General features: G+C 72.9%; 55 protein-coding genes and 1 riboswitch (1 of these 56 running past the window's edge). Of the genes, 24 read left to right on the forward strand and 31 right to left on the reverse strand.

The window, feature by feature from the left end:
- The coding region (locus Mam01_RS27010; RefSeq protein WP_204287983.1) for an RNA-guided endonuclease InsQ/TnpB family protein at positions 1 to 936 on the forward strand (936 nt) is incomplete at its 5' end.
- A gap of 78 nt (positions 937 to 1,014) precedes the next feature.
- Positions 1,015 to 2,124: a cytochrome P450 gene (locus Mam01_RS27015; RefSeq protein WP_204287984.1), complete on the forward strand. Its 1,110-nt coding sequence runs from the start codon at positions 1,015 to 1,017 to the stop codon at positions 2,122 to 2,124.
- A 28-nt stretch (positions 2,125 to 2,152) separates the two neighbouring features.
- Here Mam01_RS27015 and Mam01_RS27020 read toward each other — a convergent pair whose 3' ends face one another.
- Both Mam01_RS27020 and Mam01_RS27025 read right to left on the reverse strand, forming a co-directional pair.
- Positions 2,153 to 3,373 carry a hypothetical protein gene (locus Mam01_RS27020; RefSeq protein ID WP_204287985.1) on the reverse strand — a complete coding sequence of 407 codons (1,221 nt, stop codon included), beginning with the start codon at positions 3,371 to 3,373 and terminating at the stop codon, positions 2,153 to 2,155.
- 67 nt (positions 3,374 to 3,440) lie between these two features.
- The gene (locus tag Mam01_RS27025; protein WP_204287986.1) at positions 3,441 to 4,181 is read right to left on the reverse strand and encodes an SDR family oxidoreductase; all 741 of its coding nucleotides are present in this window, start codon (positions 4,179 to 4,181) and stop codon (positions 3,441 to 3,443) included.
- A 99-nt stretch (positions 4,182 to 4,280) separates the two neighbouring features.
- Between Mam01_RS27025 and Mam01_RS27030 the strand changes: the two genes are divergently transcribed.
- The 6 genes from Mam01_RS27030 (at position 4,281) to Mam01_RS27055 (ending at position 9,002) form a co-directional block, all read left to right on the forward strand.
- Entirely contained in the window at positions 4,281 to 4,832 is a 552-nt protein-coding gene (locus Mam01_RS27030; protein ID WP_204287987.1) for a TetR/AcrR family transcriptional regulator, read from the forward strand.
- Between the two features lie 164 nt (positions 4,833 to 4,996).
- Entirely contained in the window at positions 4,997 to 5,893 is an 897-nt protein-coding gene (locus Mam01_RS27035) for a Vgb family protein (RefSeq protein WP_204287988.1), read from the forward strand.
- Between the two features lie 198 nt (positions 5,894 to 6,091).
- Positions 6,092 to 6,514: a hypothetical protein gene (locus Mam01_RS27040; protein ID WP_204287989.1), complete on the forward strand. Its 423-nt coding sequence runs from the start codon at positions 6,092 to 6,094 to the stop codon at positions 6,512 to 6,514.
- Positions 6,515 to 6,685: 171 nt separating this feature from the next.
- Complete coding sequence (locus Mam01_RS27045) at positions 6,686 to 7,831, forward strand: sensor histidine kinase (protein WP_204287990.1); 1,146 nt, start codon at positions 6,686 to 6,688, stop codon at positions 7,829 to 7,831.
- Complete coding sequence (locus Mam01_RS27050; protein WP_204287991.1) at positions 7,828 to 8,493, forward strand: response regulator transcription factor; 666 nt, start codon at positions 7,828 to 7,830, stop codon at positions 8,491 to 8,493. Before Mam01_RS27045 ends, Mam01_RS27050 begins: the two co-directional genes overlap by 4 nt.
- A 137-nt stretch (positions 8,494 to 8,630) precedes the next feature.
- Positions 8,631 to 9,002 (forward strand): hypothetical protein, encoded by a 372-nt coding sequence (locus Mam01_RS27055; RefSeq protein ID WP_204287992.1) that lies wholly within the window; start codon positions 8,631 to 8,633, stop codon positions 9,000 to 9,002.
- Between the two features lie 126 nt (positions 9,003 to 9,128).
- On the opposite strand, the gene Mam01_RS37755 is transcribed toward Mam01_RS27055, so the two are convergent.
- Positions 9,129 to 9,317, reverse strand: a complete 189-nt coding sequence (locus Mam01_RS37755) for an NUDIX hydrolase (protein ID WP_204287993.1) — start codon at positions 9,315 to 9,317, stop codon at positions 9,129 to 9,131.
- A gap of 92 nt (positions 9,318 to 9,409) precedes the next feature.
- Positions 9,410 to 11,713 (reverse strand): phosphoketolase family protein, encoded by a 2,304-nt coding sequence (locus Mam01_RS27065; RefSeq protein ID WP_239101650.1) that lies wholly within the window; start codon positions 11,711 to 11,713, stop codon positions 9,410 to 9,412.
- A gap of 85 nt (positions 11,714 to 11,798) precedes the next feature.
- On the opposite strand from Mam01_RS27065, the gene Mam01_RS27070 reads away from it, so the two are divergent.
- On the forward strand, positions 11,799 to 12,308 hold the full coding sequence (locus tag Mam01_RS27070; RefSeq protein ID WP_150938559.1) for a MarR family winged helix-turn-helix transcriptional regulator: 510 nt from the start codon (positions 11,799 to 11,801) through the stop codon (positions 12,306 to 12,308).
- A 39-nt stretch (positions 12,309 to 12,347) separates the two neighbouring features.
- Here Mam01_RS27070 and Mam01_RS27075 read toward each other — a convergent pair whose 3' ends face one another.
- From Mam01_RS27075 to Mam01_RS27090, 4 genes are all read right to left on the reverse strand, one after another.
- Positions 12,348 to 12,833, reverse strand: a complete 486-nt coding sequence (locus Mam01_RS27075) for a TspO/MBR family protein (RefSeq protein ID WP_204287995.1) — start codon at positions 12,831 to 12,833, stop codon at positions 12,348 to 12,350.
- 54 nt (positions 12,834 to 12,887) lie between these two features.
- On the reverse strand, positions 12,888 to 13,883 hold the full coding sequence (locus tag Mam01_RS27080; protein WP_239101661.1) for a DUF523 and DUF1722 domain-containing protein: 996 nt from the start codon (positions 13,881 to 13,883) through the stop codon (positions 12,888 to 12,890).
- 5 nt (positions 13,884 to 13,888) lie between these two features.
- Positions 13,889 to 14,419, reverse strand: coding sequence for an RNA polymerase sigma factor (locus Mam01_RS27085; protein WP_239101651.1), 531 nt, complete (start codon positions 14,417 to 14,419; stop codon positions 13,889 to 13,891).
- A 99-nt stretch (positions 14,420 to 14,518) separates the two neighbouring features.
- The gene (locus Mam01_RS27090) at positions 14,519 to 15,709 is read right to left on the reverse strand and encodes a MerR family transcriptional regulator (RefSeq protein WP_239101652.1); all 1,191 of its coding nucleotides are present in this window, start codon (positions 15,707 to 15,709) and stop codon (positions 14,519 to 14,521) included.
- A 253-nt stretch (positions 15,710 to 15,962) separates the two neighbouring features.
- On the opposite strand from Mam01_RS27090, the gene crtI reads away from it, so the two are divergent.
- Genes crtI through plsX form a run of 3 tightly spaced genes read left to right on the forward strand, consistent with a single transcriptional unit; the run spans position 15,963 to position 19,577 of the window.
- Positions 15,963 to 17,618: a phytoene desaturase family protein gene (gene crtI / locus Mam01_RS27095; RefSeq protein ID WP_239101653.1), complete on the forward strand. Its 1,656-nt coding sequence runs from the start codon at positions 15,963 to 15,965 to the stop codon at positions 17,616 to 17,618.
- Positions 17,615 to 18,547, forward strand: coding sequence for a phytoene/squalene synthase family protein (locus Mam01_RS27100; protein ID WP_204287996.1), 933 nt, complete (start codon positions 17,615 to 17,617; stop codon positions 18,545 to 18,547). The genes crtI and Mam01_RS27100 overlap by 4 nt, the downstream gene beginning before the upstream one ends.
- Before the next feature lies 1 nt (position 18,548).
- Complete coding sequence (gene plsX / locus Mam01_RS27105) at positions 18,549 to 19,577, forward strand: phosphate acyltransferase PlsX (protein WP_204287997.1); 1,029 nt, start codon at positions 18,549 to 18,551, stop codon at positions 19,575 to 19,577.
- 1 nt (position 19,578) lies between these two features.
- Here the strand turns inward: plsX and Mam01_RS36975 are convergent, their stop codons facing one another.
- Complete coding sequence (locus Mam01_RS36975; protein ID WP_239101654.1) at positions 19,579 to 20,433, reverse strand: spheroidene monooxygenase; 855 nt, start codon at positions 20,431 to 20,433, stop codon at positions 19,579 to 19,581.
- Between the two features lie 43 nt (positions 20,434 to 20,476).
- Between Mam01_RS36975 and Mam01_RS27115 the strand changes: the two genes are divergently transcribed.
- A complete protein-coding gene (locus tag Mam01_RS27115; RefSeq protein WP_239101655.1) occupies positions 20,477 to 21,139 on the forward strand; it encodes a glycerol-3-phosphate acyltransferase in 663 nt (220 codons plus the stop codon).
- Here Mam01_RS27115 and Mam01_RS27120 read toward each other — a convergent pair.
- The 4 genes from Mam01_RS27120 to Mam01_RS27135 all read right to left on the reverse strand — a co-directional run bounded on the left by Mam01_RS27120 (position 21,090) and on the right by Mam01_RS27135 (position 26,274).
- Positions 21,090 to 22,442: a glycosyltransferase family 2 protein gene (locus Mam01_RS27120; protein WP_239101656.1), complete on the reverse strand. Its 1,353-nt coding sequence runs from the start codon at positions 22,440 to 22,442 to the stop codon at positions 21,090 to 21,092. The genes Mam01_RS27115 and Mam01_RS27120 overlap by 50 nt on opposite strands.
- Positions 22,439 to 24,046: a phytoene desaturase family protein gene (locus Mam01_RS27125; RefSeq protein ID WP_204287999.1), complete on the reverse strand. Its 1,608-nt coding sequence runs from the start codon at positions 24,044 to 24,046 to the stop codon at positions 22,439 to 22,441. Before Mam01_RS27125 ends, Mam01_RS27120 begins: the two co-directional genes overlap by 4 nt.
- Positions 24,034 to 24,798, reverse strand: coding sequence for a carotenoid biosynthesis protein (locus Mam01_RS27130; protein ID WP_204288000.1), 765 nt, complete (start codon positions 24,796 to 24,798; stop codon positions 24,034 to 24,036). The genes Mam01_RS27125 and Mam01_RS27130 overlap by 13 nt, the downstream gene beginning before the upstream one ends.
- A 435-nt stretch (positions 24,799 to 25,233) precedes the next feature.
- A complete protein-coding gene (locus Mam01_RS27135; protein ID WP_204288001.1) occupies positions 25,234 to 26,274 on the reverse strand; it encodes a LacI family DNA-binding transcriptional regulator in 1,041 nt (346 codons plus the stop codon).
- Positions 26,275 to 26,443: 169 nt separating this feature from the next.
- Here Mam01_RS27135 and Mam01_RS27140 point away from each other — a divergent pair, with 169 nt between their 5' ends.
- Positions 26,444 to 28,753 (forward strand): glycoside hydrolase family 9 protein, encoded by a 2,310-nt coding sequence (locus Mam01_RS27140; protein WP_204288002.1) that lies wholly within the window; start codon positions 26,444 to 26,446, stop codon positions 28,751 to 28,753.
- Between the two features lie 102 nt (positions 28,754 to 28,855).
- Here Mam01_RS27140 and Mam01_RS27145 read toward each other — a convergent pair whose 3' ends face one another.
- Entirely contained in the window at positions 28,856 to 29,929 is a 1,074-nt protein-coding gene (locus tag Mam01_RS27145; RefSeq protein WP_204288003.1) for an alkene reductase, read from the reverse strand.
- Positions 29,930 to 30,052: 123 nt separating this feature from the next.
- Between Mam01_RS27145 and Mam01_RS27150 the strand changes: the two genes are divergently transcribed.
- Positions 30,053 to 30,424: a MerR family transcriptional regulator gene (locus tag Mam01_RS27150; RefSeq protein WP_204288004.1), complete on the forward strand. Its 372-nt coding sequence runs from the start codon at positions 30,053 to 30,055 to the stop codon at positions 30,422 to 30,424.
- 66 nt (positions 30,425 to 30,490) lie between these two features.
- Here Mam01_RS27150 and Mam01_RS27155 read toward each other — a convergent pair whose 3' ends face one another.
- From Mam01_RS27155 to Mam01_RS27165, 3 genes are all read right to left on the reverse strand, one after another.
- The gene (locus tag Mam01_RS27155; protein WP_150938535.1) at positions 30,491 to 31,468 is read right to left on the reverse strand and encodes an aldo/keto reductase; all 978 of its coding nucleotides are present in this window, start codon (positions 31,466 to 31,468) and stop codon (positions 30,491 to 30,493) included.
- Between the two features lie 24 nt (positions 31,469 to 31,492).
- Positions 31,493 to 32,161: a dienelactone hydrolase family protein gene (locus Mam01_RS27160; RefSeq protein ID WP_204288005.1), complete on the reverse strand. Its 669-nt coding sequence runs from the start codon at positions 32,159 to 32,161 to the stop codon at positions 31,493 to 31,495.
- A 131-nt stretch (positions 32,162 to 32,292) separates the two neighbouring features.
- Positions 32,293 to 34,455 (reverse strand): amylo-alpha-1,6-glucosidase, encoded by a 2,163-nt coding sequence (locus Mam01_RS27165; protein WP_204288006.1) that lies wholly within the window; start codon positions 34,453 to 34,455, stop codon positions 32,293 to 32,295.
- A 182-nt stretch (positions 34,456 to 34,637) separates the two neighbouring features.
- On the opposite strand from Mam01_RS27165, the gene Mam01_RS27170 reads away from it, so the two are divergent.
- A complete protein-coding gene (locus tag Mam01_RS27170) occupies positions 34,638 to 34,838 on the forward strand; it encodes a transposase (protein ID WP_204288007.1) in 201 nt (66 codons plus the stop codon).
- Between the two features lie 82 nt (positions 34,839 to 34,920).
- Here Mam01_RS27170 and Mam01_RS27175 read toward each other — a convergent pair whose 3' ends face one another.
- The 3 genes from Mam01_RS27175 to Mam01_RS27185 form a co-directional block, all read right to left on the reverse strand.
- Entirely contained in the window at positions 34,921 to 35,715 is a 795-nt protein-coding gene (locus tag Mam01_RS27175; protein ID WP_204288008.1) for a hypothetical protein, read from the reverse strand.
- 201 nt (positions 35,716 to 35,916) lie between these two features.
- On the reverse strand, positions 35,917 to 36,579 hold the full coding sequence (locus Mam01_RS27180) for a fasciclin domain-containing protein (protein ID WP_150938520.1): 663 nt from the start codon (positions 36,577 to 36,579) through the stop codon (positions 35,917 to 35,919).
- Positions 36,580 to 36,668: 89 nt separating this feature from the next.
- Positions 36,669 to 37,256 (reverse strand): hypothetical protein, encoded by a 588-nt coding sequence (locus Mam01_RS27185; protein ID WP_204288009.1) that lies wholly within the window; start codon positions 37,254 to 37,256, stop codon positions 36,669 to 36,671.
- Positions 37,257 to 37,556: 300 nt separating this feature from the next.
- Here Mam01_RS27185 and Mam01_RS27190 point away from each other — a divergent pair, with 300 nt between their 5' ends.
- Positions 37,557 to 37,784, forward strand: a complete 228-nt coding sequence (locus Mam01_RS27190; RefSeq protein ID WP_150938517.1) for a hypervirulence associated TUDOR domain-containing protein — start codon at positions 37,557 to 37,559, stop codon at positions 37,782 to 37,784.
- Positions 37,785 to 37,913: 129 nt separating this feature from the next.
- Here the strand turns inward: Mam01_RS27190 and Mam01_RS27195 are convergent, their stop codons facing one another.
- A complete protein-coding gene (locus Mam01_RS27195; RefSeq protein WP_150938515.1) occupies positions 37,914 to 38,093 on the reverse strand; it encodes a DUF4236 domain-containing protein in 180 nt (59 codons plus the stop codon).
- Between the two features lie 216 nt (positions 38,094 to 38,309).
- On the opposite strand from Mam01_RS27195, the gene Mam01_RS27200 reads away from it, so the two are divergent.
- On the forward strand, positions 38,310 to 38,786 hold the full coding sequence (locus Mam01_RS27200) for a MarR family winged helix-turn-helix transcriptional regulator (protein WP_204288010.1): 477 nt from the start codon (positions 38,310 to 38,312) through the stop codon (positions 38,784 to 38,786).
- A 202-nt stretch (positions 38,787 to 38,988) separates the two neighbouring features.
- On the opposite strand, the gene Mam01_RS27205 is transcribed toward Mam01_RS27200, so the two are convergent.
- The 8 genes from Mam01_RS27205 to Mam01_RS27240 all read right to left on the reverse strand — a co-directional run bounded on the left by Mam01_RS27205 (position 38,989) and on the right by Mam01_RS27240 (position 46,822).
- Complete coding sequence (locus Mam01_RS27205) at positions 38,989 to 39,564, reverse strand: hypothetical protein (RefSeq protein ID WP_204288011.1); 576 nt, start codon at positions 39,562 to 39,564, stop codon at positions 38,989 to 38,991.
- A 149-nt stretch (positions 39,565 to 39,713) separates the two neighbouring features.
- Entirely contained in the window at positions 39,714 to 40,442 is a 729-nt protein-coding gene (locus Mam01_RS27210; RefSeq protein ID WP_204288012.1) for a CHAP domain-containing protein, read from the reverse strand.
- Positions 40,443 to 40,820: 378 nt separating this feature from the next.
- Positions 40,821 to 40,965, reverse strand: a riboswitch (cyclic di-AMP (ydaO/yuaA leader).
- 237 nt (positions 40,966 to 41,202) lie between these two features.
- A complete protein-coding gene (locus Mam01_RS27215) occupies positions 41,203 to 41,625 on the reverse strand; it encodes a hypothetical protein (RefSeq protein ID WP_204288013.1) in 423 nt (140 codons plus the stop codon).
- Complete coding sequence (locus tag Mam01_RS27220; RefSeq protein WP_204288014.1) at positions 41,622 to 42,152, reverse strand: hypothetical protein; 531 nt, start codon at positions 42,150 to 42,152, stop codon at positions 41,622 to 41,624. The genes Mam01_RS27215 and Mam01_RS27220 overlap by 4 nt, the downstream gene beginning before the upstream one ends.
- Before the next feature lie 163 nt (positions 42,153 to 42,315).
- The gene (locus Mam01_RS27225; RefSeq protein ID WP_204288015.1) at positions 42,316 to 42,750 is read right to left on the reverse strand and encodes an SPW repeat protein; all 435 of its coding nucleotides are present in this window, start codon (positions 42,748 to 42,750) and stop codon (positions 42,316 to 42,318) included.
- Positions 42,751 to 42,903: 153 nt separating this feature from the next.
- A complete protein-coding gene (locus Mam01_RS27230; RefSeq protein WP_204288016.1) occupies positions 42,904 to 44,679 on the reverse strand; it encodes a glycoside hydrolase family 15 protein in 1,776 nt (591 codons plus the stop codon).
- 102 nt (positions 44,680 to 44,781) lie between these two features.
- Positions 44,782 to 46,089 carry a D-arabinono-1,4-lactone oxidase gene (locus tag Mam01_RS27235; RefSeq protein WP_204288017.1) on the reverse strand — a complete coding sequence of 436 codons (1,308 nt, stop codon included), beginning with the start codon at positions 46,087 to 46,089 and terminating at the stop codon, positions 44,782 to 44,784.
- A gap of 70 nt (positions 46,090 to 46,159) precedes the next feature.
- Positions 46,160 to 46,822 (reverse strand): peroxiredoxin, encoded by a 663-nt coding sequence (locus Mam01_RS27240; protein WP_150938497.1) that lies wholly within the window; start codon positions 46,820 to 46,822, stop codon positions 46,160 to 46,162.
- Positions 46,823 to 46,969: 147 nt separating this feature from the next.
- On the opposite strand from Mam01_RS27240, the gene Mam01_RS27245 reads away from it, so the two are divergent.
- On the forward strand, positions 46,970 to 47,614 hold the full coding sequence (locus Mam01_RS27245; RefSeq protein ID WP_204288018.1) for a class I SAM-dependent methyltransferase: 645 nt from the start codon (positions 46,970 to 46,972) through the stop codon (positions 47,612 to 47,614).
- A 20-nt stretch (positions 47,615 to 47,634) separates the two neighbouring features.
- On the opposite strand, the gene Mam01_RS27250 is transcribed toward Mam01_RS27245, so the two are convergent.
- Entirely contained in the window at positions 47,635 to 48,921 is a 1,287-nt protein-coding gene (locus Mam01_RS27250; protein WP_204288019.1) for an MFS transporter, read from the reverse strand.
- Positions 48,922 to 49,034: 113 nt separating this feature from the next.
- Entirely contained in the window at positions 49,035 to 50,219 is a 1,185-nt protein-coding gene (locus Mam01_RS27255) for an SGNH/GDSL hydrolase family protein (protein ID WP_204288020.1), read from the reverse strand.
- A gap of 210 nt (positions 50,220 to 50,429) precedes the next feature.
- Between Mam01_RS27255 and Mam01_RS27260 the strand changes: the two genes are divergently transcribed.
- The 5 genes from Mam01_RS27260 to Mam01_RS27275 form a co-directional block, all read left to right on the forward strand.
- Complete coding sequence (locus Mam01_RS27260) at positions 50,430 to 51,941, forward strand: glycoside hydrolase family 43 protein (protein WP_239101658.1); 1,512 nt, start codon at positions 50,430 to 50,432, stop codon at positions 51,939 to 51,941.
- 19 nt (positions 51,942 to 51,960) lie between these two features.
- Complete coding sequence (locus tag Mam01_RS27265; protein ID WP_239101659.1) at positions 51,961 to 52,845, forward strand: 1-aminocyclopropane-1-carboxylate deaminase/D-cysteine desulfhydrase; 885 nt, start codon at positions 51,961 to 51,963, stop codon at positions 52,843 to 52,845.
- Positions 52,846 to 52,973: 128 nt separating this feature from the next.
- Positions 52,974 to 53,108: a hypothetical protein gene (locus Mam01_RS37430; protein WP_275409091.1), complete on the forward strand. Its 135-nt coding sequence runs from the start codon at positions 52,974 to 52,976 to the stop codon at positions 53,106 to 53,108.
- On the forward strand, positions 53,105 to 54,208 hold the full coding sequence (locus Mam01_RS27270; RefSeq protein WP_204288022.1) for a methyltransferase domain-containing protein: 1,104 nt from the start codon (positions 53,105 to 53,107) through the stop codon (positions 54,206 to 54,208). The genes Mam01_RS37430 and Mam01_RS27270 overlap by 4 nt, the downstream gene beginning before the upstream one ends.
- 100 nt (positions 54,209 to 54,308) lie before the next feature.
- Positions 54,309 to 54,488, forward strand: partial view of an SAM-dependent methyltransferase gene (locus Mam01_RS27275; RefSeq protein ID WP_239101660.1) — the 5' portion only. The gene runs 633 nt beyond the window's last position; the window shows 180 of its 813 coding nt (coding positions 1-180); it begins with the start codon at positions 54,309 to 54,311; its stop codon lies beyond the right edge, outside the window.

The raw sequence follows: 54,488 nt of genomic DNA on the forward strand, positions 1-54,488 counted from the left end.
ATGGCCGTGGATGTCCCCCAGGGGCGGGACCTGGACATCGCCCGGCTGAACCGGCGGTGGGGCGCGGTCAACCTGCCCAAGGCCGGGCGGGTGCGCTTCCGGTGGACCAAGGATCTGCCCGGCGTCACCAGGGGCGGCCCGGCCGGGCGGATCACCGGAGCCCGCCTGGTCAAAGATGCCTTCGGGTGGCAGATCGTGTTCCGGACCGAACGCCAGGTGCCTGCCCCGGCCGCCCGCCCCGGCCCTGCGGTGGGGATCGACCGGGGGATCACCGTCGCCCTGGCCCTGTCGGACGGCACCATGCGCGAGCACGGACCCTGGCTGCGCGACGGCGAGAAACAACGCCTGCGCCGGTTGGAGAAGACCTCGGCCCGCCAGCGCCGCACGCGCGCTCCCGGCCGGCCCATGTCCAGACGGCTGGCCCGCACCTATGACCGGATCGCCCGGCTCCGCGCGACAGCCAAGCGCCGGGCCGTCGACTGGCAGCACCAGACCACCACCGAACTCGCGCGCACCTACGGCGTGATCGTGGTGGAAGATCTGCAGATCACGACCATGGTCCGCTCCGCCACCGGCACGATCGACAACCCCGGCCGGAACGTCAGGCAGAAGGCCGGGCTGAACCGCGCCATCACCGGTGAGGCGTGGGGCCGGACGGTCACCCTGCTGGCATACAAAACCCGTGATCGCGGCGGGCTGGTGGTGAAGGTGCCCGCCCCGGGCACGTCACAGACCTGCCACCAATGCGGCCACCGCCACCCGGCGGCCCGGAACGGGATCAGGTACGCCTGCGTCAACCCCGCCTGCGGGTGGACCGGGCACGCCGACACCAACGCCGCGATCAACATACGCAACGCCGCAGGAACTGCGGTGTCAGGACGTGGAGACCTCGGGGCTGCCCGGTCCGCGAAGCGTCAACCCCCACGCGCCGCTTAACCGCGACACGACGGGAGAACCTCCGGCCTTCAGGCCGGGGAGGAGTTCAAGAGAACATGCGGTTCGTCGGGGGACGGCATGGCCACCTGCCCCCTGGTCAGGCACAAACGACTCCGCCGGCTCGCGCAGCCCGCCTTCCAGAGCGGCCGGATGACCGGTTATGCCCGGACCATCCAGGCCCAGGTCGACGCCGTCACCGCGACGTGGCGGCACGGACAGGTCCTGGACGTGCTGCTGGAGATGCGGTCGCTGGCCACCCGCTCCAACCTCGCGACCATGTTCTGCCGCCGCGACCTCGGACCGGAGGTCGCCGGGCTGCGGCAGGCCGTCACCGACTTCGTCGACCACCAGACCATCCTGCGGATGATCGCCCCCGGCCTCAACCGCCTGCCCACCGGCCGCAATCGCCGCTATCGCGCGAGCGAGGCCAGGCTGCTGCGCTTCCTGGACGAGGAGATCGCCGCCTACCGGAAGGACGGCAGGGACCACGGCGACCTGATGTCCATGTTCACCACCGCCCTCGACAGCGACCGGCCCGGCGACGGCGACCGGCCCGGCGACAAGGACCGGCTGAGCGACAAGGAAGTGCGCGACACGGCCATGACCGTGCTCCTCGGCGGGATCACCGCGACCGCCGTCGGCCACGCCTGGGCCCTGCACCAGCTCTCCCAGGACTCCGCACTGGACGCCGAAGTGGCCGACGAGGCGCAGGCCGTCGCACAGCTCGGCCGGGAGCACACCGCCGCCGAGGTGATGGCCCGGCTCCCCCGCACCCGAGGCGTCGTCGCCGAGGTGCTGCGGAGGCGTTCTCCCAGCTACATCTTCCCGCGGGTGACCGTCACCGACACCACCATCGGCTCCCGGCGCATCCCGGCCGGGGCGCAGGTGCTGCTGAGCCCATACGTGCTGCACCACCAGCCCGACCTGTTCCCCTCCCCGGAGGACTTCGATCCGTACAGGTGGGACGGACGTGACCCGCATCAGGTGAAGGGCTGGCTGCCCTTCGGGGCAGGAGAGTCCAAATGCATCGCTTACGAACTCGCCTTCATGGACCTGACGCTGTCCCTCGCCGGCATCGTCCGGTCCTGGCGCCTGCACCCCTGCCCCGGCTCCGTACGCCCGCGGCCGCGGCTGCACCTGGAGCCGCACGGCCTCACCCTGCGACTGACCGAGCGGAACCCGCGCTGACCTGCCCGTTGAGGTGAGTGATCCCGGCTCACATGGCGAGCGGGTATCCCCGGGTGTCGAGGTCGAGCGCGAGCAGCTCGCGGCGGTCGTGACTCGCGAAGGTCACCTGCGGCCAGTCGGCGAACCGGCCGACGGTGCTGGAGGGGACGCAGTGCCCGGGGACGACGATCCGTTCCAGGTGCGCCAGCTCCCGCCGCTGCCGCAGCAGGGCGGAGAAGTCGAACCGGGGGGCGTCGTTGACCTTCCACAGGTCGAGGGTGGCCAGCCTCGCGACGACCGGAGAGGCGCCCAGGGTCGCGGGATCCACGTGTGTCTCCCACAGGGCGAGGTGGCGGAGGGCGGGCAGGGAAAGCCCGGCCAGCAGGTCCAGCAGGGAGGGCGTGCGCTCGTCCGCGCCGTACGCCACGAGCGTGTGCAGCCGGGGCGCCCCCTCCCGGAGCAGCCCCGCCACCTGCCACGCGGGACACTCCAGTGCGCGCAGCCCGGGGTATCGCCCGGCGACCGGCTCTTCGGCGAGGTCGTCGCGCTGGCTCGGCAGGCACAGGTGGCTGAGCCGGTCACCGGCGGAGTAGGAGCTCAGGACCGGGTCGAGCTGGGCGGTGCCACCCCAGGTGCGGATCCGGAGCGAGCGCAGCCGGCTCATGTGCTCGCCGGCGAGCAGGCCCCGGAGCCGGTGCCGGCCCATGAGATCGATCCGCCAGGGCTCGCGCCCGGGGTCGAAGCCCAGCCGGGCCGGCGTCATGCCCTTGGCGGTGGCCAGCCCGTCGACGAGTGAGACCACATCGTGCCCGTCGACGTACGCGTGGATCGCGGGTCCGTCCGGGATCAGGAGGAGGTGGTCGTCCAGCAGGCCGTAGAAGGACACCTGGGAGTGGATCGCCTGGATCGCCGACCGCTCGGCGTCCCGTGCCGCCTGATCGTCCTCCCACAGCCGCAGCGCCTGTGCCCTGATGAGCTCTCCCCGGGCGCCGCCGACCTTGGCGGCGAAGGCGAACGCGTATCCGGCGTCGTCCGGCGGGGTGCCGAGGACGCCACGCGCCGCCTCCCGCGCGCGGGGGGAGTATCCGCCGGCGACGTGTCGGTCCACGGCCAGCTCGAAGTGCACGGCGGCGACGTCCTCGTCCACGTCGTCGATCAGCACCTCGGCCCGGCTTCCGTGACGCTCGCTGACCCGGGACCCCTGCCGTCGCAGCTCCACGCGCGTGCCGCGCGGACCGGCCAGCCACATGGTCACATCGGGAGACGTCACGATGGGAATTGTCGCGCGCCGGATCGCGCGCGGGACCGGCCCGGCGCCCAGGCGCCGGGCGACCGGATCAGTTCTGGGTCGTCGGGCGGATGACGATCTCTCCGATCTCCACGTCACGCGGCTGCTCGACGGCGAAGGCGACGGCGCGGGCGACGGCCTCCGGCGCGATGGCGTGCCGGTCCATGGTGCGGCGGATCTCCTCGCGGACCTCGGGATCGTCGATGGAGCCGGGGAGCTCCGTCCGCACGTAGCCCGGCGAGATCGCCGTCGTCCGCAGCACGCCGTCGGTCGACTCCTGCCGCAGCCCTTCCAGGAGGGTCCGTACGGCGTTCTTGGTCGCGGCGTAGACCGCCATCGTGGGCGTGATCTTCAGCCCGGCGGTCGACACCGTGGTCACGAGGTGGCCCTGCCCCTGCTCGCGGAAGACCGGCAGCGCGGCGGCGATGCCGTGCAGCACGCCGCGCAGGTTGACGTCGATCATCGCCGACCAGCCGGTCACGTCGAGGTCGGCCATGGGGCCGACCTTGCTGATGCCGGCGTTGCCCACCAGCACGTCGAGCCGTCCGAACTCCGTGACGGCCAGGCCGACGAGCCCTTCGAGGTCCTCGCGGGCGGTGACGTCGACGGCGCGGGTGACGGCGCGCCCCCCGCGGTCACGGATCTGGCGGGCGATCGCGTCGAGCCGTTCCGTTCGCCGCGCGCCGAGCACGACGGCGGCGCCCCGCTCGGCGAGCAGGCGCGCGGTGGCCTCGCCGATCCCGCTGCTCGCCCCGGTGACGGCCACGACCTTGCCGCTGATGGCTGACATGAGAATATCCTCCAGATAAAATGGACATGTGTCCGCTTAGGTCTGCACCCACCGTACCGGACATGTGTCCGCTTAGTCGCCCCGCCCCGTAGAGGACCGATGAACGAACCCCGCCGCCGAGCCGACGCCACCGAGAACCGCGCACGGATCCTCCGGGCCGCACGAGAGGTCATCGCGAACGCGGACGAGGTGCGGCTCAACGAGATCGCCAAGCGGGCGGGCGTCGGCCAGGGCACCCTGTATCGCCACTTCCCGACCCGTGAGGCCCTGCTCGCCGAGGTCTATCGCACGGACGTGGACGACCTCGTGGCCGCCGCACCGGCGCTGCTCGCCGGGCACGCGCCGCTGCCCGCCCTGGCCCGCTGGCTGGACCGGGTGGCCGAGTACGCGAGCATCAAGCGCGGGGTGTTCGCGGCCCTCGAGGTGGCGGTGTGGCAGGACCTGTCCGCGCACAGTCTCGGCCCGATCGGAGAGGCGCTGACCCTGCTCCTCGACGCGGGCAAGGCCGACGGCGTCATCCGCCCCGACGTGGACGCCCGCGACGTCATCCTGCTCGTCGGCTACCTGACCCGCCTGGAGCCCGCCGAGTGGGACGCCCGCGCCCACCGTCTCCTGGACGTCATCCTCAACGGCCTGCGCCCTCACCCCTGAGCGGGCGCACCGGCGGGGGCGTGTTCCGCGCGGCTCCGCAGGGCGCGGCCGAGTCGCGCCGCGTGAAACGGGTTGCCTTGCTTCGGCGCTGACGGGCAGGGTGTCGACGACCGCCTCGTTCCCGAGGCCGCACGAGCGCCCTCGCACTGGAAGGGACCCAGAAGGTGCAGCACTCCGACCGTCCATCGATTCGGGAGTTCTCGGTCGCGGACGCGAAGGCGGGTCCCTACGGCATCACGACCGGGCCCGACGCCGCGTTGTGGCTCACCCTGGTCCACAGCGGTGAGATCGCCCGCTTGGCCGTCAACGGTGAGCTCAGCCGGTATCCCGCGGGTCCCGCCGGGTGCAGGCCGAGCGTGATCACCGCGGGCCCGGACGGGGCACTGTGGTTCACGGGGTCCGCCGACCACCACATCGGCCGGATGACCACCGACGGGACCCTCACGGCCTTCGCGTTGCCCCAACCCGGCGCCGGCCCCTTCGGCATCTGCGCGGGCCCGGACGGCGCCCTGTGGTTCACCGAGATGAACACCGACCGGATCGGCCGCATCACCACCGACGGCCGGATCACCCACTTCTCCCTCCCCGTACAGGGAGCGTTCCCCTCCGTGATCACCTCCGGCCCCGGCGACGCACTGTGGTTCACCCTCAACCAGGCCAACGCCGTCGGCCGGCTCGACCTGGACGGCAAGGTCACGATTCACAGGCTGCCCACCGACGGCGCCGCACCGGTGGGCATCACGTGCGGGGCCGACGACGCGGTGTGGTTCGTGGAGATCGGAGCGGGGCAGATCGGCAGGCTCGGTGCGGACGGCGCGATCCGGGAGTTCCCGCTGCCCGATCGGAGCGCCAGACCCCACGCCATCACCACCGCGCCCTCCGGAGAGGGCTGGTTCACCGAATGGGGCGCCAACCGCATCGGATGCGTCACCCCTACAGGGGTGATCACCGAGCACGACCTGCCCACCCCCTCATCGGAACCCCACGGCATCGCGATGGGCCCGGACGGCGCTGTGTGGACCGCCCTGGAAACAGGAGCGGTCGCCCGGCTGGCCCCGTGATCCTGCCCGCCCTCCTCACCCGGGCGGCGACAGTGCCGGCCTCGTGCGGTCGCTGAGGACCGGCGCCTACTCCGTTCGGTGTAGCGCGTACGGCGAACGGTGCACGGTCAGGTGACGATCAATGGACGACGCGCTCCCGCCGCGGCCCGGCCTAGCGTTTCTCGTCGAGACAGCCGGATGAGAACTGGAGGAGTCGCCATGAACAGGAGAGCGCTGACCGCGATCGCCGGGTTGAGCCTGACGGCCGGTCTGCTGGGATCGACCGGCGCGCCGGCTGGTGCCCAGGCCGGCACGGCCGGCGAGGCCACTGCTGCGATGGCCGCGCCGAAGCCGCCGAAGGGCGCCAGGGCGGTGGTTCAGGTCAGCCCCAATCCCACCACCAGGCGCGGCCAGGAGGTGACGATCACCGGTCACTGCGGCGGCGGTAAGGGGCTCAAGGCCGTGATCGCCGGGCTCGACAGGGAGCACCCGGTGCTCCGGAACATCCGCATCGTCGAGGACGACCCGAAGGGGTTCATCGCGAAGGCGACCCTCGCCTCCAGGATCGGCAACGGCGTCGGTCCTGTCCTCGTCGACTGCGGCGGCGAGGCAGGCGTGACCCTCCTGGTCACCCACGTCTGACCCGCACCTTCCCGCCCGGGCCGGTGAACAGATCCAGAGCTTCCGCGGTCCTCGAGCCCACCGCTCCATGCGATCACGGAAGCCGGACATGCCGGGCGGCGTCGCCCATGTGACCACCAGGGCGACGCGGCCCGGCCGCAGACCCCTCGCCCCTCGAGAAAGAGCCTCCACATGGCCGATCCGCATCCGGGACGCGGGCCCGCGCCAGTCCGGCACCTGGCCCGGATCACCGATCTTGCGCTTGCCGCCCTCACTCTGGTCTTCTTCGTCGCCGTGGCCCTCGCCACCGGGGTGCGCGACCCCTGGCAGGGCACGATCCCTCTCGGTCTGCTTCTCGGAGCCCTGTTGCTGGTCAGACGCCGGTGGCCGATGACCGTGCTGCTGCTGTCGATCGGCGGGATCCTCGTCTACCACCTCACCGGGCACTGGTCCCCCGCCGGCTGGATCTGGCCGGCCGCGGTCGCCTACTTCACCGCCGCCACCACGCCACGCGTGCGCTGGGTGCCCGCCCTCGGCCTGGCCCAGCTGGTCCACTCCGCCGTCGACGCCCGCAGGGTCCTGGACCATAACCCGGTCCGCTACCTGATCCACGTCGCGGGGGAAGGACTGCTCCTGGCGGTTCTCGTCGCCGCGGGTCTCACGTACGCCGCCGGGATGCGCTGGCGTGAGCGACTGCGCGAGACCGACAGCCGTGCGCGCGCCGCCGAGGAACGGCTGCGTGTCTCGCACGAGGTTCACGACGTCATCGCCCACACGCTGGCCGTCGTCGGCGTCCAGCTCAACGTCGCCGCCGACGCTCTGGAGGAGGACCCGGCCGCGGCCGCCGCCGCACTGCGCCTGGCGAAGAACATCCGAAACCGGGCGATGGCCGACCTCCGCTCCCTCGTCACGGTCCTGCGCGACGACCCCGCCGGCACCGCGCCCCAGGCGGATCTGGCCTCCTTGGGCACTCTCATCTCCGACACCCGCGCCGCCGGGCTTGAGGTGACCCTCGACGAGCACGGCGACCGCGCGGCCGTCCCCGCCATCACCGCCATCGCCGTTCACCGCGTCGTGCAGGAGTCCCTCGCCAACACGCTCAAGCACGCGGGGGCGAGCAAGGCCGAGGTGACGATCGGCTACCGGCCCCGCTCGGTCACCGTCGAGATCACCGACGACGGCCGCGGCACCCCAGGCGGCGCCGATGCCACCGAAGGCCATGGCCTGACCGGCATGCGCGAGCGGGTGAGCGCACTCGGGGGCGAGCTCACCGCGGGGCCGGTCCCCGGCGGCTTCGCCGTGCGGGCCGACATCCCTGTGGCAGGCTCGGCCGCATGACGATCAAGGTGCTCCTCGCCGACGACCAGGCACTCGTGCGGGCCGGCTTCCGCAGCCTGCTGGCGCGATCCCGGGACATCACGGTCGTCGGCGAAGCCCGGGACGGCGACGAAGCCGTACGGCTGGCCGCGAGCACCCGCCCCGATGTGATCCTCATGGACATCCGAATGCCGGGCACCGACGGGATCACCGCCACGAAGCGCATCGTCACCGGCCCGGCCGCTCCGGGTTGCCGCGTCATCATCCTCACGACGTTCGACACCGACGAACACGTCTTCGCCGCCTTGCGCGCCGGAGCCAGCGGCTTCCTCACCAAGGAGGTCGAACCCGCCGAACTTCGCCGGGCGGTCGCCGCCGTCGCCGACGGTGACGCGCTCCTGTCTCCGGGGGTGACGCGCCGCGTCATCGAGCAGTTCGCCCACCGGCAGGACCCCACGCCCGGCACGGGACAGCGGCTGACCGTCCTCACCGCCCGGGAACTGGAGACGGTGAAGCTCGTGGCGCTCGGACTCTCCAACAACGAGATCGCCGAGCGCCTCGTCATCAGTCCGCTCACCGCCAAGACCCATATCACCAGGGCCATCGCCAAGCTGGACGTGCGCGACCGGGTCCAGCTGGTCATCCTCGCCTACGAGAGCGGCCTGGTACGCCCCGGCACGTGACATCGAGATCAAAGACCGGCCGCCACCGCCGACTCCCGTTATCCGTCCTTCCGTCCAAAAAAGCTCTCTCCAGACATTGACGGTTTACCACTTGTCAGGTGATCTTTACTAGAAGAGATCATCACGGGAGGACAGACATGAATCGACTGAAAAGGCGCGTAGCCGGGGCAGTGCTCGCAGCGGCAGGCTTCGCAGCCGCCAGCGCGCTGGGGACGGGTACCGCGCAGGCGTACACGGAGGTGAACTGCGTCGTGAACCTCGGTTCCTCCGGGTGCACCACCGCCAACATTCCCGCGAGCGGCGCCCACGATATCGCCTACTACGTGGAAGGTGGCTTCCTCTGCGCTCAGGCCGACTTCCAGATCATCGACGCCGGCAACGGGGTGGTCGTCTACCACCGCCACGTCGGCTCTGGGACGGTGAGCGGCACCGTAGGGGGCCTCTATGGGTCTTACTACCTCCGCATCTACTGGAGCTGCGGAGGCGCCAGCGGGAAGCTGCACAACTGATCATCCGATCAGGAACCACGGGATACTTCGCCGTTGAGGTGGCATGAGAACGGCCACCACGTGATCATCCGGAGTTCGTGAAGCGGATCGCACGTCGAAGTGCAGCCGCGGCTTCGACGGGGAGAGTCACCGCAGCAGGTCCCTCCGGGGACTCCACCGGCGGGTACGAACCGGCGGGCAGGCACTTGACCGAGCTGTCCGCCGGTCACCGCACCTCACTGGTGTGATGCCGAGTTCCTCGCCGGCCTCTCGGACGGCAGCCTCCCACGGGGTTTCGCCGGGGTCGACGGCCCCGCCGGGAAATTCCGTCGCCATTTCCTGTGACCTGCGCCGGGAGGGCTGAACCCCGGCTTTGAGGCCGGGGATCCCCTCAACGGTGTCGCCGGCGCCCCGCCCGGCGTCTCGGCTCAGGAGGCGGGCCAGGTCCAGTCGCGGATCTCGGCGGGGTCCTCGCCGTACTCGCGGGTGTGGGCGCGGGCGCGCAGCCGGGCGTCGGCCATGCGCTGGCGCAGGTGGGCGGCCGTGCTGCCCAGGCCGGGCACCCGGTCGATCACGTCCATCACCAGGTGGTAGCGGTCGATGTCGTTGAGCATCGCCATGTCGAACGGCGTGGTGGTGGTGCCCTCCTCCTTGTATCCGCGCACGTGCAGGTTCTCGTGTCCATTACGGCGGTAGGTCAGGCGGTGGATCAGCCACGGGTAGCCGTGGAAGTTGAAGATGATCGGCCGGTCCGTGGTGAACAGCGCGTCGAACTCCACGTCGGGCAGCCCGTGCGGGTGCTCGGAGGCCGGCTGCAGCCGCATGAGGTCGACCACGTTGACCACCCGCACCTTCAGTTCGGGCAGGTGCTCGCGCAGCATCGCGGCGGCGGCGAGGGTCTCCAGGGTCGGCACGTCCCCGGCGCAGGCCAGCACGACGTCGGGGTGGGCGCCCTCGTCGGTGGAGGCCCACTCCAGGATGCCCAGCCCGCGCGCGCAGTGGACGGCCGCCTCGTCCATGCTCATCAGGTCGAGCACGGGCTGCTTGCCGGCGACGACGACGTTGACGTAGTCGCGGGAGCGCAGGCAGTGGTCGGCCGTCGACAGCAGCGTGTTGGCGTCCGGCGGCAGGTAGACCCGCACCACCTCGGCCTTCTTGTTGACCACCACGTCGAGGAACCCGGGGTCCTGGTGGCTGAAGCCGTTGTGGTCCTGCCGCCACACGTGCGAGGACAGCAGGTAGTTGAGCGAGGCCACCGGCCTGCGCCAGGGGATCTTGCGGGACGACTCCAGCCACTTGGCGTGCTGGTTGAACATCGCGTCGACGATGTGGATGAACGCCTCGTAGCAGTTGAACAGCCCGTGGCGGCCGGTCAGCAGGTAGCCCTCCAGCCAGCCCTGGCACTGGTGCTCGCTGAGCACCTCCATCACGCGGCCGGCCGGGCCGAGGTTCTCGTCCGTCGGCAGCAGGGCCGCCTCCCACTCCTTGCCGGTCGCCTCGAACACCGCCGACAACCGGTTGGACGCGGTCTCGTCCGGGCCGAGGAGCCGGAAGTTCTCCGGGTTGGCGGCGATCACGTCGCGCAGGAATCCGCCCAGCACGCGGGTCGGCTCGGTGGAGGCGGTGGCCGGGCTCTTGACCTCCACGGCGTAGTCGCGGAAGTCGGGCAGCACGAGCGGGCGCAGCAGCTCCCCGCCGTTGGCGTGCGGGCTGGCGCTCATCCGCAGCGGCCCGTCCGGCACCGTGGCCGTGACGGCCTCGACCGGCCGGCCGTCCGCGTCGAACAGCTCCTCGGGCCGGTAGGAGAGCATCCACTCCCGCAGCGTCTCCAGGCGGTCGGGGCGGTCGCGCACGTCGGTCAGCGGCACCTGATGGGCGCGCCAGGTGCCCTCGACCGGAAGCCCGTCCACTTCGCGGGGGCCGGTCCAGCCCTTCGGCGTACGCAGGATGATCATCGGCAGCGGGCCGCCGTCGGCCATCTGGTCGAAGACCGTGTCGAGGGTGCCGGCCATCAGCTCGTGCATCTCGGCCGGCTCGTGGCCGGAGACGATGTGGGGGCGGTAGCCGTACCCCTCGAACAGCTTGAGCAGCTCGGGTTCGGGGATGCGGGCCAGCACGGTGGGGTTGGCGATCTTGTAGCCGTTGAGGTGCAGGATCGGCAGCACCACCCCGTCGCCGGCCCGGTTCAGGAACTTGTTGGAGTGCCAGGCGGTGGCCAGCGGGCCGGTCTCGGCCTCGCCGTCCCCGACGACGCACGCCACCACCAGGCGGGGGTTGTCGAAGGCCGCGCCGTACGCGTGGGACAGGGCGTAGCCGAGCTCGCCGCCCTCGTGGATGGAGCCGGGGGTCTCGGGCGCCACGTGGCTGGGGATGCCGCCGGGGAAGGAGAACTGGCGGAACAGCCGGCGCATGCCGGTCGCGTCCCGGGTGATGTGGGGGTAGCGCTCGGTGTAGGTGCCCTCCAGCCAGGCGTGCGCCACCGCGGCCGGGCCGCCGTGGCCGGGCCCGGCAATGTAGATCATCTCCTGGTCGCGTTCCCGGATGACGCGGTTCAGGTGGGCGAAGCAGAAGTTGAGCCCGGGGGTGGTGCCCCAGTGGCCCAGCAGCCGCGGCTTGACGTGCTCGGCACTCAGCGGTTCGGTCAGCAGCGGGTTGTCCATCAGGTAGATCTGCCCGACCGACAGGTAGTTCGCGGCCCGCCAGTAGGCGTCGATGCGCTCCATTTCGTCCATGCCCCTGAGACTTTCCTGCACGGAACGATCGAACCAGGGTCTTTGGCCCACAAAGATTGTGCCGACCGGCCGGTAGTCTTGGCGCATGTCCGGCACGCGATGGCTCGACGATGAGGAGCAGCGCACCTGGCGCGCCTACATCAGGACGAGCCAGCTCCTCCAGGACGCCCTAGAACGGCAGTTACAGCGTGACTCGGGCATCCCGCACGCCTACTACATGATCATCGTGGTGCTCTCCGAGTCGCCGGGCCGGACCATGACGATGAGCGAGTTGTCCTCCATTCTCCGCTACTCCGTCAGCCGCCTCTCCCACGCCGTCTCCCGGCTGGAGGAGAAGGGCTGGGTGCGGCGGGTCAAGCGGCCCGAGGACCGGCGCACGACCGTCGCCGAGCTCACCGACGAGGGCTTCGCGGCGCTCGTGGAGGCCGCGCCGGGCCACGTGGAGGAGGTCCGCCGCGTGCTGTTCGACCCCCTCACCACGACCCAGGTGCGGAGGTTCCGGGAGGTCCTCACCACGATCCTCACGGCCCTGGAGTCCCAGGAGCCGCCGGACGAGGCCGAGCGCTCCCCCCAGCTCGACCCCGCCGCCCAGTAGCCCCGGCCCGTCGCGGAGTCCGCGCCCCGCGGCCCCCCGTTACGCCTTTTCCGGTGGGTTCCGGCGGGCGATGGAGGCGTTGAGCGCGGTGGCGAAGAGCGTCCACCCCGTGTACGGCAGCAGCAGGAGCCCCGCCGCACGGTCCTGACGGAGGAAGCGGCGGGTCAGCAGGACGTTCGACGCGTTGAGCGCGACCAGTTCGGCGAGCGCGAGGCGCGGGCTGCGGGCCTTGAAGAACAGCGGCGGCCAGGCCGCGTTGAGCGCGAGGTTCGCCGCGAGCGCCCGGCGCAGGGCCGGCCGGGAGCGCTCGTCCCCCAGGGACAGCGCGCGGGCGGAGGCGTAGGCGATCGTCGCGTACAGCGGCGTCCAGACCAGGCCGTACGCCTGCCGGGGCGGCTGCCAGGACGGCTTGCGCAGCCGGTGGTACCAGGAGGAACGGGGGTCGGTGCCGAGGCCGCCGGCCACGGCGGCGGCGGTCACGGCGAGGGCGGTGCCGGTCAGCGTCTTCTTCGATGTGCGTCCCATGCGGGGCCTTTCTTCCCTTTCAGCCCGTTGTACTCACACGGATGCGGCGGCCCGTCAGGCGGGGACGTGGTTGCGCAGGCGCAGCGCGTCCGGGTACGGGGACAGGTAGGTCTGCTCCTGAACCTGGCCCGCTCCGGCGCCCTTCGCGTGGTGGCGCAGCAGGGCCAGCGGCACGGCCAGGGCGACCCGGTGCGCCCGGTACGCCTCGATGACCTCGGTGAGGTCGGCCCGGCGGACCGGGTCGAGGTCCGCGCTGATCCTGCCGAGGAAGTGGTGCAGCACGTTGACGTGACGCCCGATGGTGGCCCGGACCAGGAGGGCGGTGCGGAAGGCCCAGCCGTACTCGCGGGCCAGCGTCTCCCGGGGCAGGTCGCCCGCGGCGGCGACGAGCCGCCCGATCACCCGGTACGCCCCGGGCGAGTGGGCGAGGATCTGCATCTTGTGCCGCGTGTGGAAGTCGACCAGGTCGCGGGGGCGCCAGTCGCCGGACAACAGCGCCCGCAGCCGGGCCGCGGCGAAGATCCGCTCGACGAACGCCTCCCGCAGCACCGCGTCGTGCAGCCGGCCCTCGTCCTCGACGACCAGCGACGGGTGGGCGCCGGTGACCGCGGAGGCGAAGAGGCCGGGGCCGCGGCGCCCGGGGGCGCCCGGGGCGGACCCGCCGTACACGGGGACGCCGTGGAGCCCGCAGCTCGGGCTCTTCGACTTGAAGACGTAGCCGTCGACGGCGCCGATCTCCGCCGCCCGCTCGGCGGCGAGATCGGCCATCTCGGCGGTCAGGTCGCGGCGCGTCCGCCGGGTCAGCAGCCGGGGCCCGTCCGGGCCGCGCTCCAGGCGGAGCGTCTCGCGGGGCGCGCCGAGGCCGATCTCCATCTCGGGGCAGATCGGCACCCAGTCGACGTGCTCCTCCAGCTCGCCGGCGAGGAACCGGTCGCGGCTGTGGCCGCCGTTGAACCGCACGGGAGCGCCGAGCAGGCAGCTCGACACCGCCACCCTGGGCCTGACCTCCGCCGTCATGCTCTCCATGGTGCTCTCCGTAGTGTTCTCCATCGTGCTCACGCCGCCTCCAGCAGTGCGGACAGCCGGTGCAGGCCCCTGGCCGTACGGGCCTTGACGGTGCCGAGCGGGACCCGCAGGTGCTCGGCGATCTCGCGCTGGGTCAGGTCGCCGTAGTACGCCAGCTCGATCGCCTGGCGCTGCACCTGGGGCAGCGCGGCCAGCGCGCGGAGCACCCGGTCGCGGTCGGCGAGCTCGTCGCCGTCGCGCCGTCCGTCGTGTCCCGCCGGGTCCGGGACCGCCTCCAGCGGCACCGTCGTCGGCGTACGCGCCCTCAGGTGGTCGACGGCGCGGTTGTGCGCGATGCCGAACAGCCAGGCCGCGAGGCTGCGGCCCGGATCGAAGCGGTGCCGGAACCGCCAGACCTCGGTGAAGACGACCTGGAGGACGTCTTCCACGTCTTGTGGCGGCACGAGCTTGCGTAGGTAGGAGCGCACGGCCGGGGAGTGCTCGCGGTAGCACTCCCCCAGGGCGCCCGTGTCTCCCGCGGCGAGGCGGAACTCCAGCGTCGTCTCCATGGTCCCCCCCATGCCGAAAACCTATTCAAAATCTATTCATAGCCCCCCGCGCGTCGTCATGGCAACCAAACCGGCCGGACCTCAGGTCAAGAGTGCGCCAAAGAGGGCGAATCACCGCAGAGTGGTCATTACCGCCGAGATGGCGTCACGAAACGTAGTCACCCGAACGACTTCCGTAGGCACGCCGTCGCCCCATCCGGGTCCGCCTGCGATGATCCGGCAGGCGGGGCGGAGCCCCGGCAGGCCGCCGAGCGGGGCCGGATCGCCGGTCTCGGGGGTCTGCGACCAGACGAACACCGCCGCCGGGCCGACGCGGCGCATGGCGTCGGCCAGCGCGGAGTACGGCGTGCGGGCCCCGAGCACCCGGGTCTCCACCGCGAGCCCGCTGAGCGCGGCGGCCAGGGCCTGGATCGCCAGGGTGTGCTGCTCCTCCTCGGCGGCGGCCAGTAGGACCGGCCGGGGGTGGACGGGCGCGGGCGCATGCGCGGAGAACCGCACCAGGGCGGCCTGGAGCCGGTTGGAGAACAGGTGCTCGATGTCGATCCCGGCTCCGGTCTCCTGCTGCCTGCGGCTGATCGCCGCGAACACCGGCAGCACGAGCCGCTCCCACGTCCACAGCACGCCGTGCGCGGCCAGCGCCGCGTCCAGCGCCACGTTCACGGCCGGGGCGTCCATCGCCGCCACGACGCGGGCCAGCATGGCCGCGGACAGCAGGCCGGCTTCCGCGGCCGGGAGTTCGGGCGTGACTCTGGGCGTGACCTCGCGCGCCGACGTGGGCGGGGACGTGAGGCCGGGCTCGGGCGGCGCGGCGGAACCCGCCGGACCACCCGTCAGGCCGCGCGCCGGACGCCGCGCCGGGCGGCCCGGCGGCGCCGCGGCCACCCCTCCCGCCGGGAACGCCCCCTGCTCGGCGGCCCCCTGCTCGGCGGTCCTCGCCTCACCGGTCCTCGCCTCACCGGTCCTCGCCCTACCAGTCCTCGGCTCACCGGCCCCCGGCTCACCGGTGCTCCGCTCCCCCGCCGCCGCTGGGCGCTGCCGAAGCGCCAAATTGGCGGCGTCGGCCGGCGGCATCCCCGACCTGACCAGCCGGTTCATCTCCTGGAGCCGGCGCAGGTCCGCCTCGTCATAACGGCGGTGCCCGCCCGGGCTGCGCCGGCTCGGGCCGATGCCGTACCTGAGATTCCAGGTGCGCAGCGTGGACGCGGGCACGCCGAGCCGGCGGGCGACGGCTCCGATGCCGTAGCCCGGCTCCTCCTCGGAGACGGCGTCGCCGTCCGTCTCCGGCTGCCCTTCCCGCCTCACCCGCTCACCCCCGTGTCCGTCCGCTGCTTCCGACCCGTGCTTCCGGCCAGTGCTTCCGATCCGTGCTTCCGGCCAGTGCGTGCGGCCAGTGCGTGCGGCCTGTGCCGGCCGCCGTTTCCCGAGGCCTGTCGTCGCTCCGGCCCCTGCCGTCCCGCCGCTCCCACCCTCCGGCCACCATGCCGTGCCGGTCGCCCCTCGCCTTGTTTCGGCCCGGAGGCCCGGTGCGGATGCACGCACGGATGCAATCGCACGGATGCAACCGCCGGAGCGGGAGGGCGCGAAAACTCTACTGACGGCACCGCCGATCACCGAACCGGCCGCCGATCACCGGACCGGCCGCGATCACCGGAACGACCGAAGGAGCAGCGCGCATGACGACGACGACCCGCAGGACCGTCTGATGGCCGCGGGCGGGCCGGTCGTGGTCGTCGGCGCGGGCCTCGGCGGCCTGGCCACCGCGATGCGCCTCGCCGGAGCCGGCCGTGAGGTGATCGTCGTGGAGGCCGCCGACGTGCCGGGCGGCTGCTGCGGCACGGCCGCCCTCGGCGAGCACCGCGTCGACACCGGCCCGTCGGTGCTGACCATGCCGGGGGTGCTGGCCGACACCTTCGCCGCGGCCGGGCAGGACATGGAGCGCTGGCTGCCGCTGCGCCGGCTCGACCCGTACTACCGGCTGACCTTCCACGACGGGTCGCGGCTCGACGTGGTCGCGGGCGCGGACGCCATGGAGGACCAGGTGCGGGCGCTGTGCGGGCCCGCGGAGGCCGCGCGCTACCGCCGGTTCCGGGGGCTGCTCGGAGAGATGTTCGCGGCCGAGTGGGACGCGTTCATCGACAGCGACATGACCCGCCTGCGCGCGCTGGCCCGGCCGTACGCGCTGGCCCGGCTGACCGCGCTCGGCGGCTTCCGCCGGCTGGACCGCCTCGTGCGCCGCCACCTCACCGACGAGCGGCTGATCAGGGCGCACACGTTCCAGTCGCTGTACGTCGGCCGGTCGCCGCAGCGCGCGCTCGGCGTGTACGCGGTGATCGCCCACATGGACACCGTCGGCGGGGTGTACTTCCCCCGCGAGGGCGGCATGCACGCCGTCCCCCGGGCCATGGCCGCCGCCGCCGAGAAGGCCGGGGCGGTCTTCCGGTACGGCGTGCGGGCCACCCGCATCGAGACCGACGGGGCCGGGGTGAGGGCCGTACGGCTCGACACGGGCGAGCGGATCGCGGCCCGGCACGCGGTGGTGGCCTGCGACCTCGTCGGCGCCCACGGCGCCGGCGGCGACGGCCTGCTGCCGGAGGAGGCGGCCGACTGGCGGCTGCGCCGTCCCCGGTTCTCCCCTTCGTGCCTGGTCGCGCACTTCGCCCTCGACCGGCGGCCGGACGGCCAGGCCCACCACACCCTCCACTTCGGCCGGGAGTGGCGGGCGACGTTCGCGGCGCTGGAGGCGGGCGCCCCGCAGCCGGACCCGAGCCTGCTGGTGACCTGTGCCGACAACCACTGGCCCGCCAACCACGGACCAGACGACCACGGGCCCGGCGGCGCGGGGCCCGCCGTGCTGAGCGTGCTGGAGCCCACCGCGAACCTGACGGGCGGCGCCGACTGGGCCGCCCTCACCCCCCGCCTGGTGGACCGCATGCTCGACCGGCTCTCCGGCCTCGGGTACGGCGACCTGTCCGCGACGCCGCGGCTCGTGTTCGATCCCCCCGCCTGGCGGCGGCGCGGCCACTCCGCGGGCACGCCGTTCGCCCTCGACGCCCGTTTCACCCAGACGGCCTGGTTCCGGCCGTCCGGCGCGGCGCGGCGGGTCCCCGGCCTCCACTTCGCGGGCATGTACACCGCCCCCGGCGTCGGGGTGCCGCCCGTGCTGATCTCCGGCCGCCTGGCCGCCGAACGCATCCTGGAGAGCACTCCATGAGAACGTCGCCCCCACCGTCGTCCGTACCGTCGTCCGCCACGCTGACGGCGGCGTACGAGCGGTGCCGCAGGCTGCACGCCCGCTACGGCCGCTCCTACTACCTCGCCACCCTGCTGCTGCCCGCCTGGAAACGGCCGCACGTCCACGCGTTGTACGGCTTCGCCCGCTACGCCGACGAGATCGTCGACTCGTTCTCGATGAGCGGCGACCGGTCCCGGGCGCTGGAGCGGCTCGCCTCCCGGCTGACCGCCGCGCTGGGCGGGGAGCCGGTCCGCGACCCGGTGCTGCCCGCCTTCGCGCACACGGTCAGGGCCTTCGGGATCGACCACGCCGACGTGGCGGCGTTCCTGGCGTCCATGCGGGCCGACCTGACCGTGCGCAGGTACGCGACGTACGACGACCTGCTGGGTTACATGGAGGGCTCGGCGGCGGCCATCGGGACGATGATGCTGCCCGTGCTGGAACCCCTGCCCGGGGAGGACGAGCGGGCCCGCGAGCCCGCACGGCAGCTCGGCCTGGGGTTCCAGCTCACCAACTTCGTCCGCGACGTCCGCGAGGACCTGGCACGGGGCCGGATCTACCTGCCGCTGGCCGACCTCGACAAGTTCGGCGTGACCCCGGCCGACCTCGCCGCGCCGCGCGCCACCCCGGCCGTACGCGACCTGGTGGCCCTGAACTGCGAACGCGCCCGTGACCACTACCGCCGGGCCTGGGAGGGGATCGCGCTGCTCGCACCGTCCTCGCGGCCCTGCATCCGGGCGGCGTACGAGCTGTACGGCGGCATCCTGGACGAGATCACGGCGGCCGGCCACGACGTGCTGGCGCGGCGGGCCACGGTGCCGCGCGGGCGCAGGCTCGCGATCTTCACCCGTAACCTGCTCGCCGCCCGCGCCGCCGCGCAGGCCGAGCGCCGGGTGGGGGTGGCCTGACATGCGGGACGTGCCGACCACCTCCCCGCCGGTCGTGGTGGACGCCATGGGCGGAGACCACGGGCCCGCCGAGATCGTGCGGGGAGCGGTCCAGGCCCGGCGGGAGCACGGCGTGCCGGTCGTCCTCGCCGGCCGGGCGGGAGTCGTGCGCGCGGAGCTGGCCCGGCTCGGGGCGGTGGGCGAAATCGACGTGGCGCACGCCGACGACGTCGTCCCGATGACCGAGCGCGGCGCGGGGGCGATCCGCATGGCCCGCTCCAGCCTGGCGGTCGGGCTCGGCCTCGTCCGGGACGGAGCCGGCGCGGCCTTCGTGTCGGCCGGGTCCACGGGAGCCGTCGCCGCCTGCGCGGTCGACCGGCTGGGCACCGCGCCCGACATTCTGCGCCCCGCGCTGGCCGTTGCGCTGCCGACGACGGCGGGCGGGGCCACCGTGCTGATCGACGCCGGCGCCACCGTGGACCCCACTCCCGAGATGCTCGCGCAGTTCGCCCTGCTCGGGGCGTCGTACGCCCGGCTTGTGCTGGGCGTGGCCGATCCCCGCGTCGGGTTGCTGTCGATCGGCGCCGAGCCCGGCAAGGGAAACCGGCTGACCCGCCGGGCCGAGACCCTGCTGCGCGACCTTCCGCTGTGCTTCCACGGGCCGGTCGAGGGCGGCGACGTGCTCACCGGGGTGGCCGACGTGATCGTGACCGACGGCTTCACCGGCAACGTCGTGCTGAAGAACGTCGAGGGCACCGTACGGGCGACGCTCGCCCTGCTGGCCACGGAAGTGGGCAGTAGCGGGGCGGGCACTGGGGCGGGCACGCGGGACGCGGCCGGTGCCGAGGCGCTGCGGCGGGTGGCCGGCCGCTACGACCCTGAGACGCACGGCGGCGCGGCGCTGCTGGGCCTGACCGGAACCGTCGTGGTGGCCCACGGCTCCTCGCGGGCCCGGACCATCGCGCGGGCCTGCGTCGTGGCCCACGACCTGGCCCGGGGCGAGGTCGTGGGCCGCCTCGGCGATCGTCCCGCCGTCCGCCCCGCCCGTTGAGTCAGCGGTGGGACGGGGCGAACCGGGGCGAACCGGGGCCGAGACCGGCGAGGGGATCGGTCCCGTCCCAGGTGCCCGCGCTCGCGTACGGCAGAAACCGGGCGAACAGCTCCTCGGAGTACCAGTCGTGCGCGCGGACGCGCTCGATCACCTCGCGGTGCGCGCGTCCCGCGTAGGCGAACGCGCGGACGGCGGCGGCGTCACGCCACAGGGAGAAGGTGGCCTGCCGCGCCAGCGGCCACTCCCCCAGGCCGACCGAGGCGAGGCAGCCCTCCTGCGCGCGCAGGAGCCGGTCGACGGAGGGGACGGACCGGTAGAACGCCAGGAGCCGCGACGGCCTGATCGACGCCCGGGTCAGCACCGCCACCGGCCCGCTGCCCGCCCGCTCCCCCGAAGACACCACTGGAGACACCACTGGAGACACCACCGGCGAGGACGCCTTTCCCGGCGCGAGGCGCTCCAGGGCTGGGAGGTTCGTCCCCTGATGCTCCGGGCCCGGCGGCGTCGCGCCCTGGATCAGGCGCTCCGCGATCCGAGGGCCGAAGGGCGCGGGAGTGAGCGGCGCGGAGGCGAGCGGCGGCGCGGGGGTGAAGGGCTCGACGCCGTTCCAGCGGCCGCGCGAGGAGATCGGCGCGAGCCGTACGTGCCAGGTCTCGACGGCCTCGCGCCGCCAGCGCGCCGGGATCGGCGAGCGCTCCAGGAACTCCTCCAGCGCCCGCTCGTCCCGCCACACGGCCAGCAGCGCCCAGCGGCGCAGGTCGGCGCCGAGCGTCGTGGACGGCCCCCGGCCCGTGCCGAGCAGCCGCCAGAACAGCAGTCCCGGGGTCCGGCGCAGCACCGGACGGTCGAAGGCCATGTGGCGCATCGCCCCCCGATCCGCGTACCTGTGGAGGTGGAACGTGACGACGCTCCCGCTGCTCGTCCCCCCAGCCGGCTCCCCGCCGGGCCCCTCGTTCGTTTCCTCGCTCGTTCCGCTGCTCGTCGCGGTCATCGGCGGCTACCTTCTCGGCTCGATCCCGGTGGCGGTGCTGGTGGCCGGGCGGCGCGGCGTCGATCCCCGTGAGGAGGGCGACCGCAACCCCGGCTTCTGGAACGTGCGCGAACGGCTCGGGGCGCGGGCGGCGGCGCCCGTCTTCGCCGGGGACATGGCGAAGGGCGTGGCCGCCGGGCTGCTCGGCCTGGTGGCAGGGGGCGCCCACACGACGGCACTGGGAGTGGTCGCCGGTCCGAGCGTTCCCCTGGCGTACCTCGCGGTGGGAGCGGCGATGCTCGGCCACGCGTGGCCGGTCTTCGCCGGGTTCCGCGGCGGGCGGTCGGTGCTGACCTTCGCCGGCGGGATGGCCGTGATCTGCCCGCCCGCGTTCGTGCTCGCGCTCGCCGTCCTGGCGATGACACGGCTGGCCACCAGGTCGTTCGCGCTGGGAGCCAGGGCCGGGGTGTTCGCGCTCCCGGTGCTCCAGCTGGCCTTCGCGCCGATCGGGCACGTCGCCGCGACGGGCGCGCTGATGTGCCTCATCGGTCTCCGCTTCGGGCAGGCGGCGCTGGCCGCCCGCCGTCCCTGACCGGCATGACGGGGTAGGCGCGGTCGCGCCAGGTGCGCACGGGCCGCAGCGTCGCCTGCGTCAGCCGTACGGCGGTCGCCGGGTCGAGCAGCAACGACAGCGCCACCCCCGCCCCCGGCCGGGCGTAGGCCGGTCGCAGGGCCGTTGTGAGCAGCAGCCGCACGGCGAGCAGCCCGAGATCGAGCCGGGTCGGCCGGCCGGCGGCCAGGCGGAGCACCGGCAGCGCGGCGGCGAGCCAGACGACGGCGAGGTCGGCGGCCTGCCAGGCGGGGCGGGTGACGTCGCCCAGCGGCAGCGACCGTCCCCATTCCCGCCACACCTCGGCGGCCGACTCGTGCATGTCGACCTCCAGCAGATCCCGGGCGTCGAGGAAGCCGACTCTCCAGCCGTCCGCCGCGAGCGCCCTGGCCAGGGCGACGTCGTCGGTCATGTGCCGCCGCACCCGGGCGAAGCCGTCGGCCCGGAGCATCGCCGCACGGCGGAAGGCCAGGCACTGGCCGTTGGCCATCACCCGGTGCGGAGGCGGCGGGACCGGAGGACCGATCGGGCCGAACCGGTACACCAGCGTGGCGAGGAACGAGGCGTGCAGCGCCTGCTCGGCGAGTCCGTCGCAGACGAAGCGCGGACCGGCGCTGACCAGGTCGTGGTCGTCCAGCGCGGCGGCCAGCGCCGCGCACAGGCCGGGCCGGGGCCGCGTGTCGGCGTCGAGGGTCATGACGATCTCGCCACGCGCCTCCCGCAGCCCCTGGTGCAGCGCCCACTGCTTGCCCACCCAGCCGTCCGGAAGCGGCCGTCCCGGCACCACGCGGGCACCGAGCGCGGCGGCGAGCCGGGCCGTGCCGTCGGACGACTCGTCGTCCACCACGATCACCTCGATCACGGCGGGGTCGGCCAGCACCGCGCGCAGGCAGGGCCCGAGGCGGTGCTCCTCGTTCCTCGCCGGGATCACGACAGAGATTCCCCGGCCCCCGCCACCCGGCATCCCGCCGCTCCGTGCCCCGCGATCCGGCGCCCCACTGCCGGGTGTCCCGCCGCCTTGTGCCTCGCTGCTCAGTGCCTCGCTGCTCAGAGCCTCGCTGCTCAGTGTCCCGCCGCCCTGTGTCCCGCCGCGGGCGGCCGATTCGGATGCGGCGGCTTCCCGGCGGTCGGGGCCCGCCGTTTCCGTACGTGCGGCGGGCGGGCTGAGCGGGGGCAGGCGCCGGCGTCCGCGGGCGAGCCGCGCCAGCACCACCAGGGCGGCCGCCGCCTGGGCGGCCCCGAGCACCCGCCGGCCGGTCGTCACGGTCTCGCCCTTCCCCGTCATGGTCTCGCCCTTCCCCGTCGCGGGCCGGAACGGGAGAGGTCGCGGGCCACGAGTTCGGCCACGATGCGCCCGCCCATCGCCACCAGCGGCAGGCCGCCCCCGGGGTGCGCGGTCCCGCCGACGAGGTAGAGGCCGCGCCGGGGCCCCCGGTTGCCGGGACGGCGGAAGGAGGCGAGCGGGCCTCCGTACGCGCCGCCGTAGATCGCCCCGCCCCAGGCGCCGTACCGGTCCCGCAGGTCGGCCGGGGTCAGCAGGTCGAGGAAGCGCAGCCGCCCGGACAGGTCGTGCCCCCGGCTCGCCAGGCGCTCCAGGACGAGTTCCGCGTACGCCTCGGGCGACATCGGCCATCGGGCCGGGTCGCCGGCCGGGACGTTCACCAGCATGCTCCAGCTTTCCGCGCCGTCGGGCGCCATCGTGGCGTCGTGCACGGACGGGCAGCCGATGTAGACCGTGGGGTCCTCCGGCGGTCGACGCCGGTCGAAGATGTCGCCGAACTCCCGCCGGTAGTCGCCGGAGAACACGATCGAGTGGTGGGGCATGCCCTCCGTGCGGCCCTCGACGGCGGCGAGCATCAGGAAGGCGGACGAGGACAGGCCCAGCCCGGCGATCCGGCGCAGCCGGGTGCGGTCGGGCAGCAGCCGCCCGTAGAGCGCGGCCGCGTCGGCGTTGACGACCACGACGTCGGCGAGTGTCACCTCGCCTCCGGCCGTACGGACGCCGTGGACCCGGTCCGTGCCCGCGATCACCTCGGTGACCTCGGTCTCCGTACGGACCTCCACGCCCGCCTTGTCGAGCGCCGCGGCCAGCGCGTCGGCGATCCGGGGCAGGCCGCCCCGGACGTACCACCCGCCGTCGCCGTGCTCGATGGCGGGGACGCAGCCGAGGGCGGCGGGCGCGCGGTAGGGATTCGATCCCGCGTAGGTCGCGTAGCGGTCCACGTACTGGCGCAGGCGGGCGTCCCGGAAGAAACCGCCCGCCAGCGCGTCCAGGGTGCGGCCGGGCGCGACCGCGAACAGGTCACCCAGCCGGGCCCGCGGAACCTGCCCGCCCCGCCCGCCGGCTCGCGCAGCGCCCGCGTGCGAGCCGTCACCTCCCACGCCACCGGCCTCCGCGCCGGTGCCCGGAAAGACGTGGTCCGGTCGTCCGGGCGCGCCGGTGCCTCGCCAGGGGGCCGGCGGCTCGACGACGGGCCCGGTGAGCGGCCCCACGAAGAAGGTGCGCATCGCGGCGTCCAGGCAGCGCTCGGCCCAGCGGTGGTACGCCCGCCAGTTGCGGCCCTCGCCCGGCGCGAGCCGGTCCACCTCGCCGGCCGTACGGCCCGGGTCGCGGTAGGTGGACAGCACCGAGCCGTCCGCGAAGCGGTACCGGCACAGCTCGTCGAGTTCGAGCAGGTCGAGCGGGACGCCGAGGTCCAGGAAGAGGCCGGGCAGCGTGAGCAGCGAGGGTCCGATCGAGAACGTGAAGCCGTCGCGCCTGTGCTCGGCCAGCTTGCCGCCGAGCCGGGGCAGCCGCTCGTAGATCCGCACGTCGTGCCCGTCCCGCGCGAGCAGCAGGGCGGCCACCATGCCACCGACGCCGCCACCGACCACGATCACTTCCGCCATGTGCCCCTCCAGGCGAGCAGCGCGCACGTGCCCATCGCGGCCCCTCCGGCGGCGGCCACCAGCAGGTCGGGCGGCCGGAAGACCACGGCGAAGCCGACGGTCTCCATCACCGCCATCACCGTGTAGAGGGCGACCAGCCCGGTGGCCCCCGCCCGGGCCGCCGTCCCCGGCGCCGCCGGGGCGGGGTGGTGCGCGATGCGTTCGATCAACGTCATGACCAGGAGCGAGACCAGCAGCCACCCGGCGAAGTTGCCGAGCGGCACATCGCGGTACGGCCCGGGCTCGGCCCAGACCCACAGCCCGAGCCTGAGCATCTGGGGGTCGAGGAAGAGGTCCCACGCGGTGAGCGCGACGGCGCCGAGGCAGACCCGGCCCACCGCGCCGTACAGCACGGCGCGGGCGGGGACGGCGCGACCGGCGGCCGCACGGGCGGGGACGGCGCGGGTGGCGACGGCGTGGGCGGCCAGGCCCATGCCGCCCCACGCGAGAGCGACTATCAGAGGGACGCCGCCGGGCCGCGGCCACAGCACGTCGGTGTAGTGGTAGTCGCCGAAGGGCAGGCCCGTCCTCGTGCCGATCCACTCGGCGGCGTAGCCCGCCGCCACCGCCGCCCCGAACGCGCCCGCCGCCCTCTGTGGGGTCGTGGCCGCGGAGGCGAAGGCGAGCGCGCTCGCCGCGATCAGCACCACGACCACGGTGGTCAGGCGCAGGTCGTCAGGCCGCAACCCCGTCGCGATCTGCGCGGCCACCATGACGCCCAGCAGCGCGACCCCGACGGCGTTCAGCCACCACCCGCGCGGGCGGGTCCCGCCCGGCGGCTCCGGCGCTCCCGGTAAGGGCGACGGCCCGCCCGGCCGTCCTGAGCCCGGGCGGAGGCCACCGGACGGTCCAGGCGCTCCCGGCGCGAGCGACGGCCTACCGGCCGCTCCGTGCCCTGACTCGGGGGCCGCTCCGTGCCCCGGCCCACCACGGCGTCCCGAGCCCGGGCGGGCGCCGCGCGGCGCGGGGGGCGCGCCGTCCGCCTCGGCCGCCCGTTTCTCAGCGGTCTCCCATCTCTCCACGTACGGTCATTCGATCGGACCCCGGCGACCGGATGCCCCGGGCGGGCACATCCTCACGTCACCGCCTCGATCGCCGACGACCCGAAGGATTCCGACGCCTCGGCGGCGCGTCCGGCCCGCCGCCGGTCAGGCCGGTGGGGCGGTGCTCCCGCGTACGACCAGGTGGGTGGCGAGCTCGATGCGGTGGTGTTCGGACGTGTCGCCCGCGCTGACGGCCATGACGAGCTCCGCGGCGGCGGCGCCCATCTTGGCCAGCGGCTGATGGACGGTGGTCATCGGCGGGTCCGTCCAGTGGGCGAGCGGCAGGTCGTCGAAGCCGACGACGCTGAGGTCGTCGGGGACGCGCAGCCCGGCCCGCAGGGCCGCCTGGTAGACCCCGAGTGCCTGCAGATCGTTGCCGGCGAAGACGGCGGTGGGCCGGTCGGGGAGGGCGAACAGCGCCCGCGCCTCGGTACGGCCGGTCTCCACGTAGAGCGGGCCGGTCCGCAGGAACCGGGGGTCGACGGGCACGCCCGCGGTCTCCATGGCCGCGCGGTAGCCGTCGAGCCGGGCTCGGCAGCACATCAGCGCGGCCGGGCCGTTGATCATCGCGATCCTGCGGTGCCCGAGCTCCAGCAGGTGGCGGGTGGCCGACAGGCCGCCGTTCCAGTTCGTCGCGCCGACCGAGGGGACGCGATGGCTTGGCTCGCCATGCGGGTCGAGCGCGACGAGCGGGATGGACCTGCTGGCGAGCTGCGCGTACTCGTGGTCGCTCAGCTCGGCGGAGACGGCGATCACACCGGTGGGGCGCCGGGCCAGGACCTCCTCGATCCACTCGCGGTGCGGGGAGTTGTGCCCGTGCATGTCGGTGACGGCCACGGTCAGGCCGTAGGACTGGGCGACCTCGTTGACACCGCGGATGAGCTCCAGCGCCCACAGGCTGTCGAGAGCCTGGAAGAGGACCTCGACGATGGCCGCGGACTCGGTCCTCTCCGGCCGGCGCTGCCAGCCGTGTTCGCGGATCAGTTCCTCGATCCGGCGCCGGGTGGCGACCGACACGCCGGGTCGTCCGTTGATCACCTTGGACACGGTCGGCGGGGACACCCCGGCCAGCCTGGCGATCTGCGCGACCGTGATCTCCTGGCGGCGCCGCGGTCCTAGCTCGGTGGGAAGGCTTGTGCCGGTCACACGCGAAAGTTTAGAGAGTCAGCGAAAGCGTTCGTGAAATATTCAGAATCATTCGTCAGCCCGATCCGATGACCTGCGGGTGCGAAACGCGTGATGACTGAGGAATGTCCCCGGCCACGTCTCCCCCTCATGATGCGGTCACGAAACATAACCGCCGGAGGTGTTAATCATGAAGAAGCCAGGATGGACACGTCGCCCCCGCGCGGCGCTGTCCCTGGCGCTAGCCGTCGGCGCGGCGTCGTTCGCCGTCGTGACCGCGACGAGCCCGGTGCACGCCGTCACGCGACCGCCGCTCGGGCAGAACATCAAGGTCAACCAGGTCGCCTACGCGCCGGGCGCGGCCAAGCAGGCGACCGTCGTCAACTCCTCCACCTCGCCGCTGACGTGGAGCCTGCTCAACGGCTCCGACCAGGTGGTGGCGACCGGGACCACGACCGTCTTCGGGCAGGACGCGCCGTCAGGCGACACCGTTCACAAAATCGACTTCTCGTCGTACACCGGGACGGGCACGAACTTCGCGCTCACCGTGGGCAACGAGTCCAGCCGGGCCTTCGACATCGGCGCGGACGCCTGGAAGAAGCTGCCGTACGACGCGCTCGCGTTCTTCTACCACCAGCGCAGCGGCATCGCGATCAACGGTCAGTACGTGGGCAACCAGTACGCCCGGCCCGCCGGGCACCTGAACGTCTCGCCCAACCAGGGCGACAACAACGTGCCCTGCCGCACGAGCTGCGGGTACACCCTGGACGTCCGCGGCGGCTGGTACGACGCCGGCGACCACGGCAAGTACGTGGTGAACGGCGGCATGTCGGCGTGGCAGCTCGTCAACGTCTACGAGCGGGCCAAGTATGTCTCCGGCGCCGATCCCGCGGCCTTCGGCGACGGCACCATGGCCATCCCGGAGCGGGGCAACGGCGTGCCCGACATCCTCGACGAGGCCCGCTGGGAAATCGACTTCATGCTGAAGATGCAGGTCCCGGACGGGAGGCCGCTGGCGGGCATGGCACACGCCAAGATCCACGACCAGGCGTGGACCGGCCTGCCGCTGCGGCCCGACCAGGACCCCCAGCCCCGGCTGTTGTCGGCGCCCACCACCGCCGCCACGCTGAACCTCGCCGCGTCGGCCGCGCAGTGCGCCCGCGTGTGGGCCTCCATCGACTCGGCCTTCTCCAGCCGCTGCCTCACCGCCGCCGAGAAGGCGTACGCGGCGGCCAGGGCCAACCCGTCCATCATCGCCCCGAGCAGCGACGACCAGGGCGGCGGCTCGTACGTCGACACCAAGGTGACCGACGAGTTCTACTGGGCGGCCGCGGAGCTGTACGTCACCACGGGCAAGCAGACCTACCGCGACGGCCTCACCGGCTCGTCCCTCTACTACGGCAAGAGCTTCTCCAACGAGGGCGCCCAGTGGTCGGAGGTCGGCTCGCTCGGCGACATCACGCTCGCGCTCGTCCCGAACGGCCTGACCTCCACGATCGGGACGCACCTGCGCAACCGTTTCGTGAGCAACGGTGACACGTTGCTCACCGCGATGCGCAACCAGGGCTACCCCGTCCCGTTCGCGCCGTCCGGCGGAGGCTACATCTGGGGCTCGAACAACCTCATCCTCAACAACGCCGCGCTGCTCGCGCTCGCCTACGACTTCAGCGGGCAGGAACGCTTCCGCAACGGGGTGTTCGAGACGATGGCCTACGAGTTCGGCCGCAACCCGCTGGGCCAGTCGTACGTGACCGGGTACGGCGACCAGCCCTCGCGCAATGTCCACCACCGGTTCTGGGCCCACCAGCTCGACTCGTCGCTGCCGATCGCGCCACCCGGCGCGCTGGCCGGCGGCCCCAACAGCGGGCTGCAGGACCCGGTCGCCCAGGAGAGGCTCGGCGGGTGCAAGCCGCAGAGGTGCTACCTGGACGACATCAACGCCTGGTCGGTCAACGAGGTCGCGATCAACTGGAACGCGGTGCTGGCCTGGGTGAGCGCCTGGACCGCGGAGAAGGCCGGCACCTCCATGAGCCCGTCGCCCTCGGCTTCGCCCTCGGATTCGCCCAGTCCCAGCCCGTCACCGTCCCCCTCACAGAGCCCGTCTCCCTCTCCTTCGCCGAGTCCCTCCCCTTCGCCGTCGCCTTCGCCTTCGGCGAGCCCCTCCTCGTCGCCCTCACCCTCGGCGAGCACCGGTAAGGCGTGCACCGCGACGTACGCCGTCACCAGCCAGTGGCCCGGCGGCTTCGGGGCGACCGTCACCGTGACGAACACCGGCACCATCGCCACCAGCGGATGGACGGTCGCCTGGACCTTCCCCAACGGCCAGACGATCACCCAGCTCTGGAACGCCTCGCACACGGTGAACGGATCGAACGTGAAGGCCGTGAACCTGTCCTGGAACGGCGCGCTCGGCGCCGGCGCCTCCGCCTCGTTCGGCTTCAACGGCTCCTGGAACGGCGCCAACTCGAATCCGTCCCAGGTGACCTGCACGGCCGTCTGACGAGCACGGGCGTCTGACGAGCACGGGCCCCGCGCGGCGACCCGCGCGGGGCCACCCGGGTGGTCGCCAGGGCCGGGTTCGGTCCGTGACAGCGCTGCTTCTTCAGGCGGCGTGCTGGTAGGCGGAGTAGGTGAGATAGCCGGCGTCGCCGCCCTGGTACCAGGTGGACTCGTCGTGCGGTGCGATCGGCAGCCCCTGGCGCAGCCGCTCCACGAGGTCGGGGTTGGCGATGAAGGCGCGGCCGAAGCTGATCAGGTCGGCGCCGCGCTCCAGCCAGTGGTCGGCCGCCTCCCTGTCCGTCTGCCGGGGGCCCATCGGGAAGACGGGGTTGACGATGAGCGTGCCAGGCCAGGCCTTGCGCAGCCCGACGAGCACCTCCTCGTCGGCCGTGGCCTCGAGGTGGACATACGCCAGGTCCAAGGGGGCCAGCTCGGCGAGCAGTGCGCCGTACAGGTCGGGAACCTCCGCGTCCTCCGCGCCCCAGAAGCCGGCGCCGGGCGAGAGGCGGATCCCGGTCCGGTGGCCGCCCACCGTCTCGACGGTCGCGGAGACCGCCTCGACGGCGAACCGGATGCGGTTGGCCACCGAGCCGCCGTAGACGTCGGTGCGCAGGTTGGCGGTGCTGGAGAGAAACTGGGCGATGAGGTAGCCGTTCGCGCCGTGCAGCTCCACGCCGTCGAAGCCGGCGTCGACCGCACGGCGGGCGGCTTCGGCGTAGGACCGGGCGTGCTCGGGCACCTCGGCGGTGGGCAGCGCCCGCGGCACGGGCGCCGGCTTGGGTCCTGCCGGGGTGAACACCTCTCCCGGGGCGGGGACGGCCGACGGAGCCACCGGCCGCATGCCCGTGGTGCCGGGGTGGGAGACGCGGCCCCCGTGCATGATCTGGGCGAAGACACGACCGCCGTTGGCATGGACCGCACCGGTGACCGGCCGCCAGGATTCGGTCTGCTCGTCGGTGTACAGGCCCGGGGTGCCCGGATTGGACTGCCCGACGAGGCTCGGCTGCACCCCTTCGGTGACGATGAGCCCGGCGGTGGCACGCTGGGCGTAGTAGGTCGCCATGGACGGCGTCGCCAGGCCGCCCGCGGCCGCGCGTACGCGGGTCATCGGGGCCATCACCACACGGTTGGGCAGGGTCAGCGCGCCGAGACGGTAGTGATCGAACAGGGACGTCATTACTGCGTGCCTCTCAGGTGCTTCGTGGGTGGTCACGTCCGCCGGCTGGACATGACCACGCTAAGACCTGACACTGACGTTAGATGCAAGGTTTCTAGTGGAGATTTTCCCAGGGGAGGCTCGATGCGGATCGGGGAACTGGCGGCACGGGCCGGGGTGAGCGTCCGGTCCCTGCGCTACTACGAGGAGCAGGGCCTCATCACCAGCACCCGCAGCGCCGGTGGCCAGCGCCACTACACCGACGGCGACATCGAACGGGTGGCGTTCATCCAACGCCTGTACGCCGCGGGGCTCTCCAGCCGTACGATCGCCGAGCTGTTGCCGTGCGTGGAATCGCCGAGCGAGCAGAACTCCGCCGAGGCGTTCGAGCGGCTGGTGCGGGAGCGGGACCGGATCAGCCGGCACGTCGAGGAGCTCGTGACGGCCCGCGCCGCCCTCGACCGGCTCATCGACGCCAACCGCGCGCACCACGGGCGGCTCGCCGCCGCCCGCTGACCCTCGGGGGCGCGCCGCCGTCGTGCGGGTGGGTGAGCCCGTACGGACGGCGGCGGACCCCCGTGGTCACCAGCGGTGGTGGACCTGGGGGCGGATGAGGTCGTCGTAGATGTTGCGGACCTCGTCCTGCGCCTCGGCCGTGAGGGGCGGGAACTGCGCCGCGGCGGCGTTGGCCTGGGCCTGCTGGGGGTTGCGGGCGCCGGGGATCACGACGCTCACCCCGGGCTGGTCGATGATCCAGCGCAGCGCGAACTGCGCCAGCGTCATGCCCTCGGGCACGAGGCCGCGCAGCCGGTCGACAGCCTGGAGGCCCACGCCGTACTCCACCCCGGAGAAGGTCTCGCCGACGTCGAAGGCCGCGCCCTGGCGGTTGAAGTTGCGGTGGTCGTTCTCGGCGAAGACCGTCTGCGGGCCGTACTTGCCCGACAGGAGGCCGCTGGCCAGCGGGACCCGGGCGATGATGCCGACCCCGGCCTTCTCCGCGGCGGGCAGGACGTCTTCGAGCGGCTTGAGCCGGAAGGCGTTGAGGATGATCTGCACGGTGGCCACTCCCGGCCGTGCGATCGCGGTCAGCGCCTCGGCGACCGTCTCCACGCTGACGCCGTACGCGGCGATCCGGCCCTCGGCCACCAGCGTGTCGAGCCCGTCGAAGACCTCGTCGGTGTCGAAGACCGTGCTCGGCGGGCAGTGCAACTGCACCAGGTCGAGCGTGTCGACGCCCAGGTTCTCCCGGGAGCGGTCGGTCCAGGCGCGGAAGTTGTCCAGGGTGTAGACGTCGGGGGTCTGCTGCACCCTGCGGCCCATCTTGGTGGCCACCGTCAGGCCGGGCCGTTCCTTGATCAGCTTGCCGATGATCTTCTCACTGCGGCCGTCGCCGTACACGTCGGCCGTGTCGATGAAGGTGGTGCCGGCCTCGACCGCGGCGTTCAGCGTGGCCAGCGCATCGGCCTCGCTCACCTCGCCCCAGTCGGCTCCGAGCTGCCAGGCGCCCAGCCCGACCACGCCCACCTGCCTGCCTGTCCTGCCCAAAACGCGCTGCTCCATGATGTCAGATCGTAGCGGGGCAGCTCAGGGGGCAGGCGGCATGGCCTGGAGGTGGCGTACGAACCAGTCGCGGGCGAGCCGCGCGACCGTCTCCAGGGCGCCGGGCTCCTCGAACAGGTGTGTGGCGTGGGGCACGACCTCCATGCGGACGTGCGCGGTGAGCGACTCCATCGCCTCCCGGTTGAGGTCGATCACGATGGGGTCGCGCTCCCCCACGATCAGCAGCGTCGGCTGGCGCACCGTCCGCAGCGCGTTCCCCGCGAGGTCCGGCCGTCCGCCGCGGGAGACCACCGCCTGTACGATGCCCGGCCGGGTGGCGGCGGCGACGAGCGCGGCCGCGGCGCCCGTGCTGGCCCCGAACAGCCCGACGGGCAGGCCCCGGGTGAGGTCGTCGCCGGGCAGCCGGTCGGCCAGCGCCCCCACCCGCGCGGCGAGCAGGCCGATGTCGAACCGCAGGTGCCCGGTGAAGGCGTCGGCCCGCTCCTCGTCGGCGGTGAGCAGGTCGGCGAGTACGGTGGCCAGCCCGGCCCGCTGCAGTTCCCCCGCCACATAGCGGTTGCGCGGGCTGTGCCGGCCGCTGCCACTGCCGTGCGCGAACAGCACCACACCCCGCGCGTCCCGCGGCACGGCCACGTCCGCGTCGAGGACGACCTCGCCGACCGGGATCCGCACACTGAGCTCGACCTCGCTCATCGCAGCCCTCCCTCTATGCCGCGCCTCCGCGGGCCATACCCCCCGCGAATTACGACAAAACGGGCGTCAGGCGCGGCACGAGTGATCCTCCCGGGCACGCCTGCGGGACGACGCGCACGACCGCCCGGCGGTCAGGCGCCGGCGCGGGAGGGGGCCGGCGGGCGCGGCTCCGGGATGAGGCGCACGTCGTCGGGCAGGCCGGTCACGTGCGGCACGCCGCTGCCCTCCCGGGCGTCCAGGTCGACCCGGGTCCCCGCGAGGTGCATGCCGGAGATGTGCAGGTCGCCGAACCCCTCGGGCAGCGCGGGCGAGATCCACACCTTGCCGTGCGGCACCCAGGGGTCGATGCGCAGCAGCAGGCGTACGAGCTGGATCGGCGCGGCCGACGACCACGCCTGCGGGGAGCACGAGGTCGGGTACGGCACCGGGAGGCGGAACTCCCCCCGGTCGAAGCCGCAGAACAGCTCGGGCAGCCGGTCGCCGAACGCCCGGGCGGCGTCGAGCAGGCCGCAGGCCACCCGCTGGGCCTCCTCCACGAAGCCGTACCGCATGAGCCCGGCCGCGGCGAGCGCGCTGTCGTGCGGCCACACCGAGCCGTTGTGGTAGCTCATGGGGTTGTAGGCGCCCATGTCGGAGGCGAGCGTGCGGATGCCGAAGCCGGTGAACATCCGGGGCGACAGCAGGTGCCCGGCCACCGACGCCGCCTTGTCCCGGTCGACGATCCCCGACCACAGGCAGTGGCCCATGTTGGAGGCGAGGGCGTCGATCGGCCGGCCCTCGTGGTCGAGCCCCACGGCGAAGTAGCCGCGGTCGGGCAGCCAGAACCGCTCGTTGAACCGGGCCCGCAGCTCCGCGGCCCGGCTCCGGTAGTGCCGCTCGGCCTCGGCGTCCCCCGCCTCCCGGGCGAAGTAGTGCCGGGCGACGTAGGCGGCGTAGACGTATCCCTGCACCTCGGCCAGCGCGATGGGCGGCCGGGCGAGGGTTCCGTCGGCGAAGTTGATCCCGTCGAAGGAGTCCTTCCATCCCTGGTTGACCAGGCCCTGATCGGTCTTGCGCCGATAGCAGAGGAACCCGTCGCGCGTGCCGTACCGCTCGATCCACTCCAGCGCGGCGTCGGCGTTCGGGAGCAGCCGCCAGGCCGCCTCGGGATTCAGGCCCCAGCGGCGCAGCTCGCCGAGGAGGACGACGAACAGGGGGCTGGAGTCCACCGAGCCGTAGTAGGCGTGCCCGCCCACGCCCACGGCCGCGCCGTCCTGCCGGGCGCCGTACCGCAGCTCGTGCAGGATCTTGCCCGGTTCCTCCTCGGTCATCGGGTCGGTCTTCGTGCCCTGCAGTGAGGCCAGCCGGCACAGCGTGCCGTACGCCAAGCCGGGGTCGAGCGGCAGGACCAGCAGCGAGGTGAGCAGCGAGTCGCGGCCGAACAGCGTCATGAACCAGGGCGCCCCGGCCGCCACGCTGGGCGGCAGGTCCGGGCGCTCGGGATCGAACAGCCGCAGCGCGCCGATGTCCCGGTGGGACTGCCGCAGGACCGCGCCGAGGGCGGCGTTGGAGGTGGTGACCTCCGGCAGGCTCCGGTCCCACTCGAACAGCCACCCGGCCTGTTCGGCGAGCGCGGGCTTCAGCCGCTTGTCGCAGTACCACGCCTCGGTCTCGGCCCCGTCGATGATCGGGTTGACCTTCAGCGCGGCCCTCCACTCGCCCCGCGGCGGCACAACCGCCCGGAACAGGAGCATGCGCGGGGCGGGCACCGCCAGCACCGGGGTGTCGCCGGCTTCGGCCGCCACCCGCGCTCCCCTGGCCCTGCTGACGGAGACCATGCGCAGCGAGCCTTCCTCCGTCGCGGTCGTCACGTCGGCCACCCAGTGCACCCTGTGGGTCTTCACCTCGAACAGGTCGCACACGTCGGATCCGACGAGCAGGGTCACGACGAGGCCGGCCGGCTCGAGGGACATGTTGCGGATGACGAGGTCCTCCGACAGTCCGCCGCCGACGTACCGGTCGCGCGTCACCAGCAGGGTGCTCTCCGCCTGGCCCGGCCGCCGCGGGGCCCGGCCGAGGAACGTCGCGTGGTACGGCTCGCCGGTGACGACCTGCAGCTCCTCGATCGGGCCGTCGTCGACGCGCAGCTCCCACTGCGACAGCAGCCGGGTGTCGGCGTAGTAGATCCCCTGGGCCGATCCCGGCAGGATGTCGCCGTTGCGGGACGACACGCAGAACGAGCCCCCGGCAACCAGCGTCACGGCGCCCGCGCCGATGGGGCTGGGCTGCCCCTCGAACGTCCACCCGCCCGTCATGCCGACCCCCCGGCCCGCCCGCCCGTCAACGGTGCCGTCATACCCTCTGGGTACGCCGGTTTTCACCTAATATCGCCGCTTATGTCTGGCTCGCCTTTCCGGCCGCCACCGCCAGAACCCCCCAGCGGCCGGGTCCTGCCGGTTTTGCCCCCTCATGACCTGGCGTTTTCTAGTCTGCCGTCATGCGCAGGTGGGTGAGTGCGGAGGGACACGAGGTGGACTCCGTCGTCATCGAGGGCCGGCGACTCCTGCGGGTGCGCCACCTGGGGTATCACGTCGGCTTCTGCGCCACCGTCGAGGAGGTGGCCGCCCACGTGGACCTGGCCGACCTGGTGGAGGTCGTCGACCTGCGACGGCCCGGGCGCCGGCCCGCACGGCGATGAGGGGTGAGCCGGTCCCGGCCGGCTCACCCCTCTGTCGGTTCACCCCTCGGTCGTCTCACTGCCGGCCACGCGGCGGTGAGGATCAGCCCCAGCCCGGCATCGAGAAGGGATCGGCGCTCCTCGGCCTGGCCTTGCCCTTGGCCCTGATCACGCTCTTGGCGCCGGTGGTCGCCTTCGCCGGCCGGAGCCAGGCGTCCGCCGCCTCGTCGTCCTCCTTCTTCTGCCGGCCGGCGGGCGCGCCGGTCAGCTGGTCGCCGGACAGCTTCGCGTACGTGGGCTTCTGCGCGGAGGGGTGGAGGAAGATGTCCCGCGGCGCGTTCTGGGCGTTGTCGCCGCTGTTGTCACCGCTGTTGTCGTCGCTGCTGTTGCTCTTCGCCGGCATGGTGAACATGCCGCCGTTGCCCAGCGGCATGAAGCCGCTCGTCTCGCCGGGCTCCTGGCCGGCGGGCCCCTGGTTGTCGCCCGCCTGGCCCGCGCCCTGCGGCGCCGCGGGCGCCTGGTCGCCGACCGCCTGGCCGTCGGCGTTCTGACCCTCCGCGGCCTGGCCCGCGTCCTGCGGCGCCGCGCCGGCCTGGCCGGCGTTCTCCGGGCCGTTGACGGCCGGACCCATGTTCTGCGGTCCTCCGGCCGCCGGGCCGCCCATGCCCTGGGCGTCGGACGCGTCGTCCGGCGAGAAGTACGGGCCGACCTTCGCGCCCTTGTCCAGGATCTCCAGAGCCTTGGACGCGACGAAGTCGGGCTCCTCCGGGTGGTTCATCGCCATCGCGGCGATCTGCTTGCCGGGCGACAGAGGCTCCTTGGCGGCCATCGGGCTCTGGTCGGCGGGCGCCGGCCCCGACAGGAGCGCCGCGGCGAGTACGGCAGTAGCTATAGGCATGAGTAATTCCCCCGAATATTGGTGGACGGTACAAGAACGAAGGTAAGCGCCCGATGCCGGGCGTTCACGGACCCGACACTCAGTGTCCGGTCAAATAAGAGAATTGGCCGCTTCAGGACATAGGCCACCGAAAAAAACAAAAAAGGGGGTGTGCCGTAAGCGGCACACCCCCGGAAGACGCCGTCGCCGGACGGCGGCCGGTCACTTCGGCATGAGGACCTTGTCGACGAGGTAGACGGTCGCGTTGGAGGTGGCGAGGTTCCCGCAGGTCACGGCGGCGTCGTTGACCTTGAAGCTGGGCGCCGCGCCCGAGACGGTGAGCTTGCGGCCTTCCAGGCTGGTCAGCTCGCCGTGCAGGTCCGCGGGCGCCTTCCGTCCCTTGACCACGTGATAGGCCAGCAGCGCCCGGAGCGACTTGCGGTTGGTCAGCAACTGGTCGAGCTGGTTCTTCGGGATCTTGCCGAACGCCTCGTTGGTGGGCGCGAACACGGTGATGTCCTGGGCGGAGTTGAGCGTCTCCGCGAGCCCGGCCTTCTTCACCACGCGGGCCAGCGTGGAGAGCGACGGAATGTCGGAGATCGCGGCGCCCACCGGCACCTTGGCCAGCTCGGCGGGACTGCCCTTGCCCGAGGCCGGCAGCGAGGCGCAGGCGGGCCCGACCGGCGACGCGGACACCGGGGCCGAGGGCGTCGCCGAGGCGCCCTCGCTCGGCTCGGCGCTGGTGCTGGGGGTCTCGGTGGTCATGTCGGTGGCGGTCTCGTTGACGGCGACCGGGGCCGCGGAGTTGCCGCCCTGGCTACCGCACGCCGCGGACATCGACAGCGCCGCGGTCAGCGCGGCAAAGGCGAGCAGACGGGTATTCATGATCGTGTTTCCTTAGTCGTGGAAAGGTCGTTGCTGGGTGGCGGGGCGGGCACACGGGCCTGTCCGTCAGGCCGTCTCGGGCGCGTGGTTCACCAGCCGCGCGGCCACTGCTGCTGCCGGGGGCGCTGGATCACCTTCTTCCGCACGTGGACCGCCGGGAACGACCTGGCCTTCTGCACGCCCTGAACGGAGTGGAAGGTGAACGGCTTCGGCGCCTCGCCCGGCTTGCCGGACACCGGCTGGATCACGACGTCGCGCGTCTTCGGATCGATCAGCGGGATGACCGAGGTGTCCGGTCCCGACGCGGCCTGCCCGACGGGCGCCACGCCGCCGGCCATCGCCTTCGGCCGGACGACGTCGCCGTCCGTACCCGGCTTGACGTGCAGGCCGGGGGCGTCCGGCAGGTCCGGGCCGCTCTCCGGAGCGGGGCCCGCGCCGCGCCCGCCCGCCGTTCCCCCGGGCGCCATCCACGGCGGCGCCTGGGGAAGCATGAACGGAAACTCCCCGGCCTGCGGCGCCCCGCCGGGTGTGAGAGCGACTGGTCCCGCCGGCCGCCACTGCGGCATGGCGTCGTTCGTGTCCGCGGCGGCCGTCGTCCCGGTCGGAGCCGGGTCCGGCGGCACGACGGCCGGCCCAGAGAGGAGGGCGGCGGCCAGTACGGCTGTGCAGAGAGGCATGAGACTCCCCCGAGGTCATGGATGGTACGAGCACGACGGTAAGCGCCGCACCAGGGAGTGATCACGCATCCCACGGCCAATGTCCGGTCAAGCATGGTGATCGGGCGCTTCACCCGAAAAGATCCCGTCGCGCCCGCAAGCGGCCCGCCCGACAGGCGGCGCGGCGGCGCGAACCACCGGGAATTCGGCGCCCCGGGAAAACGCCGGGAAAACAGCGCGGAGATCAGGCGGCCAAGGAATCGCCCTTTTCCTGGAATTTCATCCCGAGTGGCGGCGGGACGAGGGGGTATGCGCGGGCCCATGAGTGACAAGCGCGAATCCGAGGAACCGAAGGTCGGCGACGAAGTGACCTGGAAGAGCCACGGCGGGACCGCCGAAGGCAAGGTCGAGAAGAAGATCACCGAACGTACCGAGGAGGCGGGCCGTACCGTGGCCGCGTCCCCGGAGGAGCCGCAGTACAAGGTGCGCAGCGAGAAGAGCGGAGGCTCAGCGGTGCACAAGCCCTCGGCCCTGCACCCCAAGAAGTGAGCCCTCAGAGGTGAGCCCCAGGAAGTGAGCCCGGGAAGCCCCCGGAGAGGTGACCCGGAGAAGTGGCGCCGCCGGGAGGTCCGGCGCCGGGCGGGCCCGAGGCCGCGCCCGGCGCGTCACGTACCTGCTCTAGCTGAGCGTCTTCTTCCAGTGGAAGCCGCCGGGCAGGTTCACCGTGAGGGTGCGGCGCCCGTCCGCCGTCTTGGTCACGCGGAAGGCGCGGCCGCCGTAGCTGTGGCCCACACCGCTGCGCGACAGGTTGAGTCTGAAAGGCCCCATCTTGACTGACTTACGGTAGCTCCAGCCCATCGTTTTCCCTCCGTGTTTTCCGTGCCCCCGCGACTACCCACAGAAGCGATCAGCACACGCGCTCGCGCGGAGTGGCATGTCAGGACGCACAGCCGCCGTTCTCGCCCGTACAACCCCTGGTCACAGGGTGGGAACCTTTGTCTGGTGCAATGACGCGACGGTGCTGGGGACCGTGTAAAAACGATGCCTGTGACTAAGGATGGGGACGAGGAACCGATGGCGGACGACCTGGAGGCCGTCACGTCCGCGGTGCTCACCGCATCGCGGGTGCTCGTCGCGATCTCCGCACGTTCCCTCGCCGCCGCGGAGGACAGGGTCACGCTGCCGCAGTTCCGGATGCTGCTGGTGGTCGGGCAGGGCGAGACCAAACTGGTGACGCTGGCCGAGAGGCTCGGCGTGAACCCCTCGACCGCGATGCGGATGGCGGACCGCCTCGCCGCCGCCGGGCTGCTGAAGCGTGAGGTGAACCCGCAGAACCGGCGTGAGACGCTGCTGCGGCTGACCGGCATCGGCCGGCGCATCGTGGACGAGGTCACGGCCCGGCGCGAGGCGGAGATCGCGGCGATACTCGCCCGGATGCCCGCTCCCCGGCGTCAGGCCCTGATCACCGCCATGCGCGAGTTCACCGACGCGGCCGGCGAACCACCCACGACCGCCTCGTTCCCGCTCGGCTGGCCCGACCCGTCCTCCTGACCCCGCGCCCTGAGCGCCCTGTCATCCGGGACGCCCGCCGGAGCCCGGCCGGGTGCGCGGCAACGGCGCACCCATCGGGCCAGGGCTTGCGGCCTGCTCAGCACCCGGAGGCGGCGCGTTCACCCCGAGACCGCGGCCGGGCCGACGTCCAGAGGCGGCGCGCTCACTCCAAGGCCGCGGCCTGCTCAACGCTGCGGCCCGCTCAGCACCCGGAGGCGGCGCACTCGCCGGGGATGAGGCCGCCGGGGTCGCCGGCCGTCGAAGGCGCGTCGTCGTCCCTGCTCGACCCGGTCCCGGTGCCGCCCTTCGTGCCGCCGCCCGCCTTTCCGGCCGGCGCGGTCTTCGCCTGGCCCGTGCCGCCGGCCGCCTGGTCGCCGGACCCGCCCGCACCGGAGTCTGTGCCGGAACCTGTGCCCGCGGCGTCTCCGGCGGGCGCCTGTGGCGAGCCTCCGTCCGCGCCACCGCCCTCGGAGCCGTCCGCCGAGCCGTCCTCGGATCCGGTGCCGGAGTCCGGCCCGGAGTCGGCGGGGTCACCGGCGCCGTTCTCCTGCGCCGGGGCCGTCGCCTGCCCGGCATTGCCCGCGGAGGGGCCGCCGGCGTCCGTGGCGCCACGCAACGCGAAGCCCGCGCCCGCCGCCGCGAGTACGGCGACCAGGATCACGGCGACGACGACGAGGGGCTTCCTGCTCTTCGTGCCGGATGGTTCGTCCTGACTGGAGAGGACCTCCTGACGAAACTGATCATCCTGGCTCGTCGGTGAGGGGACGCGCCCGTACATGTGAGACAACTCCCAGCGGTCGGATCGGGGGAAAGCTCCACGGCTTCCGCGGGTGGCTGCCCACCTTAGCCGCGCGAGTCACCGAATTTCACAGACACCCGCAAATGATCTCAAACTCCCAGAATGTTCCCAGGCGTCTCTCCGGCCGGTCAGCCGAGATAGGGGAGATGGAACGGCTCCTGAGCTGCGGCCGGGCCGGACACCCCGGCCCCGGCGGCCTCCCGGCCGCGCCGCTCGCCGCCGTCCCCCGCCCGCCGCGGGCCGCCCTTGCGGTGCCGCCCGCCGGACGTCGCCGCCGCGGCGGCCCTGAACCGCAGGCCGGTCACCGCGGTCGAGACGAGCGCGAACAGCAGGCCGGCCGGCAGGACGGCGTCGCCCGGCGAGAAGACCGCGCCCGGCGACTGCCCATGACTCGCGGCCATGTTCCGCGTGGCCGACGCCGCGGACCCCTGGACGGCCGCGTCCGCCGCCCCCTGGACCGTGGCGTCCGCCGCCACCGGCTGGACGGTGACGGTCACCTTCGGGGTCGCCTTGACCTTGCGCGGCAGGCCGTACCCGACGATCTTGCTGGAGTCGCGCACCTTGCGCTTGAGCCAGACGCCGTCGACGTTGCCCTCGATCGTGTGGACCTTGCCGCCGACGACCTTCTCGACGATGCCGACGTGGTCGATGTCCTTGATGCGCTTCGACCCCGACCAGTCGAAGAAGACCACCGCTCCCGGTTCCGGCTTCCGGCTCCAGGCGCCCTGCTGCTCGAACCACTTGGCGTGCTTGGTGGTCAGCGCGAACTCGCCGACGTGGTCCCGCACGCCGGCGCGGTCGGCCGCCCACGAGACGAACATGTCACACCAGGGAGCCGCCTTGAAGTCGGAGTCCATGGCGATGTTGTCGGCGTACCACTCGCCGAACTTGGTCAGCTTCCCGGGCCGCTCGCGGTAGCCCAGTTCCGGGCGTACGGCGTCGAGCAGCTGTTGTGCGATCGGATCGGTAGAAATCGAAGGCTCCTATGGCGCGCGTCAGAACATGACGAACCCGCCCGCCGGGCACGACGGCATGGAGGCATGACCGTCACGCCGACGGACACGGCCGCGGCGGGCCGGAGTCGGACGGGATCGGACGGGTTTCAGAAACGGGAGATGTGGCAGCCCGTCACGGGCGCGCCGTCACCCCGGAAGCCTGGAGACGTTCCAGGGCGGGCATGTGGTCCGGGAACGGAACCCGGGCCGGGTGGGCAGGTGGAGCGGACACTCCACGCGCTCTCCTCTCCTTGGCCGCCTACCGGGTTAGCTGACGGGTTCGGGCCAGGAGTAGCCCTACCGGATGGTCCGGATTCACCCCAGAAGAGACGTGGGTCCCCGGTTCCCGGGTTCGATGACATCCGGGATTCGGCGGTCGCCGGTCGTCCTCGGGTTGAGGACCACGCACCGGCGTACTGACCGGAAGCATAGTAGATCACGAGTAGGACACGACCGAAAACCCGGCAAATAGGTCTATTTCCGCCTCTTCCGCATCATGCTTCCGCAGGTCCTCGCACTGGCAGCGCCCAATCGTGATATGCGCCACAACACCCGGTGAGGGCTCGGCGGGGCCCTGCGGCCTGCCTGAACGGCCTGGAGCACGTGAACGGCCGGGTCGGCGTCATCGGCTACTGCTCCGGCGCGGCAGATATTCGATCGTCCGCTCGTCCGCCCCGGGGAAAATCATGATCAGGAGGTCCTGGGTGCTCCCCGGCTCCCCGGCCGGCACACGGTAGTGCGCCCGGATGCGATACCGGTCCCTGCCCCGGAAAGCGAGGTTCGGCAGATCGCTCTCCCCCTGGATCAGATCCATCAGCTCTATACGACCGGTCGGGCTCCGGTAGCCGACCTCGACCACATGGTCCCAGCCACTCACCTCGACAGGTGGCCGGCGACGGTACAGCTCCGCCGTCAGGCAGTTGTCGAAGTCGGAGTGCGTGATCACCATCAGATGACCGGGGAGAGCGGCGACCAGGCCGTTCGCCTGCGCTCTCGTCAGCAGGTCGTCGTCGAGCGCGGCCTCCGTCTCCAGGGACTCGATCACCCCGCCGACCTGCGCGGCAGTCGGAGGAGCGCCGGGCGCAGCGCCCGGCGAAGCCGGTGGCGGGGCATGCGCACCGCCGTGAGCGCGCACAGGGCGGCCACGGCGGCGACAGCCTCCGGGAGGAGCATCAGCCTGACCCCCAGAGCCCCGCCCCACCTGTCCAGGCAGCCTGTGTCCCTTGCGAGGTCCAGCGCGAACGCGAACGGGGCGAGGCCGAACAGGACGAGCAGCGGCGCCGCCGCGACCCGGGCGAGCACCCGCCCGGCCCGGGGGCGTCCCGCCCGGGTGGCGGCCCAGTGCGCGGCGAACGCGACAACGATGCCGGGGAGCCCCGAATACCAGGCCAGGGGGAAGTACGTACGGGCGGGCCACCACACGTCGGTGGCGGAGTCGTAGAGATCGCGCACGGGGCAGTACCCGAACGAGAACCAGGCGAAGCCGTGCTGGGCCAGGGTCAGGCTGTAGGCGAGCCCTGCCGACGACACCGCCAGAGCGGCGGCCCACCACCAGCGTGATCTTCGCGACACGAGCCGACGTTATCGCCCGCCCCCGACAGAGTCGCGGCGCGAAGGCGGGCCGCGGCAGGGGCCGCCCGTGTGACGGTCCTGGGGCGGGGAGACCGGCGGAGGACAACCTCCGCCGGCCGTCCGCCGTACGCCACCCGCGCCGGCTGGGGCGCGGCGACGCCGGCTACCACTCGCCGCCGGGTGCGCCGACTCCCCTGCGCCGGCCGTGCTCGTGCTGCCGGTAGTTGGCCGCGAACGCCAGCGCGCCGAGGCCGAACAGGAAGATGATCGCCCCGGTGACCACGTTGTTCCAGATGGTCGCGGTGGTCGCCGGCTGGCCTCTGATCACCCACGGCGCGATGATCGCCCAGACGCCGAGCACCGGTGTCACCCAGCTCACGCCGTACGTCCGGCCGAAGGCGGAGGCGCAGCTCAGCGCGAGCGCCGTGACGACCAGCCCGACGATCAGGTTGTTGACCGTAAGGCCGCCGAACCCGGTGAATCCCACGATCCACGGCGAGATGGCGAGATAGAGCCCGGCGAGGAGCGTCACCGCGTCCATCACCTGCGCCGGGGCGGTGGATCCCGCCCTGTCGTACGTCTGGCGTAGCTCCGTCACATCCGGGCGTCGAGCCAGACCTGGTTGCACCATGATGTGTCACCTCTTCTCCCAGGTGGCCGGGGGCCCGAGACCCCTCTCTTGCATCATGCGTCCGTAGGCGCCGCCGAGGGGAGACCGCGAGACGCGCCGAATGCAGATGAAGTACATCTGTCAGGCAGATCGCCCCGGCGCCGCCAGGGCCCCCGCCGTGTTGACGATCGAGACGTGGCTGTAGGCCTGGGGGAAGTTGCCCGCCTGGCGGCGGCGGCCGGGGTCGTACTCCTCCGCCAGCAGGCCGACGTCGTTGCGCAGGGACAGCAGCCGCTCGAACAGCGTCCGCGCCCGCCCGCGCCGGCCCAGCAGGGCGAGCGCGTGGGCGAGCCAGAAGGAGCAGGGGATGAAGACCCCCTCCCCGCCCGGCAGCCGGTCCACCTTGTCGGCCTCCGGCCGGTAGCGCAGCACGAACCCGTCCTCCGTCAGCTCGCGGCACACGGCGTCGACCGTTCCCGCCACGCGGGGGTCGTCCAGCGGCAGGAAGCCGAGCCGGGGGATCAGCAGCAGCGCGGCGTCCAGCCCCCTGGAGCCGTAGAACTGGGTGAAGGTGTTGCGGCCGGGGTCGTAACCGTGGGCGCACACGTCCCGGTGGATCTCCTCGCGCAGCGCGCGCCAGCGGCCCACCGGCCCGTCGAGCCCCTGCCGCTCCACCGAGGCGACCATCCGGTCGGCGGCCACCCACGCGAGGACCTTCGCGTGGACGAACGGGCGGCGCGGCCCGCGCACCTCCCAGAGCCCGTTGCCGGGCTCGCGCCACGCGCCCTCCAGATACTCCATGAACGCGCGCTGCAGGTCCCAGGCGTCCTCCTCCGGCCCGAGCCCCGCCTCCCTGGCCTGATAGAGGCAGTCGATCACCTCGCCGTACACGTCGAGCTGGAACTGCCGGGAGGCGGCGTTGCCGACCCGCACCGGCCGGGATCCCTCGTATCCCGGCAGCCGGTCGAGGGTCCGCTCGGGCATCCGGCGTCCGCCGTCGATCGTGTACATGATCTGCAGGTCGGCCGGGTCGCCGGCGACGGCCCGCAGCAGCCAGTCACGCCAGGCGGTCGCCTCCTCGGCGTACCCCGCCTCGATGAGCGCCCGCAGGGTGAACGAGGCGTCCCGCAGCCAGCTGTAGCGGTAGTCCCAGTTGCGGGAGCCCCCGATCTGCTCCGGCAGGGACGTCGTCGGCGCCGCGACGATCCCGCCGGTCGGGGCGTAGGTGAGTGCCTTGAGCGTGACGAGGCTGCCGGACACCGCCTCGGTGTAGTCCCCCCGGTAACGGCACCGGCCGAGCCACTCCCGCCACACGCGCTCGGTGGTCGCCAGTTCCTCTGCGGCCTCCAGCCGGCGCGGGCGGCCCCGCCACGACTCCTGCCAGGTGAGCACGAACGGCACCCGCTCCCCCGCCGCGACGGTGAACGAGGCGGTCGCGGCGCCGGGCCGGGACTCCTGCGTCAGCGTCACGGGTGACTGGAGCCACGCGGCGTTCGGACCGGCGATCACGGCCAGTTCGCCGCCGCGTTCGCGCGTCCAGGGCACCACCTCGCCGTAGTCGAAGCGCAGGAGCAGTTCCGTACGCATCTCCACCCGGCCGTGCACGCCCTCCACGATCCGGACGACGTCGGGCGCCTCCTCGCGCGGCGGCATGAAGTCGAGGACCCGCACCCGCCCGCCGGGGACGTCCCAGGTCGTCTCCAGCACCAGCGTGCCGTCGCGGTAGCGGCGCCCGGCGCACGTCCCGCCCGCGGCGGGCGCCAGCAGCCAGCGTCCGGCCCGGTGCCCGCCCAGCAGGGCCGCGAAGCAGGCGCCGGAGTCGAAGCGGGGCAGGCACAGCCAGTCGACCGAGCCGTCCCGGCCCACCAGGGCGGCGGTGTGCATGTCGCCGACGAGCGCGTAGTCCTCGATCCGCATGGCGCTCCCCCTCACCCGTACGGCCGGGGCCGGGGGCGGGCCCGTACGCCGGGGACGCGGCCGCGGCACACACCTACCCCGGCACGTCCCCGCGAATCGGGTCTACTCGCGCCCGAAGACGTACCGCTCGACGTAGTCGTTGGCGAAGACGCCCCGGGGGTCGTGGTGCCGCGCCAGGGCGGCGAAGTCGTCCATGCGCTCGTAGCGGGAGCGCAGGACGTCCGGCGGGAGGGTGAAGATCTTCCCCCAGTGGGGCCGTGCCCCGTACGGCGCCAGGCGCTCCTCGATCGCGGTCAGCACCGGCGTCACGGCGGCCGGGTCCTTGACCCAGGTGAAGTGGAAGGCCACGGTGTCACGCCCCTGGCTCGGGCTCAGCCAGAGGTCGTCGGCGGCGATGCTGCGGATCTCCGAGATCTGCAGGACCGGGGCGATGCGGTCGCCGATCGCGCCGAGCGCGCGGAACGCCTCGGCCGCGTGCCGCCGGGGCACCATGTACTCCGACTGGAGCTCCTCGCCGCTGCTCGGGGTGAAGTCGGGCCGGAAGTGCGGCAGGCGCTCGAACCAGGGGCCGGGCGTCCCCATCTGGGTCGTGCAGTGCACCGGGGACACGCCGGGCACGGGGTGGCGCGGGCCGTCGGCCGGGGCCGCCCCGAAGAAGCCGCCGCCCGCCTCCGATTCGTCGAGCCCGGCGGAGGCGGTCGTCCCTTCGGAGCGGGAGGCGGGGGTGAGGCGTTCCTTGACCCAGACCTGGTTGACGCGGGAGGTCCGCCAGTCGGTGAACAGGCTCACGCTGTAGGCGGCGGACATGACGGCGTCGAACCGGTCGTCGAGCACCTCCGCCGGGAGCCCCTCGTACACGCGCTGCCGGACGTCGAACGCCGGGAGGAGATCGAGCGTCAGGGCGACGACGGCGCCGAGCGCGCCGAGCGACACGACGGCGCCCCCGAACCGGTCGCCGTCCGCGTCCCGGCTCAGCGTGACGAGGTCGCCGCCGGCGGTCACCATCTCGATCGCGCGTACGGACGTCGCGAGCCCGCCGTTGCCGTCGCCGGAGCCGTGCGTGCCGGTCGCGCAGGAGCCCGCGACCGAGATGTGCGGCAGGGACGCGAGGTTGGGCAGGGCGTAGCCCTTCTCGTGCAGGCGCCGCCCGAGCTCGCCGTACCGCACGCTCGCGGCGACCCGGACGGCCGCCGCCGCGGAGTCGACGTCGATCTCGGGGGGCAGGCCGTCCAGCGAGACGAGCGCGCCCGGCGAGTCGGCGATGTGGTTGAAGGAGTGGCCGCTGCCGAGGACGCGGACCTTCCCGCTCCTGGCGACCAGCCCGCGGAGTTCCTCCAGCGAGGACGGCCGGTCGACCCGCTCGGCCCGGAAGGTGATGTTGCCCGCCCAGTTCGTCACGTCTTGAGTCACCAGATGAGTTTTACCGGAACATCACCGGCGTGCCGGGCCCGGCGCACGCCGTACGACTCAGACGGACGGCTCAGATGGGGCGGCCGGGGAGGCTGGCGAGGTACCAGTCGACGAGCTTGACCCTCTCGTCGGCCTGCCTGGCCTCCACCTCGGCCTGGGTCCGCGGCGCGCCCAGCAGCACGTCGTCTCCCGGCCGCCAGTTGGCCGGGCAGGAGACGCCGTCGCGGTCGGCCGTCTGCAGCGCCTCGACGAGCCGGAGGATCTCGGGGACCATGCGCCCCGCGTTCATCGGGTAGTAGAGGATCGCGCGCACGACCGACTCGGGGTCGATGACGAAGACCGCCCGCACCGCCGCCGTGGTCGACGCGTTCGGGTGCAGCATCCCGTACGCGCGGGAGATCCGCGTGCCGACGTCGGCGACGACCGGGAACGGCACCCGCACGCCGAGCCTGTCCTCGATCGCCCGGGTCCAGGCGAGGTGGCTGTGCACGGAGTCGACCGAGACGCCGAGCAGGGCGACGCCGCGGGCCGCGAACTCCTCGGCGAGCTCGGTGAAGGCGACGAACTCGGTGGTGCAGACCGGGGTGAAGTCGGCGGGATGGCTGAACAGCACCAGCCACCGCCCCGCGTAGTCGGCGAGCCGGACCGGCCCGTGCGTGCTCTCGGCCTCGAAGCCGGGGGCCCTGTCGCCGATGAGCGGCAGCCGGGTGGCCGGCTCCGCGGCAGAAGTCATGACGTGCTCCTCTCCATCCGCTCACTGCGCCCGTACCCGCGTTGAGCGGTCACGACGACGCGCTGTTCGCCCCGGTTCGGTAATCGCGCACGGCGGCGTCGCGACAGCCCGCCGCGCCGGGGGAATGAACCTCGCAAGGGGGCTGCCATGACCGTGCCGGTGACGACGGAGATCAGCCATCCGCTGTTCGCGCGCTTCTACACCTGGTTCAGCCAGGTGCTCGATCGGCGGGGCCTCGCCGGGCAGCGGGAGGCGCTGCTGACCGGGCTGTCGGGCCGGGTGATCGAGGTCGGCGCGGGCAACGGGCTGAACTTCCGCCACTATCCGCCGTCCGTGACCGGTGTGCTGGCCGTCGAGCCGGAGCCGCGACTGCGGGCGGCCGCCCGCCGCGCCGCCGAGGCGGCGGCGGCGCGGATCGACGTGGAGGGCGGCCTGGCCGAACGGCTCCCGGCCGCCGGCGGCGGGTTCGACACGGCGGTGGTGACGTTCGTGCTGTGCTCACTGCCCGACCCCGGCGCCGGGCTGCGGGAGATCCGCCGGGTGCTCGCGCCGGGCGGGCGGCTGCGCTTCCTCGAACACGTCCGCGCCGGGGACGCCGGCTGGGCCCGCGCCCAGGACCTGCTGGACGCGACGGTGTGGCCACGCCTGGCCGGCGGCTGCCACACGGGCCGGGACAGCGTGGCCGCGATCGAGGCGGCGGGTTTCACCGTCGAGTCCCTGGACCGGTTCGTCTTCGCCTGCGGTATGCGCAGCCCGATCTCCTTCTGCGTGCGGGGCGTGGCCCGCCGCTGAGCGAGCCGGCCGACGGGTGGTCAGTCCGCGCTCGGCTGTGGCCGCCGGTCCGGGATCTCCGGGTGCGCCGTCCCGGCCTCGTACCGGCGGAAGGCCGGGACGGCGAAGCCGGCGACCAGCACGAGGAGGGCGCAGACGAGACCGCCGCCCGCCCAGGAGGGCACCAGCCCGAAGGTGTCCGCTGTGGCGCCCGCCCGGAGGTCGCCGAGACGCGGGCCCCCGGCCACCACGACCATGAACACGCCCTGCAGCCGCCCGCGCATCTCGTCCGGCGCGTACGTCTGCAGGATCGTCTGCCGCCACACGGCGGAGGCGAGGTCGATCGCGCCACCCACGGCCAGCAGCGCGACGACCAGCCACAGCGGCTGCGCCAGCGCCGCCGCGGACACCGTGACCCCCCACAGGGCGATCACGAGCGTGAGCGCCACGCCCTGCCGCCGTACGCGGCCGATCCAGCCGGACAGCAGCCCGGCGGCGACCGCGCCGATGGCGATGCTCGCCGACAGCCAGCCGAACGCCACGGCCGACCCGCCGAAGCGCTCGGCCGTCATCTCGGGGAACAGCGCCCGCGGCATCGCGAAGGCCATCGCGATGATGTCCACCACGAACGACATCAGCACGACCGGCCGGCTCACGACGTAGGCGAGCCCGTCGGCGACCGACCGCAGGCCCGGCCGGGAGATCTCGCCGAGGGGCGCGAGCGACGGCAGCCGTACGGCGGCGTAGAAGCCCGCGCCGAACAGGACGGCGTCGATGAGGTACGCCAGGGCGTAGCCGCCCCGGGCGAGCACCACCCCGGCCAGCAACGGCCCCACCACCGTGCCGACGCTGCTGACCAGGAAGTTCAGGGTGTTGGCCGCGGCGACCCGCTCGGTGGGGACGATCCGGGGGATGATCGCGCCGCGCGTCGCCGAGGTGACGGCGAAGCCGATCGACTGCAGGGCGATCACCGCGAGGATGAGGTGCACGCTCCCCAGCCCCGACCAGGCGTGCAGCAGCAGGGCGATCGTCGACACCCAGGCCACGACCGACCCGGCGAGCAGCAGCCGGCGGCGGTCCATCGCGTCGGCCACCGCGCCGCCCCACAGGCCGAAGACGACCAGCGGCACGAGGCTCACCGGGCCGAGCATGCCCACCCACAGCGACGACCCGGTGATGCTGTAGACCTGACCGCTCACGGCCACCGCGGTGAGCTGGAAGCCGACGAACGACACGCCCTGGCCCACCAGCAGCCGCCGGTACGCCGGGATGGCCAGGGGCCGGGTGTCGAGTGCGACGCGCTTCAGGACTGCCTGGACCCCCGACACCCTTTACCTCACCGATCTGGGTAAATCGACCAATTCGCGTACTTTACCCTGATCGTGTTATCGGGCCCCTCCGGGGTGGGCCGCCGGTGGCGGGGTCACTCGAACCCGAAACCTTAGTCGTAGCCGAAAGCACGGGGCAGCGGCTCGTCGCGGAACAGGCGGGCCGGGACGGCGTCCGCGAGCGCCCGGTAACCGGCCGGGTTCAGGTGCAGGCCGTCCCCCACGTCGTACGCCGGGAGGAGCCGCCGGGGGGCGGCCGGGTCGCGGGCGGCGCGGTCGAAGTCGACGACGGCGTCGAAGCGGCCACTCGTCCGGATCCACTCGTTGACCGCCTGCCGGGACCGCTCCCGGTGCCCGCCCGGGTCGTCGTAGGCGTCGTTGCCGCCGAACGGCGTCAGCGTCGCGCCGTACACGCGGATGCCCCGGGCGTGCGCACGGCGGACGACCTGGCCGTACGCGGCGATGAGGTCCTCGGCCACCTGCTTCTGGGCCGCCTCCGCCGCCCCGGCCGTGCCGATGTCGTTGATCCCCTCGAACAGGACCATCCAGCGCACGCCGCTCTGCGCGAGCACGTCGCGGTCGAGCCGGGCGAGGACGTTCGGGCCCAGGCCGTCGTCGAGCACCCGGTTGCCGCCGGCCCCCTGGTTCACGATCGCCACCCCGGAGGTGGCGCGCCGGGCGTGCAGGCGGTCGGCCAGCCGGTCCGGCCAGCGGTCGTTCCCGTTGGTGGTCGAGCCCCTGCCGTCGGTCAGCGAGTCGCCCACCACGACGGCCGCGGCGGCCGAGGGCCGGGCCCACACCTCCACGCCGCTGAGGAAGTACCAGTGGTCGGCGAGCGCCGCGCCGGGGAGTGTGACGTCCTCGGTGTGGTCCCCGGCCAGCAGGTGTGAGGTGGTCCTGGAGCCCGGGTGCGAGGTGACGGCGGAGGAGCGCTGCCCGTCCGCCAGGTGGACCGTCACCGTGAGGACGGACCGGGGCGCCAGGTCGAAGCTCAGCGGGTCGGAGACCGCCTGCGCCCCCGCCGGGATCACGACGGACGGACGGCCGTGGAAGGTCACCTGCCGTGAGGTCCCCGGCCGGATCTCGCCGGTCCCCGCCCGCCCGCCGCCGGGAAGCGCGACGGCGACCCTGGTGAGAGGCAGCGGGGCGCCGCCGAAGGCGTTGGAGAAACGCAGCCGCGCCCGCCGCCCGCCCACGGTGACGCGCAGGGTCTGACGCAGCGTGCTGCCGGCGAAGACGATGCCTTCTCCCGCGAACGGCGCGGGCGGCATGTTCTCCGGCTCCGTGAGCTGCGGCATCGACGCCCAGGTGGCGACCCAGTGGCCGGCTGGCCCGCGCGCCGCCAGAACGGCGCGCCGCCGGGTGGATCTTGACGCGTTGCGGATCATCCGCCTATGGTCCCGTCCAGCCAGGCCTGCGATCCACCCGGCATACATTCCCGGCGCACACTCCCGGCACAGCGGAGCACGGAAGGGCGAACCCTGCTTATGCGGACGTACCGGAATCCCGTGATCGGCGGGTTCCACCCGGACCCGAGCGTCTGCCGGGTGGGTGAGGACTACTACCTGGTCTGTTCCAGTTTCGAGTACTTCCCGGGTGTGCCGATCTTCCACAGCCGTGACCTGGTCCACTGGCGGCAGATCGGCAACGTGCTCGACCGGCCGTCCCAGCTGCGCCTGCCTCCCGAGGCCGTCGCCTCCGGCGGGATCTTCGCCCCGACCATCCGGCACCACGACGGCCTGTTCTACATGATCACGACGAACGTGAGCGAAGGCGGCAACTTCCTGGTGACCGCGGAGCGCCCCGAGGGCCCGTGGTCGGACCCGGTCTGGATCGACCTGCCCCGGGTCGATCCCAGCCTCGCCTGGGACGACGCGGGCGACTGCTGGCTCACGACCTCCGGCCCCCGGCTGGCGCGGATCGACCCGGCGTCCGGCGAGGTCCTGGAGGGCCCGGTCGACATCTGGCCGGGCACCGGCGGCAAGTATCCCGAGGCGCCCCACCTGTTCCACGTCGGCGGGTGGTGGTATCTGCTCCTGTCGGAGGGCGGCACCGAACGCGGCCACGCCGTCTCCATCGCCCGCGCCCGCTCCCCGCGCGGGCCGTTCGAGCCCGGCCCGGTCAACCCGATCCTGACCCACCGCGGCACCCCCCGCCCGATCCAGAGCACCGGCCACGCGGACCTCGTGTGCGCGCCCGACGGCACCTGGTGGATGATCCTGCTCGGCGCCCGGCCCCGCGGCTACTCCCCCGAGTTCCAGGTGCTCGGCCGGGAGACCTTCCTCGTTCCGGTGGAGTGGGTGGACGGCTGGCCGGTGGCGGGGCCGGTCGAGGAGCGTCACCCCGCCCCCGCCGCCTGGCACCCGCTCCCCCCGCCCCCCGTCCGCGACGACTTCGACGGACCCGGCCTGGCGCCCTGCTGGATCTCGGTGCGCTCCCGTCCCGACGGCTCCTGGTCGCTGACCGAGCGCCCCGGCCGCCTGACGCTGCACGCCACCGGTCCCACCCTGGACCGTCCCGGCCACACCTTCTTCGGGCGGCGCCAGCAGCATCACGACTGCCGCGTCAGCGCGCGTCTCGACCCCGACCCCGGCCGGGCCGGGCTGTCCGTACGGCTCGACGAGGCCCACCACTACGACCTCGAGGTGTCCGGCGGAGAGGCGTCCGTGATCGCCAGGATCGGCCCGTTGCGCCAGGTCGTGGCACGTCGCCCGGTCGATCCGGGGCCGCTCACCCTCACGGTCCACTGCCGTACGGCCGATCCGCTGCCGCCGTCCGTGACCAGTGCCGCCGAGGCCGGCGCCGGGCCGGTCGGCGTGGGCGCGCGCGGGCCGGACACGATCGCCTTCTCGGCCGGCGGCGTCCTCCTCGCCGAACTCGACGGCCGCTACCTGTCCACGGAGGTGGCGACCGGGTTCACCGGCCGGGTGATCGGCATGTACGTCACCGAGGGCAGCGCGTCCTTCGACTGGTTCGACTACGAGGGGACCGACGACGAACCGGTCCTTCCCGTCGCTTGACGAGCGGGCCGAATCCGCCGTGGAGAACGCCGGCTCCCTGTTTCGCCCGCCCTCGCCGGTGGAGGAACTGATCGACCCCCGCCTCGCGGCGCGCGGCGTCCGCCTGTTGCTCAAGCGCGACGATCTCCTCGATCCCGAGATCCCCGGCAACAAATGGCGGAAGCTGAAGTACAACATCGAAGCCGCCCGGCGGTCGGATCACGCGACGATTCTGACGTTCGGGGGCGCCTATTCCAACCACATCCGGGCGACGGCCGCGGCGGGCGCCATTTTCGGCCTGCGCACCATAGGCGTCATCCGGGGCGAAGAACATCTCCCCCTCAACCCCACGCTTGCCTACGCGGCCGGACGTGGAATGACCCTGACCTATCTGGACCGCCCGACATATCGCAGAAAAACGGAAAGCGAGGTAATAGAGGCCCTCCACCGCCGCTTCGGGGACTTCTCCCTGATTCCCGAGGGCGGAAGCAACGGGCTCGCGGTGCGGGGATGCGCCGAGATGCCGGACGAGATCACGCAGAACTTCGATCTCGTCTGCTGCCCCTGCGGGACGGGCGGCACGCTCGCGGGCATCGCCGCGGGCCTGCGTGGCGACCAGGAGGTGCTCGGCTTCTCGGTGCTCAAGGGAGCCAACTGGCTGGACGACGAGATCCGGCGCCTCCAGGAAGACGCGTACGCCACCCCACAGGGCAGGTGGCGGGTGAACCTGGATTATCACTTCGGCGGATACGCGAAGACGACGCCGGAACTGCTGTCCTTCATCGCGGACTTCGAGAAGCGGCACGGCCTGCGCCTGGACCGGCTCTACACCGGCAAGATGATGTACGGGATTTTCGACTTGACCGAAAAGAACAGGTTCTCTCCCGGCACCACCGTCGTCGCGGTCATCACCGGCCCGATCTGACACCCGAAACCCCTTAATTGCCGCTTTCGTCAACGTGCGCTTTCCGCTGACCGGGTGGCGCCGAGGCACTATGTCCCGCACAGTGAAGATGTGCCGCCCATGAACGATCGCAAGGAGGGGAGAGAAACATGGGCAAGGACGAGGACGACAGGCCGCCGAAGCATGCGGGACCGCAGAAGCAGGACAAGCCGTTCGTCCCAGAGAAGCCGACGAAGGAAAGCGGAGACGGTCAGGGGAAAGGCGGAGGGACACGGGGCAAGTGAATCTCCGTGAACGTATCGACGCCCTCGCCGACGCGCTGGCGGCCAATGGCGAGCTGACCGATGAGAGATGGCGCGCGGCCCTGCACGCTGTGCCGCGTCATCTGTTCGCCCCGGCGGTGGCCTGGGCGGAGCCGTACGCGGCGCCGGGCTACCGCATCGATCGGGACACCGACGCGAGCGCCTGGTGGGACGCGGTGTACGCCGACCACCCGATCATCACGCAGCTCGACGACGGAGCGACCGAGGTGGGCGGCGGGGAGGGCGTGTATTCGTCCTCGCTGTCGGCTCCCGGTGTCGTCGTGGACTTCCTCGAACTGCTGAGTCCCTATGACGGCGACCGCGTCCTGGAGATCGGCACCGGAACCGGGTGGACGGCCGGGCTGCTGTCCCATCGCCTGGGTGACGGGAACGTGGTCAGCGTCGAGATCGACCCGGCGGTGCACGAGGCGGCGGCGGCCGCCCTCGAGCAGGCCGGTTTCGGTCCGCGTCTGGTGCTGGGAGACGGCGCGGACGGCTGGGCGGAGCAGGCTCCGTACGACCGGGTCCATGTCACCTGCGGTGTGCGGGAGGTGCCGTACGCGTGGGTGGAGCAGACCCGCCCCGGCGGAGCGATCGTGCTGCCCTGGATGCCGTGGTTCGAGCCGGGCCACAAGCTGTGGCTCACAGTCGGACGGGACGGCACGGCGACCGGCCGGTTCGCCGGAGGCGCGCACTACATGATGATGCGGGCTCAGCGCGTTCCCGCTCCGCCGGAGCATGAGGGCGGTTACGGCAGGCGCACGGCGAGGGTGGATCCCCGCCGAGTGCTGCGGGCAGGGTTGGGCGCCGATGTCGCGATCGCGGGATGTCTGCCCGACGTCTCGGCGAGTCTCGGCACTGGCGAGGAGTTCGAGATCTGGTTGTGGGCCGGGCGGTCCGGGGCCTGGATCACCGGGTCGGAGGTCCGGCAGTTCGGTGAGCGCAATCTGTGGGACGAGGTCGAAGAGGCGTTCTTCCGCTGGGTGGAGTGGGGAAGCCCGGGCCGGGACCGGTTCGGGCTGACCGTCACCCCGGATGGTCAGCACCTCTGGCTCGACAGGCCGGACAACGTGATCCGCTGACCGGTGGCGGTGCCGGTATTCGCGATTACCTGACAGGTCGGTCAAATCCGCCGTGAGCGTCCCTATGATGGTCGAAGATCGAGACGCTTGGGGGCAGAGCGTGCACGACGAGCAGGCACCGGACTGGGTGATCGACCCCTCCACGCCGAGCGTGGCCCGGATGTACGACTACTACCTCGGCGGCAAGGACCACTTCGCCGCCGACCGCGAGGCGGCCGAGAAGATCATCGAGATCCTGCCGAACGCCCGCGACGTGGCCCGGGCCAACCGCGCCTTCCTC

Source organism: Microbispora amethystogenes, from assembly GCF_016863015.1.
GTDB classification, from domain to species: Bacteria; Actinomycetota; Actinomycetes; order Streptosporangiales; family Streptosporangiaceae; genus Microbispora; species Microbispora amethystogenes.

What these genes read in the sequence shown, in the direction of transcription:
- Mam01_RS27015 (WP_204287984.1), top strand. Translation starts at nt 1,015, where the DNA reads ATGGCCACCTGCCCCCTGGTCAGGCACAAACGACTCCGCCGGCTCGCG.
- Mam01_RS27025 (WP_204287986.1), bottom strand. Translation starts at nt 4,181, where the DNA reads ATGTCAGCCATCAGCGGCAAGGTCGTGGCCGTCACCGGGGCGAGCAGC.
- Mam01_RS27030 (WP_204287987.1), top strand. Translation starts at nt 4,281, where the DNA reads ATGAACGAACCCCGCCGCCGAGCCGACGCCACCGAGAACCGCGCACGG.
- Mam01_RS27040 (WP_204287989.1), top strand. Translation starts at nt 6,092, where the DNA reads ATGAACAGGAGAGCGCTGACCGCGATCGCCGGGTTGAGCCTGACGGCC.
- Mam01_RS27045 (WP_204287990.1), top strand. Translation starts at nt 6,686, where the DNA reads ATGGCCGATCCGCATCCGGGACGCGGGCCCGCGCCAGTCCGGCACCTG.
- Mam01_RS27050 (WP_204287991.1), top strand. Translation starts at nt 7,828, where the DNA reads ATGACGATCAAGGTGCTCCTCGCCGACGACCAGGCACTCGTGCGGGCC.
- Mam01_RS27055 (WP_204287992.1), top strand. Translation starts at nt 8,631, where the DNA reads ATGAATCGACTGAAAAGGCGCGTAGCCGGGGCAGTGCTCGCAGCGGCA.
- Mam01_RS37755 (WP_204287993.1), bottom strand. Translation starts at nt 9,317, where the DNA reads ATGGCGACGGAATTTCCCGGCGGGGCCGTCGACCCCGGCGAAACCCCG.
- Mam01_RS27065 (WP_239101650.1), bottom strand. Translation starts at nt 11,713, where the DNA reads ATGGACGAAATGGAGCGCATCGACGCCTACTGGCGGGCCGCGAACTAC.
- Mam01_RS27070 (WP_150938559.1), top strand. Translation starts at nt 11,799, where the DNA reads ATGTCCGGCACGCGATGGCTCGACGATGAGGAGCAGCGCACCTGGCGC.
- Mam01_RS27075 (WP_204287995.1), bottom strand. Translation starts at nt 12,833, where the DNA reads ATGGGACGCACATCGAAGAAGACGCTGACCGGCACCGCCCTCGCCGTG.
- Mam01_RS27080 (WP_239101661.1), bottom strand. Translation starts at nt 13,883, where the DNA reads ATGGAGAACACTACGGAGAGCACCATGGAGAGCATGACGGCGGAGGTC.
- Mam01_RS27085 (WP_239101651.1), bottom strand. Translation starts at nt 14,419, where the DNA reads ATGGGGGGGACCATGGAGACGACGCTGGAGTTCCGCCTCGCCGCGGGA.
- crtI (WP_239101653.1), top strand. Translation starts at nt 15,963, where the DNA reads ATGCAACCGCCGGAGCGGGAGGGCGCGAAAACTCTACTGACGGCACCG.
- Mam01_RS27100 (WP_204287996.1), top strand. Translation starts at nt 17,615, where the DNA reads ATGAGAACGTCGCCCCCACCGTCGTCCGTACCGTCGTCCGCCACGCTG.
- plsX (WP_204287997.1), top strand. Translation starts at nt 18,549, where the DNA reads ATGCGGGACGTGCCGACCACCTCCCCGCCGGTCGTGGTGGACGCCATG.
- Mam01_RS36975 (WP_239101654.1), bottom strand. Translation starts at nt 20,433, where the DNA reads ATGGCCTTCGACCGTCCGGTGCTGCGCCGGACCCCGGGACTGCTGTTC.
- Mam01_RS27120 (WP_239101656.1), bottom strand. Translation starts at nt 22,442, where the DNA reads ATGACGGGGAAGGGCGAGACCGTGACGACCGGCCGGCGGGTGCTCGGG.
- Mam01_RS27125 (WP_204287999.1), bottom strand. Translation starts at nt 24,046, where the DNA reads ATGGCGGAAGTGATCGTGGTCGGTGGCGGCGTCGGTGGCATGGTGGCC.
- Mam01_RS27130 (WP_204288000.1), bottom strand. Translation starts at nt 24,798, where the DNA reads ATGGTGGCCGCGCAGATCGCGACGGGGTTGCGGCCTGACGACCTGCGC.
- Mam01_RS27140 (WP_204288002.1), top strand. Translation starts at nt 26,444, where the DNA reads ATGAAGAAGCCAGGATGGACACGTCGCCCCCGCGCGGCGCTGTCCCTG.
- Mam01_RS27145 (WP_204288003.1), bottom strand. Translation starts at nt 29,929, where the DNA reads ATGACGTCCCTGTTCGATCACTACCGTCTCGGCGCGCTGACCCTGCCC.
- Mam01_RS27150 (WP_204288004.1), top strand. Translation starts at nt 30,053, where the DNA reads ATGCGGATCGGGGAACTGGCGGCACGGGCCGGGGTGAGCGTCCGGTCC.
- Mam01_RS27155 (WP_150938535.1), bottom strand. Translation starts at nt 31,468, where the DNA reads ATGGAGCAGCGCGTTTTGGGCAGGACAGGCAGGCAGGTGGGCGTGGTC.
- Mam01_RS27160 (WP_204288005.1), bottom strand. Translation starts at nt 32,161, where the DNA reads ATGAGCGAGGTCGAGCTCAGTGTGCGGATCCCGGTCGGCGAGGTCGTC.
- Mam01_RS27165 (WP_204288006.1), bottom strand. Translation starts at nt 34,455, where the DNA reads ATGACGGGCGGGTGGACGTTCGAGGGGCAGCCCAGCCCCATCGGCGCG.
- Mam01_RS27170 (WP_204288007.1), top strand. Translation starts at nt 34,638, where the DNA reads ATGCGCAGGTGGGTGAGTGCGGAGGGACACGAGGTGGACTCCGTCGTC.
- Mam01_RS27175 (WP_204288008.1), bottom strand. Translation starts at nt 35,715, where the DNA reads ATGCCTATAGCTACTGCCGTACTCGCCGCGGCGCTCCTGTCGGGGCCG.
- Mam01_RS27180 (WP_150938520.1), bottom strand. Translation starts at nt 36,579, where the DNA reads ATGAATACCCGTCTGCTCGCCTTTGCCGCGCTGACCGCGGCGCTGTCG.
- Mam01_RS27185 (WP_204288009.1), bottom strand. Translation starts at nt 37,256, where the DNA reads ATGCCTCTCTGCACAGCCGTACTGGCCGCCGCCCTCCTCTCTGGGCCG.
- Mam01_RS27190 (WP_150938517.1), top strand. Translation starts at nt 37,557, where the DNA reads ATGAGTGACAAGCGCGAATCCGAGGAACCGAAGGTCGGCGACGAAGTG.
- Mam01_RS27195 (WP_150938515.1), bottom strand. Translation starts at nt 38,093, where the DNA reads ATGGGCTGGAGCTACCGTAAGTCAGTCAAGATGGGGCCTTTCAGACTC.
- Mam01_RS27200 (WP_204288010.1), top strand. Translation starts at nt 38,310, where the DNA reads ATGGCGGACGACCTGGAGGCCGTCACGTCCGCGGTGCTCACCGCATCG.
- Mam01_RS27205 (WP_204288011.1), bottom strand. Translation starts at nt 39,564, where the DNA reads ATGTACGGGCGCGTCCCCTCACCGACGAGCCAGGATGATCAGTTTCGT.
- Mam01_RS27210 (WP_204288012.1), bottom strand. Translation starts at nt 40,442, where the DNA reads ATGGACTCCGACTTCAAGGCGGCTCCCTGGTGTGACATGTTCGTCTCG.
- Mam01_RS27230 (WP_204288016.1), bottom strand. Translation starts at nt 44,679, where the DNA reads ATGCGGATCGAGGACTACGCGCTCGTCGGCGACATGCACACCGCCGCC.
- Mam01_RS27240 (WP_150938497.1), bottom strand. Translation starts at nt 46,822, where the DNA reads ATGACTTCTGCCGCGGAGCCGGCCACCCGGCTGCCGCTCATCGGCGAC.
- Mam01_RS27245 (WP_204288018.1), top strand. Translation starts at nt 46,970, where the DNA reads ATGACCGTGCCGGTGACGACGGAGATCAGCCATCCGCTGTTCGCGCGC.
- Mam01_RS27255 (WP_204288020.1), bottom strand. Translation starts at nt 50,219, where the DNA reads ATGCCGCAGCTCACGGAGCCGGAGAACATGCCGCCCGCGCCGTTCGCG.
- Mam01_RS37430 (WP_275409091.1), top strand. Translation starts at nt 52,974, where the DNA reads ATGGGCAAGGACGAGGACGACAGGCCGCCGAAGCATGCGGGACCGCAG.